General features: G+C 61.0%; 44 protein-coding genes, 1 tRNA gene and 2 rRNA genes (2 of these 47 only partly in view). 18 read left to right on the top strand and 29 right to left on the bottom strand.

Annotated features, from left to right (window positions below; translation table 11 throughout):
- The 6 genes from PSAKL28_RS00965 to dibA all read right to left on the bottom strand — a co-directional run.
- On the bottom strand, positions 1–311 hold the start of the coding sequence (locus PSAKL28_RS00965) for a sulfate/molybdate ABC transporter ATP-binding protein (protein ID WP_038605432.1). 679 nt of this gene lie to the left of the window's left edge; 311 of the gene's 990 nt are visible here — the first part of the coding sequence; the start codon lies at positions 309–311; its stop codon lies beyond the left edge, outside the window.
- Positions 312–314: 3 nt separating this feature from the next.
- Positions 315–1187, bottom strand: a complete 873-nt coding sequence (gene cysW, locus PSAKL28_RS00960) for a sulfate ABC transporter permease subunit CysW (RefSeq protein WP_038605430.1) — start codon at positions 1185–1187, stop codon at positions 315–317.
- Between the two features lie 14 nt (positions 1188–1201).
- Positions 1202–2020 (bottom strand): sulfate ABC transporter permease subunit CysT, encoded by an 819-nt coding sequence (gene cysT, locus PSAKL28_RS00955; protein WP_038605428.1) that lies wholly within the window; start codon positions 2018–2020, stop codon positions 1202–1204.
- Positions 2021–2107: 87 nt separating this feature from the next.
- Positions 2108–3115 (bottom strand): sulfate ABC transporter substrate-binding protein, encoded by a 1008-nt coding sequence (locus PSAKL28_RS00950; protein WP_038605426.1) that lies wholly within the window; start codon positions 3113–3115, stop codon positions 2108–2110.
- Positions 3116–3188: 73 nt separating this feature from the next.
- The gene (oscA, locus tag PSAKL28_RS00945) at positions 3189–3371 is read right to left on the bottom strand and encodes a sulfur starvation response protein OscA (RefSeq protein WP_038605423.1); all 183 of its coding nucleotides are present in this window, start codon (positions 3369–3371) and stop codon (positions 3189–3191) included.
- 151 nt (positions 3372–3522) lie between these two features.
- Positions 3523–5418 carry a phosphodiesterase DibA gene (gene dibA / locus PSAKL28_RS00940; protein WP_038605420.1) on the bottom strand — a complete coding sequence of 632 codons (1896 nt, stop codon included), beginning with the start codon at positions 5416–5418 and terminating at the stop codon, positions 3523–3525.
- Positions 5419–5567: 149 nt separating this feature from the next.
- On the opposite strand from dibA, the gene desA reads away from it, so the two are divergent.
- Both desA and PSAKL28_RS00930 read left to right on the top strand, forming a co-directional pair.
- On the top strand, positions 5568–6752 hold the full coding sequence (gene desA / locus PSAKL28_RS00935; protein ID WP_038605417.1) for a delta-9 fatty acid desaturase DesA: 1185 nt from the start codon (positions 5568–5570) through the stop codon (positions 6750–6752).
- 134 nt (positions 6753–6886) lie between these two features.
- The gene (locus PSAKL28_RS00930; RefSeq protein ID WP_038605414.1) at positions 6887–7876 is read left to right on the top strand and encodes a GGDEF domain-containing protein; all 990 of its coding nucleotides are present in this window, start codon (positions 6887–6889) and stop codon (positions 7874–7876) included.
- Positions 7877–7948: 72 nt separating this feature from the next.
- Here PSAKL28_RS00930 and PSAKL28_RS00925 read toward each other — a convergent pair whose 3' ends face one another.
- The 3 genes from PSAKL28_RS00925 to gabD form a co-directional block, all read right to left on the bottom strand.
- Entirely contained in the window at positions 7949–9157 is a 1209-nt protein-coding gene (locus tag PSAKL28_RS00925; RefSeq protein WP_038605412.1) for a response regulator, read from the bottom strand.
- A 140-nt stretch (positions 9158–9297) separates the two neighbouring features.
- Positions 9298–10581 carry a 4-aminobutyrate--2-oxoglutarate transaminase gene (gabT, locus tag PSAKL28_RS00920; protein ID WP_038605410.1) on the bottom strand — a complete coding sequence of 428 codons (1284 nt, stop codon included), beginning with the start codon at positions 10579–10581 and terminating at the stop codon, positions 9298–9300.
- A 183-nt stretch (positions 10582–10764) separates the two neighbouring features.
- A complete protein-coding gene (gabD, locus tag PSAKL28_RS00915; protein WP_038605409.1) occupies positions 10765–12207 on the bottom strand; it encodes an NADP-dependent succinate-semialdehyde dehydrogenase in 1443 nt (480 codons plus the stop codon).
- A 260-nt stretch (positions 12208–12467) separates the two neighbouring features.
- On the opposite strand from gabD, the gene PSAKL28_RS00910 reads away from it, so the two are divergent.
- The 6 genes from PSAKL28_RS00910 to PSAKL28_RS00885 all read left to right on the top strand — a co-directional run bounded on the left by PSAKL28_RS00910 (position 12468) and on the right by PSAKL28_RS00885 (position 15651).
- A tRNA-Arg gene (locus PSAKL28_RS00910) sits at positions 12468–12544 on the top strand.
- A gap of 242 nt (positions 12545–12786) precedes the next feature.
- Positions 12787–13296, top strand: coding sequence for a hypothetical protein (locus tag PSAKL28_RS00905; protein WP_038605406.1), 510 nt, complete (start codon positions 12787–12789; stop codon positions 13294–13296).
- Between the two features lie 11 nt (positions 13297–13307).
- Positions 13308–13838 (top strand): DUF5384 family protein, encoded by a 531-nt coding sequence (locus PSAKL28_RS00900; protein WP_038605403.1) that lies wholly within the window; start codon positions 13308–13310, stop codon positions 13836–13838.
- A gap of 58 nt (positions 13839–13896) precedes the next feature.
- Positions 13897–14220 (top strand): hypothetical protein, encoded by a 324-nt coding sequence (locus tag PSAKL28_RS00895; protein WP_038605400.1) that lies wholly within the window; start codon positions 13897–13899, stop codon positions 14218–14220.
- Between the two features lie 475 nt (positions 14221–14695).
- Positions 14696–15010, top strand: coding sequence for a DUF3077 domain-containing protein (locus PSAKL28_RS00890; RefSeq protein WP_038605397.1), 315 nt, complete (start codon positions 14696–14698; stop codon positions 15008–15010).
- A gap of 200 nt (positions 15011–15210) precedes the next feature.
- Positions 15211–15651: a CBS domain-containing protein gene (locus tag PSAKL28_RS00885; protein WP_038605394.1), complete on the top strand. Its 441-nt coding sequence runs from the start codon at positions 15211–15213 to the stop codon at positions 15649–15651.
- A gap of 16 nt (positions 15652–15667) precedes the next feature.
- Here the strand turns inward: PSAKL28_RS00885 and PSAKL28_RS00880 are convergent, their stop codons facing one another.
- From PSAKL28_RS00880 to PSAKL28_RS00870, 3 genes are all read right to left on the bottom strand, one after another.
- Positions 15668–16306, bottom strand: a complete 639-nt coding sequence (locus PSAKL28_RS00880; protein WP_038605392.1) for a hypothetical protein — start codon at positions 16304–16306, stop codon at positions 15668–15670.
- A 63-nt stretch (positions 16307–16369) separates the two neighbouring features.
- Positions 16370–16609, bottom strand: a complete 240-nt coding sequence (locus tag PSAKL28_RS00875; RefSeq protein ID WP_038605390.1) for a DUF2789 domain-containing protein — start codon at positions 16607–16609, stop codon at positions 16370–16372.
- Positions 16610–16669: 60 nt separating this feature from the next.
- The gene (locus PSAKL28_RS00870) at positions 16670–17128 is read right to left on the bottom strand and encodes an aminoacyl-tRNA deacylase (RefSeq protein ID WP_038605387.1); all 459 of its coding nucleotides are present in this window, start codon (positions 17126–17128) and stop codon (positions 16670–16672) included.
- Between the two features lie 102 nt (positions 17129–17230).
- On the opposite strand from PSAKL28_RS00870, the gene PSAKL28_RS00865 reads away from it, so the two are divergent.
- Together PSAKL28_RS00865 and PSAKL28_RS00860 are read left to right on the top strand one after the other, a co-directional pair.
- The gene (locus PSAKL28_RS00865; protein WP_038605384.1) at positions 17231–18616 is read left to right on the top strand and encodes an NfeD family protein; all 1386 of its coding nucleotides are present in this window, start codon (positions 17231–17233) and stop codon (positions 18614–18616) included.
- A 2-nt stretch (positions 18617–18618) separates the two neighbouring features.
- Positions 18619–19365: a slipin family protein gene (locus PSAKL28_RS00860; RefSeq protein ID WP_038605382.1), complete on the top strand. Its 747-nt coding sequence runs from the start codon at positions 18619–18621 to the stop codon at positions 19363–19365.
- Positions 19366–19466: 101 nt separating this feature from the next.
- Here PSAKL28_RS00860 and PSAKL28_RS00855 read toward each other — a convergent pair whose 3' ends face one another.
- The 6 genes from PSAKL28_RS00855 to PSAKL28_RS00830 all read right to left on the bottom strand — a co-directional run bounded on the left by PSAKL28_RS00855 (position 19467) and on the right by PSAKL28_RS00830 (position 25397).
- Complete coding sequence (locus PSAKL28_RS00855; RefSeq protein WP_038605380.1) at positions 19467–20867, bottom strand: efflux transporter outer membrane subunit; 1401 nt, start codon at positions 20865–20867, stop codon at positions 19467–19469.
- Positions 20864–21739, bottom strand: coding sequence for an efflux RND transporter periplasmic adaptor subunit (locus PSAKL28_RS00850; RefSeq protein ID WP_038605378.1), 876 nt, complete (start codon positions 21737–21739; stop codon positions 20864–20866). Before PSAKL28_RS00850 ends, PSAKL28_RS00855 begins: the two co-directional genes overlap by 4 nt.
- The gene (locus PSAKL28_RS00845) at positions 21736–21948 is read right to left on the bottom strand and encodes a DUF1656 domain-containing protein (RefSeq protein ID WP_028943804.1); all 213 of its coding nucleotides are present in this window, start codon (positions 21946–21948) and stop codon (positions 21736–21738) included. Before PSAKL28_RS00845 ends, PSAKL28_RS00850 begins: the two co-directional genes overlap by 4 nt.
- Entirely contained in the window at positions 21945–24035 is a 2091-nt protein-coding gene (locus PSAKL28_RS00840) for an FUSC family protein (RefSeq protein WP_038605375.1), read from the bottom strand. The genes PSAKL28_RS00845 and PSAKL28_RS00840 overlap by 4 nt, the downstream gene beginning before the upstream one ends.
- Complete coding sequence (locus tag PSAKL28_RS00835; RefSeq protein WP_038605374.1) at positions 24032–24484, bottom strand: MarR family winged helix-turn-helix transcriptional regulator; 453 nt, start codon at positions 24482–24484, stop codon at positions 24032–24034. The genes PSAKL28_RS00840 and PSAKL28_RS00835 overlap by 4 nt, the downstream gene beginning before the upstream one ends.
- Before the next feature lie 94 nt (positions 24485–24578).
- Positions 24579–25397 carry a tetratricopeptide repeat protein gene (locus tag PSAKL28_RS00830; RefSeq protein WP_038605371.1) on the bottom strand — a complete coding sequence of 273 codons (819 nt, stop codon included), beginning with the start codon at positions 25395–25397 and terminating at the stop codon, positions 24579–24581.
- 206 nt (positions 25398–25603) lie between these two features.
- Here PSAKL28_RS00830 and PSAKL28_RS00825 point away from each other — a divergent pair, with 206 nt between their 5' ends.
- Positions 25604–26194: a WCX domain-containing protein gene (locus PSAKL28_RS00825; RefSeq protein ID WP_038605369.1), complete on the top strand. Its 591-nt coding sequence runs from the start codon at positions 25604–25606 to the stop codon at positions 26192–26194.
- 5 nt (positions 26195–26199) lie between these two features.
- Here the strand turns inward: PSAKL28_RS00825 and PSAKL28_RS00820 are convergent, their stop codons facing one another.
- The 7 genes from PSAKL28_RS00820 to PSAKL28_RS00790 all read right to left on the bottom strand — a co-directional run bounded on the left by PSAKL28_RS00820 (position 26200) and on the right by PSAKL28_RS00790 (position 35045).
- Entirely contained in the window at positions 26200–27066 is an 867-nt protein-coding gene (locus PSAKL28_RS00820) for an ABC transporter permease (protein ID WP_038605366.1), read from the bottom strand.
- Between the two features lie 14 nt (positions 27067–27080).
- Entirely contained in the window at positions 27081–27944 is an 864-nt protein-coding gene (locus PSAKL28_RS00815; RefSeq protein WP_038605364.1) for an ABC transporter ATP-binding protein, read from the bottom strand.
- A 5-nt stretch (positions 27945–27949) separates the two neighbouring features.
- A complete protein-coding gene (locus PSAKL28_RS00810; protein WP_038605361.1) occupies positions 27950–28969 on the bottom strand; it encodes an ABC transporter substrate-binding protein in 1020 nt (339 codons plus the stop codon).
- A 20-nt stretch (positions 28970–28989) separates the two neighbouring features.
- Positions 28990–29889 carry a TauD/TfdA dioxygenase family protein gene (locus PSAKL28_RS00805; RefSeq protein WP_038605358.1) on the bottom strand — a complete coding sequence of 300 codons (900 nt, stop codon included), beginning with the start codon at positions 29887–29889 and terminating at the stop codon, positions 28990–28992.
- Between the two features lie 256 nt (positions 29890–30145).
- Positions 30146–31501: an HlyD family type I secretion periplasmic adaptor subunit gene (locus PSAKL28_RS00800; protein ID WP_174446952.1), complete on the bottom strand. Its 1356-nt coding sequence runs from the start codon at positions 31499–31501 to the stop codon at positions 30146–30148.
- A 7-nt stretch (positions 31502–31508) separates the two neighbouring features.
- The gene (locus tag PSAKL28_RS00795; RefSeq protein ID WP_038605353.1) at positions 31509–33665 is read right to left on the bottom strand and encodes a type I secretion system permease/ATPase; all 2157 of its coding nucleotides are present in this window, start codon (positions 33663–33665) and stop codon (positions 31509–31511) included.
- Positions 33666–33707: 42 nt separating this feature from the next.
- Positions 33708–35045 carry a TolC family outer membrane protein gene (locus PSAKL28_RS00790; RefSeq protein ID WP_038605350.1) on the bottom strand — a complete coding sequence of 446 codons (1338 nt, stop codon included), beginning with the start codon at positions 35043–35045 and terminating at the stop codon, positions 33708–33710.
- A 348-nt stretch (positions 35046–35393) separates the two neighbouring features.
- Here PSAKL28_RS00790 and PSAKL28_RS00785 point away from each other — a divergent pair, with 348 nt between their 5' ends.
- Together PSAKL28_RS00785 and PSAKL28_RS00780 are read left to right on the top strand one after the other, a co-directional pair.
- A complete protein-coding gene (locus PSAKL28_RS00785; protein ID WP_051939122.1) occupies positions 35394–45377 on the top strand; it encodes a retention module-containing protein in 9984 nt (3327 codons plus the stop codon).
- Positions 45378–45534: 157 nt separating this feature from the next.
- Positions 45535–45879 (top strand): hypothetical protein, encoded by a 345-nt coding sequence (locus tag PSAKL28_RS00780; RefSeq protein ID WP_038605348.1) that lies wholly within the window; start codon positions 45535–45537, stop codon positions 45877–45879.
- Between the two features lie 36 nt (positions 45880–45915).
- Here the strand turns inward: PSAKL28_RS00780 and lapD are convergent, their stop codons facing one another.
- Both lapD and lapG read right to left on the bottom strand, forming a co-directional pair.
- Positions 45916–47862 (bottom strand): cyclic di-GMP receptor LapD, encoded by a 1947-nt coding sequence (gene lapD, locus PSAKL28_RS00775; RefSeq protein ID WP_038605346.1) that lies wholly within the window; start codon positions 47860–47862, stop codon positions 45916–45918.
- A gap of 10 nt (positions 47863–47872) precedes the next feature.
- Positions 47873–48535: a cysteine protease LapG gene (gene lapG, locus PSAKL28_RS00770; protein ID WP_371261985.1), complete on the bottom strand. Its 663-nt coding sequence runs from the start codon at positions 48533–48535 to the stop codon at positions 47873–47875.
- 303 nt (positions 48536–48838) lie between these two features.
- Here lapG and PSAKL28_RS00765 point away from each other — a divergent pair, with 303 nt between their 5' ends.
- From PSAKL28_RS00765 to PSAKL28_RS00745, 5 genes are all read left to right on the top strand, one after another.
- Positions 48839–49531 (top strand): GntR family transcriptional regulator, encoded by a 693-nt coding sequence (locus PSAKL28_RS00765; protein WP_038605341.1) that lies wholly within the window; start codon positions 48839–48841, stop codon positions 49529–49531.
- A gap of 643 nt (positions 49532–50174) precedes the next feature.
- Positions 50175–50951 carry a DUF3050 domain-containing protein gene (locus tag PSAKL28_RS00760; protein WP_038605338.1) on the top strand — a complete coding sequence of 259 codons (777 nt, stop codon included), beginning with the start codon at positions 50175–50177 and terminating at the stop codon, positions 50949–50951.
- Complete coding sequence (locus tag PSAKL28_RS00755) at positions 50948–51895, top strand: diiron oxygenase (RefSeq protein WP_038605335.1); 948 nt, start codon at positions 50948–50950, stop codon at positions 51893–51895. Before PSAKL28_RS00760 ends, PSAKL28_RS00755 begins: the two co-directional genes overlap by 4 nt.
- Positions 51892–55347, top strand: coding sequence for an amino acid adenylation domain-containing protein (locus tag PSAKL28_RS00750; protein WP_038605332.1), 3456 nt, complete (start codon positions 51892–51894; stop codon positions 55345–55347). The genes PSAKL28_RS00755 and PSAKL28_RS00750 overlap by 4 nt, the downstream gene beginning before the upstream one ends.
- 30 nt (positions 55348–55377) lie before the next feature.
- A complete protein-coding gene (locus PSAKL28_RS00745; protein WP_038605329.1) occupies positions 55378–55845 on the top strand; it encodes an SRPBCC family protein in 468 nt (155 codons plus the stop codon).
- A gap of 62 nt (positions 55846–55907) precedes the next feature.
- Here the strand turns inward: PSAKL28_RS00745 and rrf are convergent.
- Positions 55908–56023, bottom strand: a 5S ribosomal RNA gene (rrf, locus tag PSAKL28_RS00740).
- 138 nt (positions 56024–56161) lie between these two features.
- Positions 56162–57671, bottom strand: a 23S ribosomal RNA gene (locus tag PSAKL28_RS00735); it runs 1380 nt beyond the window's last position.

The raw sequence follows: 57671 nt of genomic DNA, 5'->3' as shown, positions 1-57671 counted from the left end.
TTGGGCTTCATGCGCAGACCGAAAGCGACGTTGTCGAACACGCTCATGTGGCGGAACAGGGCGTAGTGCTGGAACACGAAACCGACGTTGCGATCACGCACATCGTGACCGGAAACATCCTCACCGTGGAAAACGATATTGCCCTGGTCTGGGGTTTCCAGCCCGGCGATGATCCGCAGCAAAGTAGTTTTGCCGCAACCGGACGGACCAAGCAGCGCCACCAGCTCACCGCTGTGGATATCCAGGTTGATGCTGTCCAGAGCCTGGAAAGCGTTGAAGCGCTTGCTGACGTTACGAACTTCGATCGACATGAATTATTCCTCCGCTGCGCTATGGCGCAGACGGTTAATACGGTTCTCGCTCCACTGCTTGAGCAGCAGGATGAAGAGCGCCAGGATCAGCAACAGGCTGGCGACGCTGAAGGCCGCAACGTGGTTGTATTCGTTGTAGAGGATCTCGACGTGCAGCGGCAAGGTGTTGGTCACCCCGCGAATGTGCCCGGAAACCACCGACACCGCACCGAACTCACCCATCGCCCGCGCGGTACACAGCACCACACCGTAGATCAGGCCCCATTTGATGTTGGGCAGGGTCACGTGCCAGAACATCTGCCAGCCGTTGGCGCCCAACAAACGCGCAGCCTCTTCCTCTTGAGTGCCCTGCTCCTGCATCAGCGGGATCAGCTCACGGGCGACGAAGGGCACGGTGACGAAGATGGTCGCCAGAACAATGCCCGGCAAGGCGAAGACGATCTGGATGTCGTGGTCCTGCAGCCACGGCCCGAACAGGCCCTGGGCGCCGAACATCAGCACATAGACCAGACCTGCGATCACCGGCGATACCGAGAATGGCAGGTCGATCAGCGTCACCAGGATGCTCTTGCCACGGAAGTTGTACTTGCTCACGCACCAGGCGGCGCTGACACCGAACACCAGGTTCAGTGGCACCGAGATAGCCACGGCGATCAGGGTCAACTTCAGGGCCGACAAGGCGTCAGCCTCGAAGATCGCTTCAAAGAATGTTCCCAGGCCCATTTTCAGGCCCTGGGACACCACGATAACCAGCGGCAGCAGCAGGAACAGGGCGAAGATCAACCAGCCGAGACTGATCAGGATTCGCCGCGAGGTCGAGCTGCCACGGCGGGCGGCGTTGGCCGAAGCGGCCGCGCCAAGGGTAGATGCAGACATGGACGTGGCCTCCTTCAAGGGGTTTCGATGCGCCGCTGCAGCAGGTTGATCAGCAGCAACAGGATGAAGGAAACCACCAGCATCAACACGCCGATGGCAGTGGCGCCGGTGTAGTCATACTGGTCGAGTTTGACCATGATCAGCAGCGGCAGGATCTCGGTTTTCATCGGCATGTTGCCAGCGATGAAAATCACCGAGCCGTACTCACCGACACCGCGGGCAAAGGCCAGGGCAAAACCGGTCAGCCAGGCGGGCAACAGCGCTGGCAGCAGCACGTAGCGAAACACCTGCAGCGGTTTGGCGCCCAGGCAGGCCGCGGCTTCTTCGACTTCCCGAGGGATGTCGGCCAGTACCGGCTGCACCGTTCGCACTACGAACGGCAAGGTCACGAAGGTCAGCGCCAAGGTAATGCCCAGCGGGGTGTAGGCGATCTTGAAACCCAGGTCAGTGGCGAACTGGCCGACCAGACCCGCCGGCGCGTACAACGCGGTCAGGGCAATACCGGCCACGGCGGTCGGCAGGGCGAACGGCAGGTCGATCATCGCCTCGATGATCTTGCGTCCCGGGAAGGTGTAGCGCACCAGCACCCAGGCCAGCAAAGTGCCAATGATGCCGTTGATGATGGCGGCGCAGAGAGCAGTACCGAAGCTCAGCTTGAGCGCGGCGAGCACACGCGGTGCACTGATGATGGCCCAGAACTGCTCCCAGGTAAGCTGGGCGGCATGCACGAACATGGCCCCCAGCGGTATGAGCACAATCAGACTGAGGTACACCAAGGTGTAGCCCAGCGTCAGCCCGAAGCCGGGTATGACAGGGGAGATACGACGTGACATAAAGGTCCCTGGTTGAACGCAAGAAGCCCGGGACGAATCCCGGGCCCATGCTGGCTACTGAATGGCGATTATCCTGACGGCCATGCCTCACTGAGCCGTGTAGATCTGGTCGAACACACCGCCATCGTTGAAAAACTTGGGTTGGGCAGTTTTCCAGCCACCGAAGTCTTTGTCGATAGTTACCAGATCCAGTTTCGGGAACTGCTTGGCGTATTCGGCAGCAACTTTTGCGTCACGCGGACGGTAGAAGTTTTCTGCGGCGATTTTCTGTCCGGCCGGGCTGTACAGGTGCTTGAGGTAAGCCTCGGCGATCTGCTCGTTCCCCTTCTTCTGGGCATTCTTGTCGACCACCGCTACCGGTGGCTCGGCGAGGATCGACAACGACGGCACGACGATTTCGAACTTGTCGTTGCCACCGTCTTCCTTGAGGGCCAGGAACGCTTCGTTTTCCCAAGCCAGCAACACGTCACCCTGACCGTTGTTGACGAAGGTGATGGTCGAGCCACGGGCGCCGGTATCGAGTACCGGTACGTGCTTGAACAGCTCCTTCACGTACTCCTGGGCCTTGGCTTCGCTGCCACCGGCTTTCAGGCCGTAGGCCCAGGCGGCAAGGAAGTTCCAGCGCGCACCGCCGGAGGTTTTCGGGTTCGGGGTAATCACCGAAACATCATTCTTGATCAAGTCGCCCCAGTCCTTGATGCCTTTGGGGTTGCCCTTGCGCACCAGGAACACGATGGTCGAGGTGTAGGGTGTGCTGGCTTCCGGCAGGCGGGTCTGCCAAGTGTCCGGCAGGGACTTGCCGAGCTTGGCCACTTCGTCGATGTCGCCGGCCAGGGCCAGGGTCACCACGTCGGCGCGCAAGCCGTCGATCACCGCCCGGGCCTGCTTGCCCGAACCACCATGGGACTGCTGGATCTTCACTTTGTCGTCCGGGTGAGCCTGCTGCCAGTGCTTGACGAACTCGGCGTTGTACTGCTGGTACAGCTCCCGAGTCGGATCGTAGGACACGTTCAACAACTCGTAGTCCTTGGCGATGGCGGAACCGGCAAACACGGCGCTGGCGAGTGCAGCCAGGGCATAACGGCGGATGGACATGGTGAAGCTCCCGATTGGCTATTTTTTCTAATTAGGTGGCGCGTTCATCGCGGGACAAGCCCGCTCCCACAAGTCAGCTGGGCTTGTGGCTAGGGTTCTGCAGACGGAATTTTTCCTTGCGTTCGATCTGCACGACCTGGGCGTTGTGTACGGTGATTTCCACCGCACCAAACCGCAGATCGCGCAGAGCGCTCTGGATTTCGCGCAGAATGGTGGCTTCGTCCTGACCGTCAACGCTACGCAGAGATGCGCTCATGCTCGTGCTCCTGGTGAATAAGGGATGCCGTGCAGTTGCGTGAAGGGGAGCGACTGCGCCTGGCTTGAGGGTAATCTTAGGGGGCGTTGAATATTCTTAAAAATACTATTTAAGAATTTTTATATAACTAAATACATTGACAGAAAACCCCTCAATCCCATCGCAACTGCGGCGCCGGAACCGGCCGTCCAAACCAGTACCCCTGCCCCAGCTGGCACTCATGTTCGAGCAGAAACTGCGCTTGCTCGGCCTGCTCGATGCCTTCGGCAAGGACCTGCATGCCCATGCTTTTGCCCAGCGCGATAATCACCCGGACGATCGCCGCATCGTCTTCATCCCACGGCAAACCAGCGACAAAGCCCTGATCGATCTTGAGCTTTTGCACCGGCAACCGCTTGAGCCGCAACAGCGAAGAGTACCCCGTACCAAAGTCATCGATGGCCAGACGCAGCCCCAGTTCACGTAAACGGTGCAACTGCTCCAGAGCGACTTCAGGGTCATCCATCACCGCACTTTCGGTCACTTCCAGTTCCAGCATCGCCGGGGCCAGACCGGTTTCATGCAGTACCTTGGCCACCTGTTGATAAAGGTCACGATGAGCAAACAGGCGACTGGAAATGTTCACCGCCACGAACTGCAGCGGCCGCCCGCTGGCCTGCCACTGCACCATCTGTGCGCAGGCATGATGCAAGACCCAGGTATCGATATCGGCAATCAGGCCGGTGCGTTCGGCAATCGGGATGAATTCACCGGGCGCCACCAGCCCGCGCTGTGGGTGCTGCCAGCGCACCAGCGCCTCGACGCCAATCATCGCGCCGCTGTTGAGCTCATGCACCGGCTGGTAATAGACCCGCAGCTCTTCCTGCTCCAGCGCCCGGCGCAGCTCTCCAGCGGTTTCGACCCGCTGCTGGGCATGGGCCGTCAGCTCTTCGGTGTACAACGCGTAACCGGCACGCCCACAGGCCTTGGCCTTGAACAGCGCCGAGTCGGCATTGCGCAACAACTGCTCGGCGCTCAGGGCATCGCTGGGGAACAGGCTGATACCAATGCTGGCACTGACGAACAGGCGCTGCTCATCGAACTCGAAGGGTTGCTTCATTGCATCAATGATATTTTGCGCCAGTGCCGCGGCCTGGCCGACCTGCGGACACTGCTCGGTGAGCACGGCGAACTCGTCGCCCCCCAGGCGAGCCAGGGTCACGCCGCTACCGAGCAGCGCCTTGAGACGCTCGCCCACCACTTTGAGCAGTTGATCACCGACATTGTGCCCAAGGCCGTCGTTGATGCTCTGGAAATGGTCCAGGTCCAGCAACAGCAGGGCACAACCGCGCTTGTTGGCTTGGGCCGCGGCCAGCGCCTGTTCGGCGCGGTCGTTGAACAGCAGGCGGTTAGGCAAGTCGGTGAGCGGATCATGATGGGCCAGGTAGGCCAGCTCGCGCTCGCTGTGCTTGATCGCGCTGATATCGCTGAACACCGCCACATAGTGGCTAAGCTCGCCACTGTCATCGCGGATCGAGCAGATGGTCTGCCACTGCGGGTACACCTCGCCACTCTTGCGCCGGTTCCAGATCTCGCCGCTCCACTCGCCCTTTTCGGCCAGGGTCGCGTAGATCTCCTGATAGAACGCCGGCCCATGCCGCCCGGATTTGAACTTGCTCGGCCGCTGACCGATGACCTCGTCCTTTTCGTACCCGGTGATCTGCATGAACGCCCGGTTCACATGCACAATCACCCCGTCACGTTCGGTCACCAGCACGCCTTCAAGGGTGCTGTCGAACACCGCCGCGGCCATGCGCAGACGTTCGCGGTCTTCGCGGCGCAGGCGTGCGCCGACACCGATGAAATTCAACAGCCGCGCACGAGAAGTGAAGATCAGCATGGCGCTGCACAGCACCCAGACATAGGCACTGAGCAATTGCCAACGGGCCAGTTGCTGAGGATTATCGAAAAGACTGCTCAATAATTGATCAGAAAGTGCCAGCCAAAGCACAGACAACACCAGGTAAAGCGCAGCCATGCGCATGGCGTCTCGAATGGAAGCAGACATAAGGTCCTGACAAGCCCACAAAAAATATTGGGGGATTATAGGGTAGAAACATCCCGTGACCTCCTATCTAAAAGGCCGACTGGTTTTATTTACCGGTGCAGGGATAATGCTTCCCGCTGTTCCTTATGTTCTAGAGGGCCCTTTCGCCTATGTGGTACCAAGGTTTGCTCAACTTGTCGGCCTGGCAACTGCTGGCAGTTACCCTGGTCATGACCCATGTGACCATCGTCAGTGTCACGGTCTACCTGCACCGCTATTCAGCCCACCGCTCGCTGGAACTGAACGCCGGGCTCAAGCACTTTTTCCGTTTCTGGCTGTGGCTGACCACGGCGCAGAACACCCGCGAGTGGACAGCCATCCACCGCAAGCACCACGCCAAATGCGAGACCGTCGACGATCCGCACAGCCCGGTGATCCTGGGGTTGTCCACCGTCCTGCGCAAAGGTGCCGAGCTGTACCGCGCAGAGGCACAAAACCCGGAAACCCTGCGAATCTACGGCAAGAACTGCCCGGAAGACTGGATCGAGCGCAACCTCTACTCGCGCTACAAGCTGGGCGGTATCGCCCTGATGGCGGTCATCGACCTGCTGCTGTTCGGCACCATCGGTATCACCATCTGGGCCGTGCAGATGATGTGGATTCCGTTCTGGGCCGCCGGGGTCATCAATGGCCTTGGCCATGCCGTCGGTTATCGCAACTTCGAATGCCGCGACGCCGCCACCAACCTGGTGCCGTGGGGCATCATCGTCGGCGGTGAAGAGCTGCACAACAACCACCACACCTACCCCAACTCGGCCAAGCTGTCGGTCAAGCGCTGGGAGTTCGATATGGGTTGGGCGTGGATCAAGCTGTTCTGCTTCCTGCGTCTGGCCAAGGTGCAGCGCGTCGCGCCGATCGCCCATCGGGTCGAAGGCAAGGGCCAGCTGGACATGGACACCGCCATGGCGATCCTCAACAACCGCTTCCAGATCATGGCCCAGTACCGCAAGCTGGTGATCGCACCGCTGGTCAAACAGGAACTGGCGCGGGTCGATGACTCGGTGCGCCATCAGTTCCGCCGCGCCAAGCGCTTGCTGTCGCGGGAAACCAGCCTGCTGGAAGACCGTCATCACCTGCGCATCCAGACCATGCTCGAACACAGCCAGGCGCTCAAGACCATCTACGAAAAACGCCTGGCCCTGCAACAAATCTGGCTACGCACCAGCGCCAACGGCCACGACATGCTGGCGGCGATGAAAGACTGGGTACACGAGGCCGAGGCCAGCGGTATTCAATCGCTGCGTGACTTCGCGGCGCAGCTGAAAACCTACTCCCTGCGCCCTGCAGCGAGCTGACGCCGTTGATCGGCGCGCCCTTCGCGGGGCGCGCCGTCCGGAACTTCACCGCCTATTCTCACTCTGACAGGCATAACGCCCGCGTGGCGGGCCGGGTCGTGGCCGCCCGCCTCTGTGTGAGAAGTTCCGCGCAAATGGTCAACAAGAAACCGACGTCCCAACCCCACAATGAGCCCCCTGAACTGGCCCAGGCCCTCCTGGCGCTGATGCACGCCCAAGGCGAAGTGGCGCGCTTGAGCGAGCGCGAACAGCTGTTCAGCTCATTGCTCGATAGCGTCAATGCCGTACTCTGGGCGTTCGATTGGGAATCCCGTCAGGTGCTGTATGTCAGCCCCGCCTACGAGCGAATCTTCGGCCGCCCGGCCCACTTGCTGCTGGCTGACTTCAATGAATGGCGCGACAGCATCTACCCTGACGACCTCGACTACGCCGAGCGCAGCCTGGCCGAAGTGCTGGTCAAAGGCGCCGTGGAAGACCGCGAGTACCGCATCATCGATGCCGACGGCAACGTCCGCTGGCTCAGCGACAAGTGCTTTATCAACCAGCAGACCGACAGCGAACATCGGCTGATCGTGGTCGGCATGGCCGAAGACATCACTGAAAAGAAACGTGTCGAAGGCGAGCTGCAGCTGCTGGCAACCACAGATGTCCTGACCCAGAGCAGCAACCGCCGGCACTTCTTCGACTGCGCTCAGCAAGCGTTCGAAGCGGCACGGCGGGAACACACGCCGTTGACCTTCCTGCTGCTCGATATCGATGACTTCAAGCAAATCAACGACACCTATGGTCATCAGGAAGGCGACTATGTGCTGCAGCACATCGCCGACACCGGCAAGGCCGTGTTACGCCATGGCGATCTGTTCGGGCGCATCGGTGGTGAGGAGTTTGCCGCAGTGTTCCCCGGCTGTACGCCACAGGTCGCCGAACAGATCGCCGAGCGCTTGCAGCGGGAAATCCAGCGTCTGGAATTCAGTCATGATCAGCAGGTGTTCGGCGTGACCGTGAGTCAGGGGCTGACCGGCATCAGTGAAGTGGATTCATCGCTGGACAGCCTGTTTGCCCGGGCGGATGCGGCGATGTACCAGGCCAAGCGCCAGGGCAAGAATCAGATTGTGATTGGCTGAAGGCCTCATCGCGGGGCAAGCCCGCTCCCACAGCGGTGTCCGGTGGGAGCGGGCTTGCCCCGCGATACCAACTCAAACCTTACGCAGCCTGCTCAACTCCGCCATCCCCACCTTGAGCAACCGCGCCGTCTTGCTCTCGGCCAACGCCTCCAGCCCCTGATCCGCCGGCAACCGCGCCAGCTGCCCGGCCAGGTTCATCACCAGTGCTTCACGCGAATACACCCCGCCGCCCAGCTGGTAGATCGCCGCGATCAGTTCGCGCAGCTCCAGCGGCAAGCGCCAGCGAGTGCGTAACGCCGAACCGAAGGCCGCGCCAAATTCATTGAGCGACAACTCAATGTCATCCTCATCCAGCTCGCCCCCGGATAAGCGCCACTCCTGCAGGCAACGCAGCAACGCCAGGTCACCCAGGCAATGCAGCAGACCGGCGCAGTAACACCGCTCCTGATCCAGCTCGAGCATCCGCGCCTGCACCCGGGCGTACTCGGCCGCGTGCAGCGACAGCTCCCAGAAGTGCTGGGCCCGCTGCGACAACAAAGGGTCACTGAGCTTGGCGCTGCGCTTGAGCGTCAGCCCCAGAATCAGGTTCATGCTCTGCGTGGTCCCGAGCTTGTTCAGCGCCTGCAGCAATGTCTGCACGGCGCCGTCGCGGTGCAATGCAGCACTATTGGCGGCGGCGATCAGCACGGCCGTCACCTGCGGATCGTTGCGGATCTCTTCTTCCAGCGTTTTGAGGTTGAGCCCCTGCGGGTTCAGGCTGCGCTTAATGGCCTGCTGCACATCGGCCAGCAACGGACCGCCATCGGCCGTAGCCCGGCGTCCCTCGAGAAAACGCGTCAGGGTCATACCCGGTTGCAGCGCCGGCACCGGACAGGCAATTTGCTCACCGACCTTGAGCAGCAGCTCCTCCAGGCGATGACGCAAGGCGTCCATGTTCAGGGGCTTGCTCAGGTAAGCCGTAGGTGCGAACGGCAAGGCTTCGCGCACGCTGGCACTGTCGCTGCGATTACTCATGAGAATGAACGGCAGCGCCGGTTGACGCTGCTTGGCGCGCACATTGCGCAGCAGATCCAGGCCGTCACCGCCAGGCAGTTCACGCGCGGCAATGATCAGGTCAGGCTGGCACGACAGCGCCGCCAGCGCCTGGGAGCCATCGGCACAGACCTGCACCCGTGCATCGCAACGCACGCTGAGCAGCATCTGGCTGAGCATCTCCCGTACCCAAGGGTCGCCTTCGGCAATCAACACGCAAGGTGCTGTAGGTGGGTTGGCAGTGCTCATACGCGGCTCTCCGATAATTCACGACGCGCAATCCCGCGCACCTTCCAAGATCTCTCCTTGCTGGCAACCTTAGCCGTCTTGCGTTCCTGTAGTCGAAAAAAAACCCGCCGAAGCGGGTTTTTCTTCTACTGCGTCACAGTTTACGCGAGTTCTGCGAAGCACTCTTCGATGATTGCCAGACCTTTGTCCAGTTGCTCATCAGGCGAGGTCAGCGGAACCAGGATACGCAGGACGTTGCCGTAGGTGCCGCACGACAGCAGGATCAGACCCTTGTCACGCGCCTTGGCTACAACCGAAGCAACGGCAGCAGCGTTAGGGGTGTGGGAACCGGCCTTGTCGAACACTTCAACAGCGATCATCGAGCCCAGGGCACGCACGTCACCGATGATCGGGTGCTTGTCCTGGATCTTGCGCAGGCCAGCAACCAGACGCTCGCCAACCGCCTGGCTACGCTCCAGCAGTTTCTCTTCTTCGAACACTTCCATCACGGCCAGGGCCGCGGCGCAAGCGATCGGGCTACCGGCGTAGGTGCCGCCCAGGCCGCCCGGAGCGATAGCGTCCATGTATTCAGCCTTGCCGCAAACACCGGCCAGCGGGAAGCCACCGGCGATGGATTTGGCGAAGGTGGTCAGGTCTGGGGCAACGCCCATCTGCTCCATGGCGAAGAAGGTGCCAGTACGGCCAGCGCCGGTCTGCACTTCGTCAGCGATCAGCAGGATGCCGTGCTGGTCGCACAGGGCGCGCAGACGCTTCATGAACTCTTTAGGCGCAACGTAGAAACCGCCTTCGCCCTGAACTGGCTCGAGGATGATCGCGGCGATGTCGCGTGGCTCGGCGTCGTTCTTGAAGATGCGTTCGATCGAAGCGATCGAGTCGTCAACGCTGACACCGTGCAGTTCGTTCGGGTACAGAGCACGGAAGATGCCGCCTGGCATCAGGCCCATGCCGGCCGAGTAAGGCACGACTTTACCGGTCAGGCCCAGGGTCATCATGGTACGACCGTGGTAGGCGCCGGTGAAGGCGATCACGCCGGCACGGCCAGTGGCGGCACGGGCGATCTTGATGGCGTTTTCAACGGCTTCGGAACCGGTGGTGACCAGCAGGGTTTTCTTGGCGAAGTCGCCAGGCACCTTGGCGTTGATCTTTTCGCACAGCTCGACGTAAGGCTCGTAGGCCAGTACCTGGAAGCAGGTGTGGGTCAGCTTGTGCAGTTGGGCTTCAACGGCAGCGATGATCTTCGGATGCACGTGACCGGTGTTCAGCACCGCGATACCGCCGGCGAAGTCGATGAACTCGCGGCCTTCGACGTCAGTAACGGTGGCGTTTTTTGCCGACTCGGCGAAGATCGGGTGGATCTGGCCAACACCGCGTGGAACAGCGGCGATACGACGTTGCATCAAAGATTCGTTGGTCTTGTTGCTCATAATGTCCTCAATTCGCCACACACAAGGTGGCGCGATTCAAGTCAGAGTGGCCGGTATTCAACTGCTGGCAGCATGCGTTGATCGACTGCTGCAGGGGCCCAGGCCACTGGGTGTACGGTGTAAAAAGGCCAGCGAGACGTCGCTCTCGCGCCTCGCTGGCAGAGGTAAAGCCTTACGCTGCGATCAGATACTGATGCACAGGTATTTGATTTCCAGGTAGTCCTCAATGCCGTACTTGGAACCTTCGCGGCCCAGGCCCGAGGCCTTGATACCGCCGAACGGCGAGACTTCGTTGGAGATCAGACCGGTGTTGATACCGACCATGCCGTACTCCAGCGCTTCGGCAACACGGAACACACGGCTCATGTCACGGGCATAGAAGTACGAGGCCAGACCAAACTCGGTATCGTTGGACATGGCAATGACTTCAGCCTCATCCTTGAAACGGAACAGTGGCGCCAGCGGGCCGAAGGTTTCTTCCTTGGCCACTGCAGCGTTGTTCGGCACGTTGACCAGAACGGTCGGCTCGAAGAAGTTGCCTTCGATCAGCTTGCCGCCGGTCAGTACCTGAGCGCCTTTGCCAACCGCGTCAGCAATGTGCTCCTGAACCTTGGCGACCGCTTTGCCATCGATCAGTGGACCGGTGGTGGTGCCGTCTTCCAGGCCGTTACCGATTTTCAGCTTGGCCACAGCGGCCTTGAGCTTCTCGGCGAAGGCATCGTAGACGCCGTCCTGAACGTAGATACGGTTGGCGCAGACGCAGGTCTGACCGTTGTTGCGGTACTTGGAGATGATCGCGCCTTCGACGGCCTTATCCAGGTCAGCGTCGTCGAACACGATGAACGGTGCGTTACCGCCCAGCTCCAGGGAAACTTTCTTGATGTCCTTGGCGCATTCGGCCATCAGCTGGCGACCGATTTCGGTCGAGCCGGTGAACGACAGCTTGCGCACGATCGGGTTGCCGGTCAGCTCGCTGCCGATGTCGCCGGCGCTGCCGGTGACCACGCTCAGCACGCCAGCCGGGATACCGGCGCGGGTGGCCAGCTCAACCAGGGCCAGAGCCGAGTACGGGGTTTGCGAAGCAGGCTTGAGGACCATGGTGCAGCCAGCGGCCAGGGCCGGTCCGGCTTTACGGGTGATCATCGCCGCCGGGAAGTTCCACGGGGTGATCGCCGCGGTTACACCGATTGGCTGCTTGATCACGATCAGGCGCTTGTCTGGCTGGTGACCAGGAATGGTGTCACCGTAAACGCGCTTGGCTTCTTCAGCGAACCACTCAATAAAGGAAGCGGCGTAGGCGATCTCGCCTTTGGCTTCAGCCAGTGGCTTGCCTTGCTCGGTGGTCATCAGGCGGGCCAGGTCGTCCTGGTGCTCGATCATCAGTTCGAACCAACGACGCAGCTTGCCAGCACGCTCTTTGGCGGTCAGTGCACGCCAGGCCGGCAGCGCCTTGTCGGCGGCCTCGATGGCGCGACGGGTTTCGGCCGCGCCCATCTTCGGCACAGTGCCGATGATCTCGCCGGTGGCCGGGTTGTTGACCTTGATGGTCTGACCGTTGTCCGCGTCCAACCACACGCCATCGATGAAGGCTTGCTGGCGGAACAACTGGGCGTCTTTAAGCTGCATGTCGGCTTCCTTAACGGCACCGTACAGACACGGCGCGAATTATTGATTGTAGAAAAAGGAGAGCGTTTGAAATCTCAAACGAATCCTAGGAGCAACGAGGAAAAAGGACAATAGGGTGTTCGAAAAAAAGAACAAAAAGCGCTATACGGCGACCTTTTTCAGATCAACGTCACTTATAGACCGGTGTGTGTGCAAAATCGAACACAGCCATTCTGGCGATGGACGCCGACAGTCTAGATGGGTATCATGGCGCCCGCGTTGCACTCGTAGCTCAGCTGGATAGAGTACTGCCCTCCGAAGGCAGGGGTCGTGGGTTCGAATCCCGCCGAGTGCGCCATTTTCCTCTCCCTTTGCTTGCAAAGGTCTGGCGTTTTCGCCACCTCCGCTTATCAAGATCTCAATTCGTCCGGCTGCTCCTGCCAAACGAAGACCTTCCTTTATTACCACTCGCTCTATCCAGATCCCCTATAAGTACTGTTGGCTTTACCTCGTTTAAACAATCCGTTTAGAATGATGGCAATATGCCCACCAAAATGGACTGCGGCGCAAGGTTACCCACACCCTCCAGGGAATTTAGGAATGAAAATGCTGAAACACTGTCTGGCTTTGACCGTTGTCGCTTCTCTCGTAGGTTGCCAGGCGACGGGCGAGCAGTATCAATCCGATGTGTTTGATGCCAGCCAGGTGAACACCCAGCAGGAAGCCAAGACCGTCAAGATCCTCACGATCTCGCCGACCAAGATCAAAGTCAGCAACGAAAAGAACCAGAAAGCCGCAATGATGGTTGGTGGTGTACTGGGCGCCTTGGGTGGCGCAGCGTTGGGTGCTGGCAAGAACAAAGACACCGCTATCGTCGGTGGTGTTGCCGGTGGTGGTGCAGGTGCCCTCGCAGGCTCGATGGTCAACGACACTACCCTGGTTCCAGGCGTGCTGATCGGCTACTCCGAGAGCGGCAAGATCTACACCTCCGCCCAGGTTGGTCGCCCATGCGACTTCCAAGTGGGTGGCATCTCGCTGATGGTCATGACCATGTCCAACGAGACGCGCATTCAGCCGAATGCTACCTGCCCAGAACCTAAAAAGAGCTGAGGCAGCCGGACATGAAGCATATTGTTCTGGGCACCGCCCTCGCGCTGTCTGCCGTGACCGCCACGGCTGGCCAGTTCGATCAGCTTTACCAGATCGAACAGCAAACCAAGCAGAAAGAAGCAGACCTGGAAACCGAACGCCTGCGTCAGGCCGCTGCGGCCCAACAGCGCGCCGAGTCCCGCGAAGCCGCTGCTCGCCAGCAACGCGCCGCGGCACAGCGGGCCGCTTCGCAACGTGCCGCTGAAAGGCAACAGGCGCAAGCAGCGGAAGACAAGCGTGTTCGCACTCGCGAAGAAGGCTTCGAAGACGAACTGCGCGCGCTGGAGCTGGAAGAGCGTCGCCTGGAGCTGCAAGCGAGAAAGGCCAAGGTTGCACGGACCAACGACTACATCGATGCCGAGCTGCGCGACAGCGCCGCCCGCACCGACGTGATCCAGTCCAACGCCGACGCTTCGCGCAACGTGACCTCTGGCGCCAAATCCTTGCTGGAAGATGCCGGCAAGGCCGAGGTCAATCGCTCCACCAAGCTGTTCGGCGAGTAACTATCCCCGGGTCAGCCTCGGCGCATGCGCCGGGGCCGCCCTCTGCAGAGACAACATCATGCTACGTATGATTATGCTGGCAGCGGCTGGCCTGCTGCTGAGCGGTTGCTTCAAGGAAGAAGCCAAGTTTCCCACCGTCGACCTGCATGGCCGTCTGGTGGTTGATCAGGAAATGACCACCTCGCGTCAGGCCCAGGGCATCCAGGGCGAGTACTTCAAACGCGTGCTCAGCGTTAACGGTCAGGACATGGACTTTGGCGCCTTCGTCAAACAGTACTGCCCAGACAGCAACACCCGTAACGAAACCTGCATCAAGGCCTTCCGTATCAAGAAGATCGATGATGTCAGCGGTGCTACCCGGTTCTTGCCTAACGGGCTTTGATCCCTATCGCGGGCAAGCCCGCTCCCACTGTGGGTGCACTGTCTGTCACCTGGCTAACTGTGGGAGCTGGCCTTGCCAGCGATGCAGGCACCGCGCAATACCTGATACCGCACCGATGTCATCGCCGGCAAGGCCGGCTCCCACAAAATCCCCTGTAGATGTCAGATTTTGTTTCGAACCCCTCGAAAATGCTGGCTGATTTGACGTCCTAGGAAATACCCTACCGAGTCTGTCGATACCCGTCTGCTTGTCCATGGGAACTCGTACCTCTAGGCTTCTGCTCGTTACCGAAAACTCGGTGATCGGGTGTGGTAACCCGGGTTGCGATTTATTCTTGTGCAGTCAATGGCGGCTGTACGCGGGAGGCCTTCGGGCCTGCTGGGATAGCTCGCACCCGGTTTACCACCCCGTGTACAGCTGCCACCCATTCGTGTGGTAACGATGCTGGTGTCAGCTCCAACTAGCGAGCATTGACATGAAGAAAATTGTTCCCGATCCACCACTGGATCAATCTATCACCACCGCCCACACCGTCTTCGGCAATTGCGAGGCCGGCCACTCTCCGCTGTTCGCCGTCTGTTCCGGCATCGCCGCCCACGACGCGCTGGTGCACGCCTCTTTATATCTGAGCTGTGCCTACGACACCGGCTACAAAGCCTTCGACCACATCGACCCGGCCAGCAAGAACTTTCTCTGGTCGACCCTGCATTCGGTGGAAATGGCCAAGGGCCTGGTTGATGCACTGCTTGATGGCATAGAAGATCGACCCATGGATCAGCTCAACAGATAACACGGTAGGAGCGGGCTTGCCCCGCGATCCGATGTGGCTGACAGCCCGCAATCGCGGGGCAAGCCCGCTCCCACCGGGGTTACAAGTACCATGACGTTTTTCAATCGACTCGATGCCGCTTTCTCCCTTGCTCTGTGGCCATCTGTACACGATTCTGTAGGTATCTGCCGTCATCCACTTCCAGCATCGCAGAGGCCTCTATGAAAACCGTGGCACAGCTCCTGAAAACCAAAGCCGAGAAGCATCACCAGGTGCATACCATCGCGCCGGATCAGATGGTGCTCGATGCACTGAAGTTGATGGCCGAGAAGAACGTCGGCGCCTTGCCGGTGGTCGAGGGCGGCCAGGTGGTGGGGATCGTCAGTGAGCGCGACTACGCGCGAAAAATGGTGCTCAAGGGTCGCTCCTCAGTAGGCACGCCGGTCAGCGCAATCATGAGCGCGCCGGTGATCACGGTGGACCCGCAGCAGAACATCGATTACTGCATGAACATGATGACCAACAGCCACCTGCGGCACCTGCCGGTGGTGGAGAACGGTGAGTTGCTGGGCTTGCTGTCGATCGGTGACCTGGTCAAGGAAGCCATCGCCGAGCAAGCCAATATGATTGCACAGCTGGAACAGTACATTCGCGGCGACTGACTCGCCGCGACATCCCTCAGCGGTATTCGGTCTCCAGCTCATCGAGCTGGTGGTCGAAGCTGCGCAGGCGCGCCGACCAGGTGTACACCAGCACTTCCAGGTCGCGGTTGAGCACCGCGCCTCCGCGCCCGCTGCTTTGCTGTGAATCGCACAGGTCCAGTTGGTAGCGCTCGCGGGCCATGGCGGTGGCGACAGTGGAGAGTTCACGGGCGTTGTCCAGCCAGTGGCGGCGCAGGTCGTGGGTTTCCTTGTCGAGCTCGCGGCACTGGCGTTTCAGGGCTTCGAGGCTTTGCTCCAGTGGCGTGCCTTCAAGCTCGCCCATGACTTCCTGGAAGGTCCGCCCCGGTTGCCAGTAGCTACCCCAGAAGTAGCGGTCGAACACGGTTTCGACCCGGCGCAAGGCAACCTTGGTGTTCCAGATCGCCACCAGCGTGCGCCCCTGGGCCAGCTGGCGCTTGCTGACCCGCAACTGCTGCCAGGCAATCCAGGCCAGGGCCGTCAGCGCCAGTGCCCCGATCACGCCACCGGCGGCGTAGAGAAACACCAGGGCCTGGTTCAGTTGATAGCTTTCTTTGACACCATAGAAATAACCGGCGGTCAGCAGGCCCAAGGCGGTCACGGCACACCAGAAACCGACGGCATAGGGATCTTTCATTGCGCTATCCCCCTGTTGTTTTTTCCTGAGCATAGCAACGCCAAACGCCGGTATCAGTGCCGCTCAGCGTTTATTTCGCAAGGCCTCATTGAGCTGGTCGAACATCACCGCCCAGTCGGCATCTTCCTCGATACTGTCCTTGAGAAAGGTCCTTTGTGCCTCCGTCCAGAAGGGTGCATCAACCAGTTTTATCTCGTTCTTGAGTGGCGAATGGCTGGTGATGAACTGGTCTATGCCGACAGGATCGTCGGGCAGTCCCAGCTGTTTGAACAATTCCGAAAACTTGTGATTGGGTGCTTCCATGGGTCACTCCTTAGGGCCAGACCGGTCGTCCACGACGCCAGCCTGGCAGTGGGTTGATCATCAGCAAACCTCACGCACTTCGGCGTTCGGCACCAGTTTCAGGTACTGCGTCATGTTCATGTGGATCAGGTGGTCGTGATCGCCGGCCTCGACATAGATATCCCCCTGGCGAGTCAGCGTCGGGTCCACCAGCATCTTGATCGAATACGCATCACCCAGCGCCGGGATGGCGCCACGCTCGCAATCACCGAACAGATGAGGCAGGTTGCTTTCAATCGTCATGTGCCACTGGCCGGTGGCCTGTACCTTGCTCATGTCCAGGTGACGGTTGGCGGGCAGTACAGCCATCAGGTAATTGCCATGACGGTCGTCGAGCATGACCGACTTGGCTACTCTTTCAGCGGGTACCCCGGCCATGCGCGCCGACTCAAGGCTGGTGGATGAGTGCGCGTGAGGAACGATGTCATAGTCGCAGCCGGCCTTGTCCAGGCATTGCTGCAGGGTTTTTGCCATACGCATGATGCACCTCCGGATATAGCTCCCCCACTTCTGAAGTTTAGGCCGTGCTGCTGCGAGCAGCGGACTAAACTTATTGGACACGCACAAACCGGGTGAACTCAGGTGATCGCTCGCTGGTGTCGGCATCTGCTCTTGCTGCTCTTGCTCGGCACGCTGCCTGGTGGTCAGGCAGCGCCCGGCCAATCGGTACTGGTGCTGAGTATTAACGACGCCATCGGTCCGGCCAGTGCCGATTATCTGATTCGTGGCCTGCACCAGGCCGAAACCGACCAGGCGCAACTGGTGGTGATCCGCCTCGACACCCCGGGCGGGCTGGACAGTTCGATGCGCGAGATCATCAAAGCGATCCTGGCCAGCCCTGTGCCGGTGGCCAGTTTCGTCGCCCCCAGTGGTGCCCGGGCGGCCAGCGCCGGCACCTATATCCTTTACGCCAGCCACGTCGCCGCCATGGCCCCGGGCACCAACCTCGGCGCCGCTACCCCGGTGCAGATCGGCGGCCTGCCCGGCACGCCGAAAGACCCTGGAGCACCACCGGCAGCGCCAACGGGCGACAAGCAACCGGCACCGAGCGAACAGGACACCTTGACCCGTAAACAGGTCAACGACGCCGCCGCCTATATCCGTAGCCTGGCGCAGATGCGCGGGCGCAATGCCGACTGGGCCGAGCAGGCCGTGCGTGAAGCGGTCAGCCTGCCCGCCAGCGAAGCCCTGCGCCTGAAGGTGATCGACCAGATTGCCAACGATCTGCCCGACTTGTTACGCCAGCTCGACGGTAAGTCCCTCGAAGTCGCCGGGAAAACCGTGCAATTACAGACTGCCGCCGCGCCGCTGACCGAGCGCCAGCCAGACTGGCGCACGCGCTTGCTGGCGGTGATCACCAACCCCAGTGTCGCGCTGATCCTGATCATGATTGGCGTCTACGGCCTGATGTTCGAGTTCATGAGCCCAGGCTCCGGGGTCGGCGGCGTGATCGGCGGCATCTGTCTGTTGCTGGCCCTGTATGCCCTACAGCTGCTACCGGTGAGTTACGCCGGGGCGGCGCTGATTCTGCTCGGCGTGGCCTTCATGATTGCCGAGGCATTCATGCCCAGCTTTGGTGTGGTCGGTTTTGGCGGCATCGTCGCCTTTGTGGTGGGCGCGGTGATCCTGATGGACACCGATGTGCCCGGCTTCGGCATTCCGCTGCCGCTGATCCTGTTCCTGGCGCTGTTCTCGGCACTGCTGCTCGGTGGCGTGCTGGGCATGGCCATGAAAGCGCGCAAGCGCGCGCTGGTCAGTGGCGATGCCGGGCTGGTCGGCAGCCTGGCCACGGTGATGGCGGTCAATGACAGCGATCCGTACATCGGCTCGGTGCAGGTGCAGGGTGAACAGTGGCAGGCCTACAGCCAGACGCCGCTGCAGGTGGGGCAACACGTCCGGGTGATCTCACGCAAGGGCGTACTTCTGGACGTCAGCGCCGCAGCAGACGCTGTGGCGCAAGGAGACTGAAGATGTTTTTCGAACTAGGCATTGGTGCGTTGCTGGCATTTGCTGCCGTGCTGCTACTGTCGGCGTTTCGCATACTGCGTGAGTACGAACGGGGCGTGGTGTTCCAGCTAGGGCGTTTCTGGCGGGTCAAGGGGCCGGGGTTGGTGCTACTGATTCCCGGAGTCCAGCAAATGGTCCGGGTCGACCTGCGCACCGTGGTCCTCGATGTGCCGCCGCAGGATGTGATCACCCGTGACAACGTCTCGGTCAAGGTCAATGCCGTGCTGTACTTTCGCGTGCTCGACCCGCAGAAGGCGATCATCCAGGTCGAAGACTTTCTCATGGCCACCAGCCAGCTGGCGCAGACCACCTTGCGCGCGGTGCTCGGCAAGCATGAGCTGGATGAGTTGCTGGCTGAACGTGAGCGCCTGAACCTGGATATCCGCCAGGTACTGGACGCGCAAACCGATGCCTGGGGCATCAAGGTGGCCAACGTCGAGATCAAGCATGTCGATCTCAATGAATCGATGATCCGCGCCATTGCCCGCCAGGCCGAAGCCGAGCGCGAACGGCGGGCCAAGGTGATCCATGCCGAAGGGGAGCTGCAGGCCTCGGAAAAGCTGATGCAGGCGGCAGAAATGCTCGGGCGCCAGTCGGGGGCCATGCAGCTGAGGTATATGCAGACCCTGGGCACGATTGCCGGGGACAAGTCGTCGACGATCGTGTTTCCGTTGCCGATCGAGATGCTCAGGGGGTTTGTGGATAAGTGATATTGCCTTTGGGGGGACTCGGTGGGAGCGGGCTTGCCCCGCGATTGCGGTGTATCTGTCAGATCGCATCGCGGGGCAAGCCCGCTCCCACAGGCAGTGACCTACCAGCCACCACCCAAGGCGAGGAATAGCCCGATCTGCCCCATCGCCACCTGAGTATTGGCCATGGCCAGTTGCGCACGCATATCGGTATAGGTCCGCGTCGCCTGCAGATCAGCCAGGAACGACTCGCGCCCAGCCTGGTAGAAACGGTGGGTATGATCTGCCGCCTGCTGCGCCGAGCGCTCGGCATCCGCCAGGGCGTCACGCCGCTCCAGCAACGCGCTGTACTGCGCCAGGCTGGTCTGGGTTTCGCGGATGGCGTTGAGCACCACCCCGTCGAAATGCGCCAGCGCCGCCTGGGTCGAGGCCTCGGCCTCGCGGATGCGTGCACGCGAACCATTGGTTGGCACGGTCCAGGTCAACGCCGGGCCGAAGCCCCAGCGGTTGGTCGCCGGTTCGCCGAGGTTTTCCAGGATACCGATGGTGCCGACCTGGGCACCGATGCTGATGTCCGGATAGAGCTGACCGGTAGCCACGCCGATGGTCGCCGTGGCCGCCGCCAGGCTGCGCTCAGCCTGACGGATGTCCGGACGCCGCTTGAGCAGCGCGGCGCCATCGCCCACCGGCAACACCTGGGCGATGTGCGGCAACTCGGCGCAATCAGCGGTGCCGGCTGGCAACTGCGCAACCGGTTTGGCCAGCAGCATCGACAGGGTATACAAGCCCGCCTCGCGTGCAGCCTGGTAGCGCGGCAGCTCGGCACGCAGCGACTTGAACTGGGTCTGTGAACGGGTCACCTGGGTTTCGTCGCCACGCCCGGCGTCGCGCAGACGCTGGACCAGATTCACGCTCTGCTCCTGCAGATCCAGCGACTCACGCGCGATGTGATACTCCTCGTTGGCCGCGCAGACCTGGGTGTAGGCGCGCACCACGTCGGCCACCAGGGTAATGCGTGCGGTATCGGCAGCGGCCTGGGTCGCGTCGGCATTGGCCTGGGCCGCTTCGACGCCACGCTTGAGGGTGCCCCAGAGGTCGAACTGGTAGGACGCGCTGATGATGGCTTCGCCGATGTTCGCCACCGGTACCTTCTCCGGCAGCAGGAAGGCTTCACCGGACTCCTGCAAGCGTTGCGCTCCCAGTTTCACCCCGCCGTTGAATCCGCCTTGGGCTTGAGCTTCTTCGACCTGAGCACGCGCGCGGGCGATATTGGCCGCCGCAATGCGCAATTCGGTGTTGGCCGCCAGGGCCTGGCTGACCAGCGTGTTCAGACGCTGATCGTGATACAGATGCCACCAGTTCTGCGGCACCGGCGCAGACACCACACTGCTGGCATCCTGACGCAACTCACCCTGCAGATCGGCGCGCTGCATCGCGGCCTCCTTGGGCAGTGAGTAATCCGGCCCAACCATCTGGCAGGCCGACAGCAGCAGACTCACACCAACCAGCGACAGGCGTTTCATTGGCCGTTACCGTCAATGATCGACACGGTCGCGGTACGCCCGGCGATCATGCGAAAGTCCGCCGGCACTTCATCGAAGGCGATCCGCACCGGAATCCGCTGGGCCAGACGCACCCAGCTGAAGGCCGGGTTGACGTTGGGCAGCAGGTTGGCACCGCTGGTGCGGTCACGGTCTTCGATACCCGCCGCAAAGCTTTGTACATGCCCGCGCAGGCGGGCGTTGTCGCCCATCACGCGGATATCCACAGCCTGGCCGATGTGGATACCACCGAGCTTGGTTTCTTCGAAATAGCCATCGACGTGGTAGGACGCGCTGTCGACCACCGCCAGCACCGGCTTGCCGGCGCTGACAAACTCGTGGGCACGCGGTGCGCGGTCGTTGAGGTAGCCATCCACCGGGCTGCGCACCACCGAGCGGTCGAGGTTGAGTTGAGCAGCGTCCACCGCGACCTGGGCTTCGGCCAGCGCCGATTGCGCGCGGGCCTCGCGGGACTGGCTCTCTTCCAGTTGCTCTTGCGCCACCAGGTTGCCCAGGCCACGGTTACGCCGTGCCTCACGCTGAGCCTGGGCCAGGGTTTCCTTGCGCTCGGCCAGGGTCGCCTGGGCGTGGCGCAGCGCCAGCTTGAAACGGTCCTGGTCGATAGTGAACAGCACGTCGCCACGCTTGATCACCTGGTTGTCACGGACTTCGACCTGCTGGATCAACCCGGACACGTCCGGGGCGATCTGGATCACGTCGGCACGGATATGCCCGTCCCGCGTCCAGGGGGCGAACATGTAATACATGACCATCTGCCAGACCAGTACGGTCGCCAGCGTCACTACCAGCAGGGTCAGGACCACGCGGCCCAGGGTCAATAAGGGTTTTTTCATGGCAGCATCAGGTTTCGGCAAAAGTGGTCGACCGTGCCGAGCAGCACGGCGTAAAGCGCAACGTTGAACAACGCCCGGTGCCAGACCAGACGGTAGAAATGCACACGGGTAAGCACGGCGTGCACCCCGAGAAACAACAGGTAGGTGAGGACCATCATCACCAGCAGCGTGGGCAGGAACACCCCGCTGATATCCAGTTCACCGATCACAGGGGCGCTCCATCGATGCCGTAAGGCAGTTGCGGCTGGTCGTCAGAGGGTTCCAGCACCACCTCGACACCTGGCAGCAGCGCCAGGCGCAAACCGCTCAAGGCATGCAGCAGGTGCACGCGGGCGTCGGCGCTATCCGCCAGGTCATTGAGGTTCAGGGCACGGCGCGCGCGCTCCATGCTCTGCAGCAGTACTTCGGGGGCATGCAGGCGACGACGGGCGTCGAGGCAGGCCTGAAAGTGCTCACCGACCTCCTCCACCACCCGCTCCAGGCGCTGGCGTGGCAGCGCGCCGACCCGTGGCATATAGGCCAGCAAGTCGAGCAGGTTCAGGCCCACGCGCAGATCGCGCAAGGCGCTGCCGGTGTCCTGGCCGGTCTGGTTCAGGCGCGGCAGGTGCTGCATCAGGCGGTCGAGCATCTGCACGCCGAGGCGCCGGTGTTCGGCCAGGGTCGCAGGCCGGGTCATGCCGACGATGTCATGCCAGCTGAAACGCGTCAGGCGCTTGGCCGCCAGCTCGACGCCGAACGGACGCATCACCAGGGTCCAGATGAAGGCGAACAACAGCCCCACCGGCCCGGCCAGGTTGGAGTTGATGAAGGTCAGGAAGTTAGCGTCGTAGGCGCCCTGGATACTGATGAACGAGGCGGTGTTGACGATGGTCAGCAAGGTGCCCAGGTAGAACTGTGGCTGTACCGTCAGGGTGCCGACACAGATGAAGGGCACGGCAAAGGCCAGCACCAGCATCGGGAAGTCGTGCAGGTTGGGCAGCACCAGAAACAGATAGAGGCTGGCGAACACCACCGACACCGCTGTCCAGAAAAAGAAGCGGTAAATCTGCGGCGCCGGATCGTCCATCGCGGCAAAGAAGCTGCAGGCCACAGCGGCCAGAATCACCGCGCTACCGCCGTCGTTCCAGCCCGAGAGGATCCACAGGGTGGTGGCGGCGATGATGGCGGTCACGGTGGAGAATACCGAGTAGAGCATCAGGCCACGGTCGAAGAACGGCGTCAACCGGCCCAGGCGCCAATGCCGGTACACCGCGCGCCAGGGCGACAGGTCTTCATTGCGGATGGCGTGTTGCAGGCTGCAGCAGTCCTGCCACAGATCGACCCACTCGGCCAGGCGGTAGAGCGCGTTGGACAACAGCAACGCGGCGCGCTCGTCGAGGGCGGCGGCGCTGGGCTGCATCGCTTCGAGTTGTGCCCGCAGGGTTGACCAGCGGCGCGGCGCGGCGTCGCTGGCGGTACTCTTCAACCATTCACGGGCCTGCTCCAGCAACGGTTGCAGCTGGCTGGCCTGGACCGGCGCACGCGCTTCGAGCGCCACCAGGGCGTCGTCCAGTGCATCGACCACCGGCAACAGGTGGATCATGCGGCCACGCAGTTCGCGGGCATTTTTCACCGTCTGCGGACGCGCGCCTTCATGGGACAGCTGGCCAATCATCAGCTCCAGCGAGTTGAAGGTGGCAACCATCGCCGCTCGCGAAGTGCCGACGCTCTCGGCCGAGACGCTGCGGGCGAGGAAGGTGTCGCTGTAGCGGATCGCTTCGTTGAACCAGTTGCCGGTGGCCCCCACCAGCACCGGCGTCAGGCGCCGCGGCCAGAAGATCGCCCCGACCACCGCGGCACAGACGATACCCAGGCAGATTTCCTGGGCCCGCGACGAGGCGATGTCGAACACCCTCAGCGGATCGTCGACCACCGGCAAGGCAATCATCGGCAAGGTGTAGCCCGCCAGCATCAGGGCATAGCTGTTGGCAGTGCGCAGGTGCAGCGAGAGAAACAGCAAGGTGCCGGTCCACAGGGCAATGGCCACGGTCAGCAGCACCGGCGTCTGCACCAGCAGCGGCACCATGAACACCGCGCCAGCGGCGCCCAGCAAGGTACCCATGGCGCGGTACAGCGCCTTGGAGCTGGTGGGGCCGACAAACGGGCTGGAGACGATGTACACCGTGGCCATGGCCCAGTAAGGCCGTGGCAGTTGCATGAGCAAGGCGATGTACAGGGCGATCATCGATGCCGCGAAGGTGCGCACGCCGTAAAACCAGTCGCGCGCGGGCGGCAGGGAGCTGAAAAAGTCCTTCACGAAGACACTCCCGGGGTGCGCTGCGCGGCCTGTTCGAAGGCACGCAGTACACGCAGGGTGGCCAGCAGGTCGGCTTCATCGATGCCCTGCAGCACCTCCCGGCGCAAACGCACCAGCTCGCCCTCGATGGTTTCCGCCAGTACCCGGCCACTGTGGGTCAGACTCAAGGCTTTGGCCCGGCGGTCCACCGGGTCTTCGCTGCGGCAGACAAACCCGGCGTTGCACAACTGGTCGAGCAGGCGCACCAGCGACGGGCTTTCCAGCCCGGCCGCCTGGGCCACCGCCACCTGGTGCACGCCGTCGCCCAGGCGCACGATCATCAGCAACGGCATGGCACAGGCTTCGGAAATACCATAGCCGGCCAAGGTCGCCTGGCAGATCCGCCGCCAGTGCCGACCGGCCACCACCATACCGCTGCTGATGTTCAGGTGCAGTGCATCGAGAGTCATGAAGGGAGGGTCATCGCTATATTCATAGTTTGCTAACTATCAATATTCTTCGATCATCGCCCCCGCCGTCAAGCATGGCTGACGAGCGCCATGCTCAGGGTTGCAGTTGATCTTCGAGCTTCATGGTCAGGGCCAGCGAACTGCCCATGGCGATGGCCTGGTCACGCCAGAACAGGTAGCGCAACGCGTTCTGCGACACACTGAAGTGCACCGCCAGCTCTTCAGCGGCTTGCATCACCCCGGCCACGGCCGCCAGTTCCAGCCAGTACACGCCGGCCTTCTGGTCGGCTGCCACGGTCTGCCCGTGCAGCAGCCGGTAGCCGACTTCAAAACGACAGCGCGCCTCGCCGCGCTGGGCGCCGCGCAAGAACCAGTGGTAGGCCATGTGCAGGTCGACCTTCCACTCCTGCACTTCGTTGTCGCAGATTTCTTCTTCGTAGAGATCGCCCAAGGCCGCGGCCGCCTGTTCCAGACCGCGCTCGAAGGCTTGCTGGTAATACTCGGCCGCACTGGCATAGGCGACCTCCACACCCTTGCCGAAATAATACTGCTGGCCCAGGTTGAACCAGGCCGGCGCGCTGCCCTGCAACGCCGCCATGCGTAGCAGGTGCCCGGCCAGCGTCGGGTCGGCGCGCCAGTACTTGCCGTTGAGCCAGATCCAGCCCAGGTCGTTGAGTGCCGCGACACTACCATCCAGGGCCTGGGCCCGCAGATCGCTGTACAGCGCCTGCAGGTCGCTGGCCTCCTCGAGACGGCTGATCAGGATGAAGCTTTCACCCAAAGCTGCCCGCTGGCTGGGTATACCCACACCGGCGTACAACCGCTCCAGTTGGCTGGAACGGCCAGACACCGCAATGATGCGCTCGGGAAGCAGACGCTCGAGCAGTGGGAAAATATTGCTGGCAGCTGACATGTTCATCCTCATTGAACAACCCGCCGAAACGAAGGCAGGAGTAATGAGGCGTGATTCTGCGCAAAGCCACGACAAAACCTGTCGCGAACGATTCGGTTGAGGCAAATCAACTACTTCATCCTTGATTCGATAGATAAATGGCCAATTGCCATATCTTTCCACTAGGAACATGCTACAACCGCAAGCCTAGACAAGGACGCCACACTTTGCCCTCCGCCACGACCCGCGCCACGCTCAGCCGTCAATGGGAGTTATTGCGCCAACTGCCCAGCCGTTCACCCGGTACCACTAGCGCCGAGCTGGTAGCTCGCCTGAAAGACGCCGGCTTTACCATCAGCAAACGCACTATTGAACGCGACTTGAACGAGCTGTCGCTGATTTTTCCGTTGGAGCGCAACGACAAGAGCATTCCCTATGGCTGGCACTGGGCGGCCAATGCCGGTTTTCACCAGTTGCGCGTGCTCAACAACGCCAGCGAAGGCCTGCGCGACTTTGACCTGCAGGCCTATCTGCGCAGCGATGCCCTGCAGTTTGGTGATACCGACAAGATCGAGTTGCAGGTCTGGGTCAGCGACAACCTGGCGCGCCTGGTACGTGAAACCCCGCTGTCGGCGGACATGCACGTCACCCAGCTGGAGCACGGCCACTGCCTGCGTGCGACGGTGAGCAACGGCTGGCAACTGCGCTGGTGGTTACTCAGCCAGGGCGACAGCCTGATCGTCGAACAGCCCCTGGCCCTGCGCCAGCAGATCGCCGAAACCCTGAGCAACGCCGCAGCGCAGTACCAGAGCGCCTGAGCCGGTCAGCGCTGCATACCCCAGCGGCGCACGGTAATGCGCTCCAAGTTGTTGAACACCAGGCTTTCCACCAGTAGGCCGATCAGGATCACCACGGCCAGCCCGGCGAAGACTTTGTCGGTGTACAGCTCATTGCGATTCTGGAAGATGTACCAGCCCAGCCCGCCTTTGCCACTGGTGGCACCGAACACCAGTTCCGCGGCAATCAGGGTGCGCCAGGCGAAGGCCCAGCCGATCTTGAGACCCGAGAGAATCGACGGCAGCGCCGCCGGGATCAGGATGTGCAGCACCAGGCGCAAGCCGCGCAGACCATAGTTGCGCCCGGCCATGCGCAGGGTTTCCGACACGCCGAGAAACCCGGCATAGGTGTTCAGGGCCAGGGCCCAGAGCACCGAATGCACCAGGACGAAAATCAGGCTGTTGTCGCCCAGGCCGAACCAGAGCAAGGCCAGCGGCAGCAGGGCAATGGCCGGCAACGGGTTGAACATCGAGGTCAAGGTGCTGAGCAGGTCACGGCCGAACTGGGTCGAGACCGCCAGGGTGGTCAGGCCGAACGCGAGGACAATACCCAGCAGATATCCCTTGAGCAGCACCACCAGGGAAACGCCGACCTTGGCCGGCAATTCGCCCGTGATCAGGCCGTCGTACAGGGCCGCCGCAGTCTGCAGGAAGCTGGGTAGCAGCAGGTCGTTAGCCTGGTAGCGAGCGATAGCTTCCCAGGCCACCGCCAGCAGCACCAGGATCAGCCCCTTGCGCAGCCAGGCCTGTTGCCACAAGCGCTGGCCCAGAGGTAGCTCACGCTCGATCGGCACGCTGAGCAGCGGCTCGAGAACGACTTCGTATTCCTGACGCGGTGTAACAGATGTGGTCATGGCAATTCTCCCGGTCAGTAGGCAATACGGATGTCGGCAAAATCCAGTGCCGGGTCGTGCTCGGCATGCGCGTCATCGTTGAACAGCAAGCGATGGATGCGTCGCGCCGAGGCCTGGAAATCACTGGCGCCGAGGCTCTGCAGGTCGTATTGGTGACTGTGGATTTCGGCGCGTACCCGCCCGGGATGAGGCGACAGCAAAAGGATGCGATTGCCCACCACCAGTGCTTCTTCAATCGAGTGGGTGACGAAAAGCAAGGTGAAACGCACCTCTTCCCAAAGCAGCAGCAACTCTTCCTGCATCTTGCGCCGGGTCAGGGCGTCGAGGGCGGCGAAAGGTTCGTCCATCAACAGGATTTTCGGCTGCATGGCCAATGCGCGGGCAATCGCCACCCGGGCTTTCATGCCGCCTGACAGGGTATGCGGGTAGGCATCGGCAAAACCGCCCAGGCCGACTTTATCCAGGTAATGCAAGGCACGCGCTTCGGCCTCCTTGCGCTTGAGCGTGGCGGACGCCAGCAACGGGAACATCACGTTCTGTTTAACGGTTTTCCACGGTGGCAGTTGGTCGAACTCCTGGAACACCACGATGCGGTCCGGGCCCGGGCCATGCACCGTCTGGCCCTGCAGGCGGATCTGCCCCTCCTGCGGCTCGATAAAACCGGCGACCGCCTTGAGCAACGTCGACTTGCCGCAACCGGAGGGGCCGAGCAGGACAAAGCGATCAGCCTTGTCCACTTCGAAACTGACCTGGTGCGTGGCCCGCACCACGCGTTGCGCGGTGCGGTACTCCAGGCTGACGTTATCCACCTGCAGCAGCGGCGGCGTGGCGACGCTGCTCAACTTGCTGACCGTGTGGCCTTGCAATGGGGTGTTCATGCGCTTCAGCTCCCTTGCAGCGGTTTCTCGTCCTGGAAGAAGTAGTCTTTCCAGGAGTCGGGTTTGTGCTTGATCGCGCCCACGCGGTAGAGGAACTCGGCCAGCGGGTAGGTGTTTTTCGGCGTGACGCTGAACTCGTACTGCGGGTTGTCGATGATCTTGAGCAGCGCTTCGCGGTCGATCTTGGCCTTGGTCACGCGGATGTAGGTATCGGCCGCGGCCGCCTTGTCGTTCTGGGCGAAGTCCGCGGCCTCGGCCAGGGCGTCGACAAAGGCCTTGTAGGTTTTCGGGTTGTCCTTGCGGAATTTCTCGGTGGCGAACAACACGGTTGGTGAGTTCGGTCCGAGCAGGTCGTAGGTGTTGAGCACGACGTGCACGTCCTTGTTGGCCAGCACCTGGTCCTGGAACGGCGGGTTGGAGAAGTGCGCGTTGAGCTCGGTACCACCGGCCAGCAAGGCGGCGGTAGCGTCAGGGTGCGGAACGGCCAGGGTGTACTTGTCGAGGCGGTTGTACTCCTTGTCCCCCCACTGTTTGGCCGCAGCGTACTGGAGGAAACGCGACTGTACCGAGACCCCGACAGCCGGCAGCGCAATGCGGTCCTTCTCGCTGAAGTCGGCGATGGTCTTTACATTGGGATTGTTGCTGACCAGGTAGTAGGGGAAGTTACCCAGCGACGCCACGGCCTTGACGTTCTGCCGCCCCTGCGTGCGGTCCCAGATGGTCAGCAGCGGGCCAACCCCGGCGCCAGCGATATCGATCGAGCCGGACAGCAAGGCATCGTTGATCGCGGCGCCGCCGGACAGTTGCGTCCAGTCGACCTTGATGTCGATGCCCTGCTCCTTGCCGTGTTTCTCGATCAGGTTCTGATCGCGCACCACGTTGAGCAGCAGATAAACGATGCCGAACTGTTCGGCGATACGGATTTCACCTTCGGCCTGGGCGGTTGCCGGGGCTGCCAGGCTGCCGGCGAGCAGGCTGACACCCAGACCGATACTGGCCGCCAGGCGGCTGATTGACTTGCGCATGCTGTACTCCTCGATACGTGTCAGAACGGGGCATCGCCCTGGATGGTGGTGCGGTACAGCTTGCGGCGCAGGTGCGCGGGGCAGCCGGCGGCCAGGTGGATCAGCGAGCGGTTATCCCAGAACACCAGGTCACGTGGCTGCCACTGGTGACGGTAGATGTTCTGTTCCAGCACGCTGTGGGCATAGAGTTCGGCGAGGATCTGCCGGCTTTCGTCTTCGGGCAGGCCAACGATGCGGGTGGTAAAGCCTTCACTGACGAACAGGGCCTTGCGGCCGTTCTCCGGGTGCGTCCGCACCACCGGGTGAATCACTTCCTGCACCTGGGCCAGTTGCTCGGCCGTCAGCGTCGGGCGCCAGTTGCCTTCGAATTTTGTTTCGCTGTAGCGCGCGGTGTAGGAGTGCGCCGCGCTACGGTCTTGCACGGCAGTGCGCAGGGCTTCAGGCAAGCCGTCCCAGGCCTTGTGCATGTCGGCGAACAGGGTGTCGCCGCCTTCGCTCGGCAGCTCCTGAGCATGCAGCATCGAGCCCAGGCTCGGCAGTTCCTTGTACGACAGGTCCGAGTGCCAGAACTTGCCGGCATCGCCCAGACCGATGTTCTGGCCGTTCTCGACAATGTTGGAGACGATGAGGATTTCCGGGTGACCGGCCAGCAGGAACTGTTTGAGCACATGGATCTGCAGCACACCGAAGCGGCGGCTGAAGGCAATCTGTTGTTCGGGGCTGATGTGCTGGTCGCGAAACACCAGCACATGATGGTCGAGATGCGCGCGGTGAATCCGGGCGAAGTCTTCGGCGGTGACTGCACGGGACAGGTCCAGGCCGATGATTTCGGCACCGACGGCACCGGAGAAAGGACGAATTTCGAAGCGTTGTTGTTGTGCGCTGTCGACAGGTGACAAGACGCTGGAGGCCGCTGACATGATTCACTCCCACGCAGAGCGCGCCCAAAGGTGCGCGCATCGATCAGAAACTCACGGGGTTCCGTGTTGGTTCGGTCGTGCGGCGCGCCGATTGGTCGGCAGGTACGCAGGGAAGTGACTATAAAGTCATAAGAGAGATAATTTAAATATCTTTATTGAATAAGCATATGGTGGTCTTCAGGACCTCATCGCGAGGCAAGCCCGCTCCCACAGAGGCATGTGCTCACTGTGGGAGCGGGCTTGCCCCGCGATGCTGTTAACGCTCGCGCAGCGCCTCAGCCCGGGCACGAATGATCGGCTTGAGCAGGTAGCTCAGCACGCTCTTCTTGCCAGTGATGATATCCACCGAGGCGACCATGCCCGGAATGATCAACAACGGGTTTTCATCCGTGCCCAGGTGGCTGCGATCGGTACGCAGCTTGATCACGTAGAAGGTGTTGTTGTCTTCATCGGTAATGGTGTCGGCGCCGATCTGCTCCAGCTTGGCTTTCAGGCCGCCATAGATGGTGAAGTCATAGGCAGTGAACTTGACCATGGCTTCCTGGCCGGGATGCAGGAAAGCGATGTCTTGCGGGCGGATACGCGCTTCAACCAGCAGGGTGTCATCCAGCGGTACGATTTCGACCAGGTCGCTGCCCGGCTGGATCACACCGCCGACGGTGTTGACCAGCAGTTGCTTGACGATACCGCGCACCGGTGAGGTAACCAGGGTCCGGTTGACCCGGTCATCCAGGGCCTTGCCAGTGGCTTGCGCCTTGCTCAGGTCAGTGCGCGCCTCGTTGAGCTGAGTGAGGGCATCGCTGCGAAACTTGCCACGGGTCTCATCGATCTTGCGCTCGACTTCCTTGATCGCCGACTCGGCCCGCGGGATGGCCAGCGAGGTGGCATCGAGCTGACCGCGGTTTTCCACTTCGGCACGCTTGAGCCGCAGCACTTCAACCTGCGAGATTGCGCCCTGGGCCACCAGCGGCTCGGACATGCTGATTTCCTGACGCAGCAACTGCAGGCTGTTGCGGTACTGGGCTTGCTTGGAGCTGAACTCGCGCAGTTCCTGCTGGCGCTGCACCAGTTGCTCCTGCAAGCCACCAATTTCGCTCTGCAATTGCTGACGACGGCTCTGGTACAAGGAATCTTCGTTGGCCGCCTGGCTTGGCGCTGCCTTGCGGATCTCTTCGTCAATCTTCAGCGGACGGTCTTCGACCTCGGCACTCAGACGCTCTACACGCAAGGCCATGGCCAGGCGATCCGCCTCGGTCTCGCCGACGTTGGAGACGAAACGGGTATCGTCCAGACGCAGCAAAGGGTCGCCCGCTTCGACGATCTGGCCTTCTTTGGCAAAGATCTGCGCAACGATGCCGCCTTCCAGGTTCTGGATTTTCTGCAGCTTGGACGACGGAATCGCCTTGCCCTCGCCCCGGGTGACTTCGTCGATGATCGCGAAGTTGGCCCATATTCCAAGGAACAGGAAGAACGCGATGACGCCCCAGATGGTCATGCGCACGATGCGCGGCGCATCCTCGATGAGGGCCTTGTTGACCTCGGGCAGCGGCTGGCCGCTGAGCGACTCGGAGCCTTTGAAGTACTTGCGCAGGCTGTCCTTGACCTGACCCATATCGATCTTATGCAACACTGATCTGCCCCTTCTTCAGCGCATCCATGACGGCGGCTTTCGGGCCATCCGCAACAATCTGTCCGCGGTCGACGACGATCAAGCGATCGACCAGAGACAACAACGATGCCCGGTGGGTGACCAGGACCACGGTCTTGCTTTCAATGACGGCTTGCAGGCGCTGCTTGAGGCGCTCTTCGCCGGTGTTGTCCATGGAGCTGGTAGGCTCGTCGAGCAGCAGGATCTGTGGGTTGAGCAACAGCGCCCGGCCCAGGGCAACGTTCTGGCGCTGACCGCCCGAGAGGTTCTGGCCACGCTCGCCGACCTGCAGTTCATAGCCCTGCGGATGCAAGCGGGCGAATTCATGGACACCTGACAGTTCTGCGGCCTGCAGGACCATTTCGTCCTCGACGTAACGCGCACCACTGACCAGGTTGTCACGCAGGGTGCCGGCCATCAGCTGGATATCCTGGGGCACATAGCCGATGTTGTGGCGCAGTTCACTGACGTCGATCTGACGGATGTCCACGCCATCGACCAGCAGCGAGCCGCTGTCGGCTTCGTACAGGCCAACGATCAGCTTGGCCAGCGAGCTTTTACCCGAGCCGCTTCGGCCGATGATGCCGATTTTCTCACCCGGCCGGATGCTCAGGCTGACGCCTTTGAGCGCCAGGTTCTGCTGGTTCGGGTAGGTGAAATCAATGTTGCGGAACTCGATTGCACCCTGCAGCACCTGGCGGCTCAGCGGGCGCTCTTCGAAGTTGCGCTCTTGCGGCAGTTCCATCATCTGGTCGGTCGAAACCATGGTGACCTTGGCCTGCTGGTAGCGGGTCAGCAAACCGGACAGCTGCGCCAGCGGGCCGAGGGCACGGCCACTGAGCATGTAGCAGGCAATCAGGCCACCCATGCTGAGGTTGCCGGCAATGATCTGGTAAACACCGGCACAGATCAGCGCCACACCGGCCAGTTGCTGGATCAGCAGGGTGATGTTCATCGCCAGGCCCGACAGCACCTTGACCCGCAGCTCCAGGCGGCTGAGGGTACCGATGGTCTGCTCCCACATGTACTGGCGTTCGCTTTCGGCGTTGTTGACCTTGACCGCGTCGAGACCGGCCAGGGTTTCGATCAGGCTCGACTGGCGCTCGGACGCCAGGGACATGGTCCGCTCCAGCGTCGCCACCAGGGGCTTCTGCAGGGCGTAGCCAATGCCCAGGGCGAGCGGGAAGGCAATGATCGGAATCCACACCAGATGGCCGCCGATGATGGCGATCACCAGCAGGATCAGCAGGGTAAACGGCAGGTCGATCAGGCTGGTCAGGGTCAGCGAGGCGAGGAAATCGCGCAGCCCCTGGAATTCGTGAATGTTCTGGGCAAAGCTGCCGACCCGCGCCGGGCGGTATTTCATCGCCATGCCGACGATACGCTCGAACAGCGTGGCGGAGATGATCAGGTCGGTCTTTTTCCCGGCAAGATCAAGGCACAGGCTGCGCAGGCCCTTGAGGATCAGGTCGAAGATATAGGCGCCGCAGATACCGACAGCCAGCACCCACAGGGTCGCGGTCGCCTGGTTGGGCACCACGCGGTCGTAGACGTTCATGACGAACAGCGGCGCGGCCAGGGCGATCAGGTTGATCACCAGGCTGGCGGCGATGGCATCGATGTACAGCCAGCGGCTGCGCTTGAGCGTGTCGCGGAACCACGAGCGTGCGCGGGGAATCAGGTTGCCGTGGTTGACGTCGAACTTGTGCTGCGGCTGGGCGAAGAACACCCGCCCGCTGTAGTCACTCTGCAACGCCTCGCGACTGACATGCACCTCGCCGCCGTCGCTCTCGCTGAGCAACAGCCGCGCGGTGTCGTCATTCTCCCAACCGAGCAGCACCGTGCTGCGACCGTCCTTGAGCAGCAGCATCGCCGGCATGGCGATGCCCGGGATCTGCTCCAGCTTGCGTTGCAACAAACGCCCCTGCAGACCGGCACGGGCCGCCGCACGCGGCAGCAGCTCCGGGCTCAGGCGCTGGGCCGGCAACGGCAGACCGGTGGTCAGCATTGCCCGGCTGGCGGGCTTCTGGTGCAACACGCAGAGGGACAGCAGGCTGTCCAGCAACGGATCATCGTGCTGACTGCGTGGATCATGGCTGAGTTGGACTCGACTGACTTCTGATTCCACGCGGTTTCTCTTGATGATTGCGGTTGGAGATTAAGGTGAACCTCAGTTCATGCCCGGCAGGCTGACCTTCGGTTTCATATCGTTTTGCACAACGGAGGCCATCGGCGCAACTACGCCCTGGCTCTTGAGCAGTTGGCCAATGGTCGCCTTGATTCGATACTGAGTAAACACTTGGCTGTTCTTCACCTCGGCCAGGCGACGCTGAGCGGTGAAGAGCTCGTTCTCACTATCGAGCAAGTCGAGCAACGTCCGCTCGCCCAGGCTGAATTGCTTCTGGTAAGCGCTGCGCACGTTGTTGCTGTAGTCGACGTATTGCTGGGCAATAGGCAATTGCGCGTTGGCGTTATCCATAGCATTCCATGCCAGGCCTAGTTCTTCATTGAGCTGGCGCAAGGCATTGTTACGAATGTCCAGCGCCTGGTTGGTCTGGTACGACTTGGATTCCAGATCGGCCTTGTTGCTCCCACCGTTATACAGGTTGAAGCTCATACGCAGCATAGCCTGCCATTCGTTGTTGTGGCCGTTCATGCCATCGATATCGTTATCGGCCGTCCGTCCGAGTTCTGCATCGAAACGTGGATAGAACGTAGACTTTGCCGCCTCGTATTGTTTTTCCGCCGCCGCGATATCGGACTCCGCCGAACGCAGGATCGGGCTGCTTTCGACCATCTGTTGCCGGGCTTCGTCGAGGTTGGCTGGCAGCAGGTCGATAAACGGCGCAGGAGCGCTCAGCTCGTCCGGCATCTGGCCAACCACGCTCAGGTAGTTGGTCTTGGCGTCAGCCAGGTTGGTCTGCTCGGTAATCAGGTTGTTACGGGCCTGGGCCAGACGCGCTTCGGCCTGATCGAGGTCAGCCAGACGCCCCACGCCGCGGGCGGTACGCAGCTTGATCTGGTCGTAGATGCGTTCGTGGCTGCGCAGGTTGTCTTCAGCCAGGCGCACCATTTCGCGACGGGTGAGGACGTCCAGGTAAACCTGGGCGACAGTCAGCGCGGTGCGCTCGGAGGCACCAAGCAAGGAGTACGCGCGCGAGTTAACGGTGGCTTGTTGACGCCCTACTTCGCTGGAAGTGGCAAAACCGTCAAAAACCATTTGCCGCAGACGCAGGCTGGATTCACCACGGTTGAGGGTTTCCCAACGGTTGCCCGTGCTCGGACTGTCGGTCCCTTCGCGGCCATAACCTGCCAACACATCGACCTTCGGCAGATAGCCGCCCTTGGCAGCACGCAGTTGGTAGTCGGCCGCGATACGGCTGTTGACCCCGGCCTGGATTTCCGGATGCACCTCAAGGGCTTTTTGCATGGCTTCAGGCAGGCTTTGTGCTTGAGCGAAACTGGCAGCAAGAGCGAAAGGAAGAGCAGTGAACAATGACGCGCGCATGAGACGTTTTTCCTAGGGACCTCTTGTCCCAGATCACAGCAAAAGGACGTTGCTGCATTCGAAAATGGCAACCAGCTTGACGTTCTGTCGGAAACTTCCGAAGGGGTACTCGAGCGTACGTAGGAAGGGTGGCAGCCGCTTAAATATCAATGTGACATTACGGTGTTGATTGTTTAGGATGGCGGCAGGAAGGTCAATAGTTTGGCATAAAGTTAATAGCCAAAAAATATAGACAAATATTTGACGGATTTTGCGTCAAAATAACATTTGATACATACCCATCGGAATGCGGCAAATCAGCGCCGACTGGGCATGGAAGCCAACTGATACGGGTATTCGGAGAGTCCAATGAGCAGCGTTGTTGCCATCGTCAAAAGCATTGTTGGTCAAGTCATCGCCGTATCCCCGGAAGGGGCTCGGCGCGTCCTCATCGAAGGTGACCGCCTGCTTGCTGGCGAGCAGGTGCTGACCGGCCTGGCAGGCGCTGTAACCCTGGAGCTGGCCGACGGCCGCACGCTGGATCTGGGCCGCGATACGCAATGGAGCGCTGACGCGCCAGACAGCAGCACCGACCTTTCGGCGGCCACCGCGCAAGCCGCGCCTTCGGTTGAAGAATTGCAACAAGCTATTGCTGCTGGTGCCGACCCGACCACCGAACTGGAAGCCACTGCGGCCGGCCCTTCGGCTGCAGGCTCTGGTGGTGCTGCCGGTGGTGGCCACAGTTTCGTCATGCTGGATGCCACGGCAGGCTCGGTTGATCCGACCATCGGTTTCCCGACTGCCCCTATCGGTTTTGCCACAGATGACAACCGTCTGGACCTGGGCGGCCTGGACGATGCCAACAACGCGAACACCACCACGCCTACGCGCGAATCCGGCCTGACCCTGACCGCCACGCCGTCGATCACCGAGGCCGGTGGTGTGATCATCTACACCGCTACGTTGGGCCAGCCGCCTCTGACTGACCTGACCGTGACCCTGTCCAACGGCCAGGTCATCGTCATCAGCGCCGGGCAGACCACCGGCAGCGTCAGCGTGACCATTGCACCAAACGACACCGTGTACGTGGATGGCAGCGAGATTTCTGCGACCATTACCGGCACCAGCGGTGGCGCCGGCCTGATCATCACCCCGGACACCACCCCGGCGGTTACCCAGATCACCGACACCGTCGACACCACCACGGTCACCCTGAGCGCGAACCCAAGCATCACCGAAGGTGGCGTGATCACCTACACCGCCACCCTGACCAACCCGGCCCAGACGCCGGTGACCGTCACCCTGTCCAACGGCACCACCATCACCATCGGCGCGGGCCAGACCAGCGGCACCGTCGATGTCCAGACGCCACCGAACGACGTCTACAACAATGGCAGCAGCGTCAGCACTACCATCACCGGTGCCACGGGCGGCAACTTCGAAAACCTGGTGCCGGACCCGAACCCGGCCGTTACCACCATCACCGACTCGCTCGACAACACCGGCCTGAGCCTGACGGCCACCGGTACCGTCGCCGAGGGCGGCCAGATCATCTACACCGCGACCCTGACCAACCCGGCCGGCACCCCGGTAACGGTGACCCTGAGCAACGGCGCGGTGATCACCATTGCCGCTGGCCAGACCGAAGGCAGCGTCAGCGTGGCGGCACCTGGCGACGACGTGTACATCGATGCCGGCAGTGTTGGCGTGACCATCGACAAGGCCGATGGCGGCAACTTTGAAAACCTGGTGGTCAGCGAAGTGCCGGCGGTAACCGAGGTGACCGACACCATCAACACCTCGACCGTCACCCTGACCGCGACCCCGAGCGTCGCTGAAGGCGGCGTGGTGACCTACACCGCTTCGGTGACTGCACCGGTTACCGGTTCGGCGCTGGTCATCAACCTGGCCAATGGTCAGCAGATCACTATTCCCGTTGGCCAAAGCAGCGGTTCGGTCGAGTTCGTTGCACCCGACAACGTCCACACCACCAACCCGGACCTGACCAACAGCATCACCAGCACTACCGGTGGTAACTACGAGAAGCTGGAAACCACCGGCAACCCGGTGACCACCGTGACCGATGGCCCGGATACCGAGGCGTCTACCGGTCTTTCTCTGACCGCTACTGGCAACGTCGAGGAAGGCGGCCAGATCACCTACACCGCCACCCTGACCAACCCGGCCGGCACGGCGATGACCGTGACCCTGAGCAACGGTGCGGTCATCGAGATCAAGGCTGGCGAAACCAGCGGCACCGTCACTGTCGACGCGCCAACCGACGACGTCTACCTCGATGCCGACACGGTTGAAGCGACCATCGAAAGCACCGATGGCGGTGATTTCGAGAACCTGGTGGTGGACACCACTCCAGCCGTTACCGACGTCGCTGACACCTACGACACCTCGACGGTCAAACTGACTGCCGACGTCACCACTATCGGCGAAGGCGGTGTGATTACCTACACCGCCACCGTCAGCGCCCCGGTTACCGGCACTCCGCTGGTGATCACCCTGGCCAACGGTCAGAGCATCACCATCCCGGTCAATGCCACCTCCGGTACCGTGCAGTACACCGCTCCGGATAACGTCCACACCAGCAACCTGGACCTGACCAACAGCATCACCGGCACCACCGGCGGCAACTTCGAGAAGCTGGAAACTTCGGGTGAAACCACCATCACCGTGACTGATAGCCCGGACACTCAGAACGAGACCGGTCTGTCCCTGAGCGCTACTGGCAACGTTGAGGAAGGCGGCCAGATCACCTACACCGCCACCTTGACCAACAAGGCTGGCACCGACATGACCATCACCCTGGACAACGGGGCGGTCATCGAGATCAAGGCAGGCGAAACCCAGGGCAGCGTGCTCTTCGATGCACCGACGGACGACGTCTACCTCGACGCTGGCAAGGTCGAAGCAACGATCGAGAGCACCGACGGCGGTGACTTCGAGAACCTGGTGGTGGACACCACTCCAGCCGTTACCGACGTCGCTGACACCTACGACACCTCGACGGTCAAACTGACTGCCGACGTGACCACCATCGGTGAAGGCGGCGTGATCACCTACACCGCCACCGTCAGTTCCCCGGTTACCGGTACTCCGCTGGTGATCACCCTGGCCAACGGTCAGAGCATCACCATCCCGGTCAATGCCACCTCCGGTACCGTGCAATACACCGCACCGGACAACGTGCACACCAGTAACCTGGACCTGGCCAACAGCATCACCGGCACCAGCGGTGGTAATTTCGAGAAGCTCGAAACCTCGGGTGAAACCACCATTACCGTGACCGATAGCCCGGACACTCAGAACGAGACGGGTCTGTCCCTGACCGCGTCCAAGTCGGTCGAGGAAGGTGGCCAGATCACCTACACCGCCACCTTGACCAACAAGGCTGGCACCGACATGACCATCACCCTGGACAACGGGGCGGTCATCGAGATCAAGGCAGGCGAAACCCAGGGCAGCGTGCTCTTCGATGCACCGACGGACGACGTCTACCTCGACGCTGGCAAGGTCGAAGCAACGATCGAGAGCACCGACGGCGGTGACTTCGAGAACCTGGTGGTAGATACCACTCCAGCCGTGACCGATGTCGCTGACACCTACGACACCTCGACGGTCAAACTGACTGCCGACGTCACCACCATCGGCGAAGGCGGCGTGATTACCTACACCGCTACCGTCAGCGCCCCGGTTACCGGCACCCCGCTGGTGATCACCCTGGCCAACGGCCAGAGCATCACCATCCCGGTCAATGCCACCTCCGGCACCGTGCAATACACCGCTCCGGATAACGTCCACACCAGTAACGCCGACCTGACCAACAGCATCACCGGCACCAGCGGCGGCAACTTCGAGAAGCTGGAAACCTCGGGCGAAACCACGGTCACCGTGACCGACGGTCCAGGCACCGAAGACACCACAGGTTTGTCCCTGAGTGCTACTGGCAACGTTGAGGAAGGCGGCCAGATCACCTACACCGCGACGCTGACCAACCCGGCTGGCACGGCCATGACCGTGACCCTGAGCAACGGCGCAGTCATCGAGATCAAGGCTGGCGAGACCAGCGGCACCGTCACCGTCGATGCGCCAACCGACGACGTCTACCTCGACGCCGACACCGTCGAAGCCACCATCGAGAGCACCGATGGCGGTGACTTCGAGAACCTGGTGGTGGATAGCACTCCAGCCGTTACCGATGTCGCTGACACCTATGACACCTCGACGGTCAAGCTGACTGCCGACGTCACCACTATCGGCGAAGGCGGCGTAATCACCTACACCGCCACCGTTAGCTCTCCGGTTACCGGTACACCGCTGGTGATCACCCTGGCCAACGGCCAGAGCATCACCATCCCGGTCAATGCCACCTCCGGTACCGTGCAGTACACCGCACCGGATAACGTGCACACCAGTAACGCCGACCTGACCAACAGCATCACCGGCACCACTGGCGGCAACTTCGAGAAGTTGGAAACCTCGGGCGAAACCACCATCACTGTGACCGATAGCCCGGACACTCAGAACGAGACCGGTCTGTCCCTGAGCGCTACTGGCAACGTCGAGGAAGGTGGCCAGATCACCTACACCGCCACCCTGACCCACAAGGCCGGCACCGACATGACCATCACCCTGGATAACGGGGCGGTCATCGAGATCAAGGCCGGCGAAACCCAGGGCAGTGTGCTCTTCGATGCACCGACGGACGACGTCTACCTCGACGCCGGCAAGGTCGAAGCAACGATCGAGAGCACCGACGGCGGTGACTTCGAGAACCTGGTGGTAGATAGCACTCCAGCCGTTACTGATGTCGCGGACACCTACGACACCTCGACGGTCAAACTGACTGCCGACGTGACCACCATCGGTGAAGGCGGCGTGATCACCTACACCGCCACCGTCAGTTCCCCGGTTACCGGTACTCCGCTGGTGATCACCCTGGCCAACGGTCAGAGCATCACCATCCCGGTCAATGCCACCTCCGGTACCGTGCAATACACCGCACCGGACAACGTGCACACCAGTAACCTAGACCTGAGCAACAGCATCACTGGCACTACCGGTGGTAACTACGAGAAGCTGGAAACCTCGGGCGAAACCACCGTCACCGTGACTGATGTGCCAGGTGCCGAAGACACCACCAGCCTCAAGCTGACCGCGACTGAATTGGTCGAGGAAGGCGGCCAGATCACCTACACCGCGACGCTGACCAACCCAGCCGGCACGGCCATGACCGTGACCCTGAGCAATGGCGCAGTCATCGAGATCAAGGCTGGCGAGACCAGCGGCACCGTCACTGTCGATGCGCCTAGCGACGACGTCTACCTCGATGCCGACACCGTCGAAGCCACGATCGAGAGCACCGACGGTGGTGATTTTGAGAAACTCGACATCGATCCATCGGCTGCAGTGACCGACGTCGCTGACACCTACGACACCTCGACGGTCAAACTGACTGCCGACGTGACCACCATCGGTGAAGGCGGCGTGATCACCTACACCGCCACCGTCAGTTCCCCGGTTACCGGTACTCCGCTGGTGATCACCCTGGCCAACGGTCAGAGCATCACCATCCCGGTCAATGCCACCTCCGGTACCGTGCAATACACCGCACCGGATAACGTCCACACCAGCAACCTGGACCTGACTAACAGCATCACCGGCACCAGCGGCGGCAACTTCGAGAAGCTGGAAACCTCGGGTGAAACCACCATCACTGTGACCGATAGCCCGGACACTCAGAACGAGACCGGTCTGTCCCTGAGCGCTACTGGCAACGTTGAGGAAGGTGGCCAGATCACCTACACCGCGACGCTGACCAACCCGGCTGGCACGGCGATGACGGTGACCCTGAGCAACGGCGCAGTCATCGAGATCAAGGCTGGTGAAACCAGCGGCACCGTCACCGTCGATGCGCCAACCGACGACGTCTACCTCGACGCCGACACGGTCGAAGCGACCATCGAGAGCACCGATGGCGGTGACTTCGAGAACCTGGTGGTGGACACCACTCCAGCCGTGACCGACGTGGCTGACACCTACGACACCTCGACGGTCAAACTGACTGCCGACGCCACCACCATCGGCGAAGGCGGCGTAATCACCTACACCGCTACCGTCAGTTCCCCGGTTACCGGCACTCCGCTGGTGATCACCCTGGCCAACGGTCAGAGCATCACCATCCCGGTCAATGGCACCTCCGGTACCGTGCAATACACCGCACCGGATAACGTCCACACCAGCAACCTGGACCTGACCAACAGCATCACCGGCACCACTGGCGGCAATTTCGAGAAGCTCGAAACCTCGGGTCAAACCACCATCACCGTCACCGATAGCCCGGATACTCAGAACGAAACCGGTCTCAAGCTGACCGCAACCACGTCGGTCGACGAAGGCGGCAAGATCACTTACACCGCCACCTTGACCAACAAGGCCGGCACCGACATGACCGTCTCCCTGGACAATGGCAAGTCCATTACCATCAAGGCGGGCGAGACCACCGGTACCGTCACCATTGATGCGCCGGGCGATGACGTCTACCTCGATGAGGGGAATGTCGGTGCGAAGATCACTGGCACTAACGGCGGAGACTTCGAGAGCCTTGTAGTCGACGGTTCCACTGCGGTCACCAAGGTGACTGATACCATCGACACCACCACCCTGAAACTGACGGCAACCCCGTCGGTCGATGAAGGTGGCAAGATCACCTACACCGCCACCCTGAGCAACCCGGCAGGCACCCCGGTTACCGTGACCTTGAGCAACGGCAAGACCATCATCATCGCCGCTGACAAGACCTCCGGCAGCATCACCATTGATGCGCCAAGCGACGATGTGTACATCGATGCAGGCGACGTCAGTGCGACCATCACCGGTGCCAACGGTGGCAATTTCGAAAAACTGGAGATCAGCGACAAGCCCGCTGTCACCCACGTGGCCGATACCACCAACACCACCACGGTCGGCATCACCGGGACTACCTCGGTTGCCGAAGGTGAGTCCGCCAACTACACCCTGACGCTGTCCAGCAAGGCTGAATCTGACGTCACCATCACGCTGCGCTACACCGGTACCGCCAAAGATGGCTCGGACTTCACCGGCGTGACCACCGTGACGATTCCGAAAGGCAGCAATACCGGCACCTTCAGTGTGCCGATCCTGCGTGACGGCATCGCCGAGGGCGCTGAGTCCTTCAATGTGCAGATCAGTTCGGCTACCGGTGGCAACTTCGAAAACCTGGTGGTTGGCGACAATGGCAGTGTGACCACCACCATCGTCAGCAACGAAGCGCCAGTCGCCGCCGGCGGCGCCGTGACCGGCACCGAAGATACCGACCTGGTGCTGACCTGGGCCAACTTCGGCATCACCGATGCCGACACCCCGGCCGCCAATCTGGGCCTGACCATCACCAAACTGCCTGCCGATGGCGTGCTGCAGTACAAGGATGGCGATGTCTGGAAAACCCTGACCAAGGCCGATGTCGACGCTGCCAAGACCTTCAGCAAAGCCGACATCGATGCCGGCAAACTGAAATTCGTACCGGATCACAACGAGTCGGGCATCAACGCCAACGGCGGCAACGGTGTGGGTGACCAGAAGGCTGACTACGCACAGATCCAGTTCAAGCCAACCGACGGTCAGGGCATGGGCAACGAATCGACCCTCAAGGTCGATATCACCCCGGTCGCCGACGCGCCAAGCCTGATCATCGGCAGCAACAACGTCAATTCGATCGGTCTGGTCAAGGAAACCTGGAACAGCCTGAAAGGTCTGGGTACCAACGGTAACGGCATCACCGGTGATGCGTTGAAGACTGTCTTCGATAACGCCGGCAACCCGAATAGCAGCTCGACGGTGACCAACGCCCAGTCCAATGGCAGTGTGACCGGCGGTTCGGGTTCGAAGACCTCCGGCCTGATTTTCCTGGAAGCCGGCAAGACCTACAGCTTCAGTGGTGTCGGTGACGACAGCCTGCTGATCACCATTGGCGGCAAGAATGTGGCATCGGCCACCTGGGGTGCCGGTGGCGGTATCAGCGGCTCATTCACGCCGAGCATCAGCGGTTACTACACTCTGGACATCTATCACGCCAACCAGAGCGGCCCTGGCAGCTATGACGTCAACCTGTCGGTCAATGGCGGCACGCCGGTCGACCTGAGCAACAGCAACATCCCGATGTACCCGAACGTCAACGAGCTGAGCAATGCTGGCGTTACCGTCGGCGAGCTGCACGGCGACAATGGCGAAGGTTACTACCAGGGCTACAAACTCAATGAAGGCGCCGAGAATGGCACCGTCAAGCTGGTGGGTATTTCCACCGGCCTGACCGATACCGATGGATCGGAAAAACTCAGCATCAAGCTGGGTGGTATTCCGGAAGGTTCGATCCTCAGCGATGGCGCTGGTCACACGGTTACCGTCGGCAAGACGGAGGTGGATGTCACCGGCTGGAACCTGAACGGCCTGAGCATCAAACCACCGGCCTACTACCATGGCCAGTTCGACGTCACCGTCACCTCGACCGCAACCGAGAAGGCCAATAACGACACCGCCTCGACCCCGGGCAAGATCACGGTTACCGTTTACCCGGATACCTACCTCCCCGCCAACCTGACGGCGGAGAACGACAGCAAGACCCTGGGCACCGAGAACGACATCGTGGTTGCCGACGTCAACGGCCTGCATGTAGTACCAGGGCAGGACTACAACCTGGCGTTCATTGTCGATACCTCGGGCAGTATGGAGAAGTCGGGCGTCGACGCGGCGAGAAAGTCCCTGGAGTCGGTGTTCAAGACCCTGGCCAACAGCGTCAATGGCGCACAGTCCGGCACGGTGAATATCCTGTTGGTGGACTTCTCCGAGAAGGTCAACACCACCGTCTCGATCGATCTTGCCGACAAGGACGCCCTGAAGACGCTGCAAAAAGCCCTCGACAACCTCAAAGCGGGTGGTAGTACCAACTACGAGGATGCATTCAAAACCACGGCCAACTGGTTCCAGAATCTCAAGAATGCCGGCAGCACCGGTAGCAACCAGACGTTCTTCATCACTGATGGCGAACCGAACGTGTATCAGCGGGGTGAGAAGACCAACCCGACATTCGCATACTCCGACTACACGATGGATGATGCACTCAGGGACCTCAAGTACAAACCGGGCGACGTAATCAGAGATTACAAGGTGGGTGATGACAACCGGATCAGCATCGACAAATCCGGGTACCTCACCGCCGAGTATCGCTCTGGCAAATACTGGTACATCGATTACAACGCCTCTGGAAAACTCAATGCGCAAGGCGATGGCACCTTTGAGCTGTCCTATGCGGAGTCGGGCTCCTATTGGGCCGGCGTCAACGCCAAAGAGGCATTCCTGCTGCTGGCCAATCTCTCGAGCGTTGAAGCGATCGGTCTGAATAACGGCGTCAACGCCAACGCCTTGCGGCCATACGACACCGACGGCAAGCCGCAGACCAACATCGATCCGAGCAAACTGGCCGAAGCCATTCTCGGCCATACCGAAGCTACCAAACCGGGCAACGATGCGCTCGCGGGTGGCGATGGCAACGACATTCTGTTCGGGGACCTGGTCAGCTTCGACGGCATCGCCGGTAACGGCGTTGAAGCCATGCAGGCATATGTGGCCGGCAAGCTGGGTGTGAACCTGGGCGATGTCGACGGCCGGGTGCTGCACCAGTACATCTCCGAGCACGTCAGCGAGTTCGATGTGTCACGCGCCAATGATGGTGCCGACACCCTGCTGGGCGGCGACGGCAATGACATCCTCTTCGGCCAGGGTGGCGACGACTACCTCGATGGCGGCAAGGGCAATGACATCCTGCTCGGTGGTTCCGGCAAGGACACCCTGATCGGTGGTGCGGGTAACGACATCCTGGTTGGCGGGGCCGGCATCGACACCCTGCTTGGCGATGAGGGCAACGACATCCTGCTTGGCGATGAGGGCAATGACATCCTCATCGGCGGCAAAGGCGATGACGTGCTTACCGGTGGCAGCGGTGCCGACACCTTCGTGTGGAAAGCTGGCGACACCGGCAAGGACATCATCAAGGACTTCAAGCCTGCCGAAGGTGACCGTCTGGACCTGAGCGACCTGCTCCAGGGCGAGAAGGCCAGCACCATCGACAACTTCCTGAAGATCACTACGGTCAATGGCGAGTCGACCTTGCAGGTCAGCTCCGAAGGCAAGCTCAACGCCGCCGGTGGCCTGGCCAACGCCGATGTGACGATCAAGCTGGAAGGCGTCAACTGGGCCAACACCACGATCAACTCGCTGGTGTCCGGTGCCGACCCGACCATCAAGATCGACCACTCCAACAGTTGATCCATAGCCTGCGCCAGCCGCTGTCCGGCTGGCGCAACGCTGCGGACTTTCCCTGTACCGTGTCACAGCGCATACTCGCTGGCCGGGCTACACGCCCGGCCAGCCTGGCCTATGCTGCTGACTGCGGATACGGACTGACACTTCAGAGGGATACCCCATGTTCTACGTGCAACGCGATGCACAGGGCCAGCTAGTCCGGGTAGAGGCCGCACCCTACGCCGAGTACACGGAGATGCTGCCGGCCGACCATGCCGAGGTTCAGGACTGGTTTGCCGACGACGTGGTCGAGAACAGCCTCAAGCAACTCAAGCAAAGCGACCTGGACATGATCCGGGTGCTTGAAGACCTGATTGAAGTACTGACCACCAAAGGCGTGATCAGCATCACTGACCTGCCACCCGGTGCTCAGGCCAAGTTGCTCAGCCGCTCAAATGCCCGCCAGGTGCTGGGCGGGCTGACCAACCTGATCGATGACAGCGAAGAGAACGGCGGCCTGATCTGAACAGTGCAGGCCCGCTGCGGGCCTGCAGCCGCTTGCTCAACGCCAGGGTGCCGGCTCGCCCACCAGACGTCCCTGAACGCCCTGAATCCCCATCTCGCGCAATACTTTCAGCTCACCTTCGGTTTCGACCCGCTCGGCAATCAGCGGCAGGTCGATGCTGTGTGCTGCGCGCTGGATCGCTTCGATGAACAGGCGCTTGTGGCGCTCCTGGTCGATAGCACGAATGTAGCTGCCGTCGATCTTCAGGTACGCCAGCCCCAGGTGAGCCAGGTTGCCGATCATGCTGAAGCGTCCGCCAAAGCGTTGCAGGCTCAGACTGAAACCAAGCGCACGCAAGCGCCGGGTCAGTTGCTCCAGCACGGCCTGGTCGGGCAACTGCTCTTCGCCGAGTTCCAGCGTCAGGCGCGGCCCCAGTGCCGGATGCTGGCCGAGCAGCTCATAAACCCGCTGCAATGCACCCGGATCGGCCAGGGTGGCTGCCGACAGGTTCAAGGCCAATGATTCGGTGTGGTTCTGCATGTGCTTGAGCACCTGCTCAAGCATCAGCACATCAAGCCGTGCCGACCAGCCGAAGCGCTCCAGCCAGGGCAGGAAACGTCCGGCGGCAATCGCCTGCCCCTGAGCATCCAGCACCCGCGAAATGACCTTGTAGTGCAACACCCTCTCCGGTGCATCGCTGGCCACCACCGGCTGGAAGAACAGCTGAAAGCGCCCTTGCTGCAGCGCTTCATCGAGCAGTTGGTGCCAGGCATGGTGAGTATCACCCGCCTGCGGCGCAGTACCTTGCTCCAGGCAGACCCAACCCGGCTCTACCTGGTTCTCGGCGCGGGCCAGGGCCTCGTCTGCGAGTTTCAGCAGGGCCTGAGGCGCATCCCCCGGACTGTAGGGCGCCATGCCGATGCAGGCCACCGGCGTGACGTCGGTGGCGCCGGTGTCGGCCAGGCTCTGCAGGGTCACTTCCAGGGCCTGGGCCAGCTGCACCGCTTCTTCGTGCACCAGGCCGGGCGCCAGCACGGCGAATTCACCGCCACGGCTGCGGGTGATCAGGTTGTTGGTTTCCGGATAGTTGGCGCAGGTGCGCTGCAATTGCTGGCCGACGGCCTGAAGCAATTGATCGGTGCGTTGACCACCGAGGCGCTGGTTGAGCCCGGCCAGGTCCTTGACCCGCAGCAGCAACAGGTAACCCGGCCGGGCCTCTTCGATGTTGCTGACCTGGGCGTTGAGTTGCATCTCGAAATAGCGCCGGTTGGCCAGGCCGGTCAGGCTGTCCTGATAAGACTCGACCCGTAGTTTTTCACTGCGCTCGGCCTGTTCCTTGAACAGCGCTTTGAGCTTCTCGACCATCTGGTTCATGGCCTGGACCACCCGCCGCAGTTCAGGGGTGCTCGGCAGATCGGGCAGGCTGAGGAACTCGCGGCGGGCAATGGCGTGAGACTGCGCCACCATGTAGTCCAGCGGCTTGAGCTGGCGACGCAGCAGCAGGGCACCGAGCACTGCGCTCAAGGCACCACACAACAGCAACCAGCCCAGACTGCCCAGGGCGCTCTGCCACAGCTTGGCCAGGGCGAACATCGGATGGCTGACCACCTCAACCCGCGCCGCCTGCTGCCAGCCACGGCTGACAATCGCATCGCCACCGGCGGCTTCAAGGCCGATCAGGCGAATGAACCACGCCGGTACACCGTTGGCATCAGCCTCGGCATGCCGCTCCACCAGCACGGCACTGGAGCCCAGGTCGATGACCTTGATGCTCGAGTAGTAGCCGCTGTCGAAAATCGAACTGACCATCAGCTCGACCATCGCCGGATCATCGATGTTCGGTGTCAGCGACAGCGCCAGCGCTGTGGCCGCATCCTGGGCGTGCGAGCGCAGCTGGTTGACATACTGGCTACGCGAGCTTTCCAGGCTGACCATGAAGCTGCCGCTGAACGCGACTACCAGGAACAGGCAGATGGCAAGCAGCAATTGTTTGAACAGTGACATCTGTGCTCCTTTAGTAAACCGGTTCGGCCGGGAAACCTTCGGCCTGCATCTTTTTCAATAGATCCTGCCAACGCGACAAGCGTTTGGTGTCGCCGACTTTCTTATTGCCCGTAGCACCGGTCAGCCACAGGCCTTCACCGTTGAAGGAATAGACCGGCAACAAGTCGGCACGCTCATTGGCGGGCTTGATCGCGTCCATCAGGCTGTCGAGCACCAGTGGCATGGCATTGGGGCTCGAGTAGTAGGTCAGGACCATGTGCGCGCGGTTCTGGCGCAGCGCCTTGACGTAGGTGATGCGCAGTTTTTCCGCCGGGACCCCCATGCGTCGCAGGCTGAAGTACTTGGCGATAGCATAATCCTCGCAATCGCCCTGGCCCTTGATCAAGGCCTGTATCGGCGTTGCCCAGTAATCGACCTCACGCCACAGATCGATGTCTTCGACATAGCGCAACTGGTGATTGAAGAACAGGTTGACCCGTTTGAGCTGCTCGGCATCGCTGCCCTGCTTTTCTGTCGCCAGCATGTTCTGCCAGGCATCGATACGGCCTTGTCCCGCGCCTAGCGGCCCGTACAGCGACTGGGCACGCCGGCTGATCTGGGAAAAATCCCAATCGGCCTGCAGGCTGCCCAACAGCAGGCAGCCGAACACCACGGCAAGGCCCAGCCGACGCATGGTCAAGTGAACAGCCCAACGTATCGCCAATGCGAAAACCTGCGCAGACCTGTGGAAAAGTATCGATGGTGCGGCCTTGCCCATTAAAAAACAATGGCACCTTGCAATCACCGCAATATCAACCAGCCTGTCTATTGGCAGCCCCCCCGACCCCAGTACGTCGGCTCGACTTCCCTTGGAGAAAAACTTCATTCACGATAGCAACTACTGCCGCAGTAGCGCGGTTTGACAAGGACTCCTGCGCTTACTAGGGTGATTGGATCCAATGATCAAAGCCATTCGACATTAAGGACAACGTAAAGCGTGACCGAAAAATCCAGACCTTTGAGCGAAATACTGGGCAGCGAGCAAGTGCCGCCGCACCTGGCTCGTAGTGTGATTGAAGAGCGGTTGCGCAGCGCCATTCTCGATGGTCGCCTGCCACCCGGCCGGGCCCTGCGCCAGCAGGAGCTGGCGACGTTGTTCGGGGTCAGCCGCATGCCGGTGCGTGAAGCGCTGCGCCAGCTTGAAGCGCAATCGCTGCTGCAGGTAGTGGCGCACAAGGGCGCTGTGGTCGCGCCGCTGATCGGTGAAGACGCCGTAGACACCTATGCGTTGCGAGTACTGCTGGAATCCGAAGCGCTGCGTCAGTCGATTCCTCTGCTCGATGCTGACGATATCGCCCTCGCCCGCAGCTACATCAGTCAACTGGAAAACGAAACCCGGCACGCTGAAATCGGGCGCCTGAACCGCCTGTTCCACATGAGCCTATACAGCAAGGCCTCGAACAAGAAGCTGCTGCACCTGATTGAAGTCGAGCTCAACGAAGAAGAACGCTTCCTGCGCTTTCACCTGTCCTCGATGGGCCTGGGTAAACTGACCCAGGACGACCACAACGGCTTGGTCGATGCAGCCAACGACAAGTCGGTCGATGATGCCATCAGGGTGCTTGAGCGCCACCTGAACACCGCAGCAAAAACCATCAAAGCCTACCTGAACAGTCGACCGGTAGAGTGATCCAGAGCCTCTGAGCTACGAACGGGCGGCCATCATTCAGATGTGATGGCTGCCCAGACCTTCTGTCTTTCCCCCTGCCCCTTCAGCCAGACATGGCAGCGTCCGCGTTTTCGGCACACTCTAGTTCGCGCAACGACCGCTGATCGCCTTCCAGGCGGGCCAGGCCGTTTGCTCGTCCAGAACATGCAGAAGGAGCCAGTCGCCGGGCAAGGACCGATACCGATCAGCTGCCCACCGAACCAATACCCCAATAGCCCTGCCCCCAGTAGTGCTCCGAGTGAGGCATTCGCTCATGCAGTTTTAATTCTGACCCTTAATTGTCGGAAGGAGCACTTACATCCCAATAAAACCTTTACGGAGAGTTTTATGCAACACACTTATATTTAAAAAACATACAGCACAAATATATTCAAGAAACTTATTGCGCCAAACTCGAAAGTTGTTCTAAGTTTTAAATCGCCAGCCACAAGCGAGCTGCAACCTGCTTGTGCACCCTGTAAACGCCTGCCGTCATGGGCCCTGGCAAAACACCCGAAGCATTTTTATCGACTTTGCAATCGAGATACTTGCTCGCCTGGAAATAGATAAAGCGCTGTAACAAATAAACAGCCAGCCAATCACCAAGTGCTGATGAGGGAACATTATGACCACGTTTGAATCGACACTGGCGCATTACAAAGAACAACTTTCCAACCATCCGATATTTGCCGAGATCCATTCACTACCGGTACTTCAACGGTTCATGGAAACCCATGTATTTGCCGTCTGGGACTTCATGTCACTGACCAAGCGTCTGCAACAGGAACTGACCTGCGTTGATCTGCCCTGGCTCCCCCCGCAAGACCCGAAAGCCGCACGGCTGATCAATGAGATTGTGCTGGGCGAAGAGTCTGATGAGCGCCTCGAACAGGGGCATTACAGCCACTTCGAGCTGTATCTGGACGCCATGCGCGAAGTAGGCGCCAGCACCCGGGCCATCGAACGCTTCGTCAGCCTGCAACGTGAAGGCATCGACTACACCAGCGCATTGCAACAGGCCGGCGCCAGCGATGCAGCCCGGCAGTTTGTCTGCCACACCCTCGACATCGCCCTCAATGCTCCGGCGCACAGCGTGGCCGCAGCGTTCCTGCATGGGCGGGAAAGCGTCATCCCGGGGATGTTCCAGCGCATCCTTGATGACTGGGGTATCACTGGCGAACAGGCACCGACTTTTCGCTACTACCTGCAACGGCATATCGAAGTGGATGCCGAAGACCACGGCCCGGCCGCCGAGCAATTGCTCGCCCGTCTGGTCCAGGACGATCCACAACGAGAGCAGCAGGTTTACCAAGCGGCCATTGCGGCGGTGCAAAGCCGTATTGCCCTGTGGGATCGCTTGCTTCTGTCGATGCGAACTCTCCAGGTCGAGGTGAGTGTATGAACGCCTCTGACTATCAGTCCTTCGCCGAGACCTGGGAGAACCGGGCAACCATCCGCACCCGGCCCAGACGCATGGTCGAAGATGATCAGCGCCTGATCTACCCGCTCAGCCGCCAGCCGCTGGTGCTGACGGCAGGTTTTCTGCGCGAATGCCCGCAGTTGCGCGACCTGGCCCTGGTGCAGAGCCTCTACAAGTTCATCAACGATGTGGTGATCTTCGAAACCGAAATCGTTGATCGCACCGCCCGCCGAATCGCCAAGGACCGCTTCGCCATCCGCTTTCCCTTCGCCTGTCGCTATGACGCGATGAGCGTGGTGGTCGACGAGGACTACCACGCCTTGGTGGCGATGGACTTCATGCAACAGACCATTGCCCTGACCGGCATCGAACCGATCAGCTTGCCCGCGGAAATCGAACTCAGCCGCGCCATCCCGGCGGCACTGGCCCTGGCGCCACCCCACCTGCGCGACGCTCTGGAACTGATCTGTGTCGGCATTGCCGAAAACACCCTGACCGACGACGTGGCCGCCTTCGCCCGCGATGACACGGTCAAGCCCTCGATCAAAGGGCTGATGGCCGATCACCTGCTCGATGAAGGCCGTCACTCGATGTTCTGGGCGCGCTTGACGCGGATCTATTGGCAAAGCGCCGAAGAGCAAGATCGCCGGTGCATCGCCGAAATCCTTCCGGTGTTTCTCGAGCAGTACCTGACCAACGAGATCCAGAAAGCCTTCGACTTCACCCTGATCGATCAGCTGCCTGTAGCTCCTTCGGTACGCCAGGCTTTGCGTGAGGAAGTGCTCGCCATGGCCTACCCGATCAATCACCAGCATCCGCTGCTGGGCAACATCCTGCGCTTTTTGCGCAGCAGCTTAATGCTCGATTCGCCTTGCGTGCAGCGCGCGCTGGCGCACTACCTGCCCGAGCCAAGGAGGGATTCATGAGACGTCTCGAAATTCTGCTGATCGGCGCCAGCCCGGCGCTGGCCCGTGTCTGCCAAGCGCTGGAACAACAGGGCCATGGTGTCTTCCAGGCCAGCAGCGCCCAGGCGTTGGCGCAGCACACAGGGCAGCCTGGGCTGGTCATCGAAGATGGCAGCCTGACGCTTGATTCAGCCGCCTGGCGCAACCTGCACGCGTGCGCGCTACTGAGTCTGCGTCTGGGTATCAGCCAACTGCCCGGTCATGACCTGCCGCGGCTCGATCTGTTGTGCTGGACTGGCAGTGCCACCACCCAACGCTTGATCGAGCGTCAGACACTGACAGCTGACCCGTCGGGCAACGGCCAGCAATTACGTGTGCAAGCAATGGACGCCCTGCAGGCGTTGATCGCCCTGCACGTCAGCCGGTTCGCCCGTAACCCTGAGCATCTGCTTGAAGCCACAACCATCACCTCAGGCCAGCATGACTGCGAGCACAGCCTGGACTGGCTGGAACAACTGGCGTTGTTTCACCGCTTCAACCAGACCACGGACCTGGCGCTGCGGGAGCAAGCCGAAGTCTCGCTGATCGAACAGCTGGAGCGCAGCCTATGTAGCCATGCGCACAAGCCAGCACTGAACCTGGATGGCCGGCGCATCAACTATCGGCAACTGCACACGCAAGCCGCCGCCATCCAGCAACAGCTGCTGCGCATGCTGCCTGCAGTTGCCGACTCGCAACACAGCAGCGTGATTGGTGTCTGCCTGGGCAAGTCGTCAGCGCTCTACGCCAGCCTGCTCGCCGTACTCGGCTGTGCCGCGGTGTACCTACCTCTGGACCCAAGCCAACCGGCGCAACGTCTGAGGCACATTCTGCGCGACGCCAGGGCCAGTGCGCTGCTGCATGATGGCCAGCTCGATGCTGATGACCCCTGTCTGCCGACGCTGAACGTGCATCAGTTGCCTATCGATCTGCAAAGTCTCCCACCGCCGCTGATGCGCCAGCGCCCGGCCATGGATGCCCCCTGCGCGGCGATCTACACTTCGGGCACCTCCGGCCAGCCCAAGGGCGTACTGCTTAGCCAGCGCAACCTCAGCCACTTCCAGGCCTGGTATGCCGCGCATGTGCAGCTCAACCAGCACAGCCGGGTGCTGCAATTCTCGACCATAGGCTTCGATGCTTCGCTGCTGGATATTCTGCCGACGTTGATTTGCGGCGCCGAGCTGGTGGTGCCCAGCGAAGACCAGCGACGTGACCCGCAGCAACTGCTGACGCTGATCCGCCAGCAAGAGGTCAGCCATGCCTTCCTGCCGCCCGCGCTGTTGAGCATCCTGCCACTCGATCAGCCTTTGGGCCTGAGCCACTTGATCACCGGTGGCGATGTCTGTGAACCAGCGGTGATCGCTCAACTGGCCGGACAGTGTCTGTTGCACAACATCTACGGGCCAACCGAAACCACGGTGCTTGCAACCACCCGGGTATTCCAGGCAGGCGATAACCCCCGCAACCTGGGGCGTCCCATCGCCAACACCCAAGTGTTGATCCTGGACCAGGACCTGCAGCCTGTCCTCGAGCAACAGCCCGGTGAGCTGTACATCGATGGCCCCGGCGTCGGCCTGGGCTATCTCAACAACCCTGCCTTGAGCGACGAGCGCTTTCTGCAGCTGACATTGGCCGACGGCACCAGCCGGCGTCTGTACCGCACCGGTGATATCGGCAAATGGACCGCTGATGGCATCGAACTGTGTGGCCGTCGCGACAATCAGGTGAAGATCCGCAGCTTTCGCGTCGAGCCCGAAGAGATCGAGCATTGTCTGCGCAACAGTGGTCTGTTCCGCCAGCTGGCAGTGGTCATCGATGATCAACGGCGAATCCTGGTCTTCGCCGCCCAACCCCAGAGCACGCCGGATGAGGTCGCCTTACGCGAATATGCCGAGCTTCATCTGCCCGACTACATGCGTCCGGCTTTCTACCAACTGCTGGCGCAGATGCCCTACACCGCCAACGGCAAAGTCGATCGCCAGGCGCTGCTGAAGCGGCCTCGGGGGCTACCACAGACCGAACAGCGCCTGCCCCCGAGTAACCCCACCGAAACTCGTCTGCGGGCCTTGTGGAGCGAGCTGCTGGGCTTGTCCGAAGCGGAAATCGCTACCGACGACAGTTTTTTCAATCTGGGTGGCCATTCCATCCTGCTGTCGCGCTTGCTGCTGGAGGTGCGCGAACAGTTCGGCTGCGGTATCCCGATCAACCGCTTTATCGAGATGCCGACCTTGCAACGCCTCGCGCAGCTGGTCAGCGGTGAAATGTCGATCAGCAGCGCTGTCGATCCCCAGGCCGAAAGCGATGTCCGTCGTGAGCTGCAACTGACCGTCCAGCCAGTAGCTCAACTGGGCGACGTGCATAAGGTGATTGTCACCGGTGCCAACAGCTTTCTCGGTGTTCACCTGGTCGAGGCCTTACTGCAATGGGGTGCCAGCGAAGTGGCTTGCCTGGTCCGGCGCAATGAACAGCAATCGGCCCATGAGCGCTTCCTTCAGGCCCTGGAAGAAAACCGGCTAAGTTCACTGGACCTGAGTCGGGTGAAGGTATTCGACGCCGACTTGCGCCTGCCGCAGCTGGGCCTGAGCGATAGCGATTACGGCTACCTCGACAACCAGTATGGTGCCCTGCTGCACAACGCGGCGCAGGTCAACCATGTGCTCGACTACCAGACTCTGGCCGCCGACAACATCGAACCGCTGTTCGAATGCCTGCGCCTGTGCGAAGGCCGGCGCAAGAAGATCTTCAACTTTATCTCGACCTTGTCGGCCTGCAGCGCCATCGACAACGACGGCCAGGTACTGGAACAAGAACCGGCACAAACGCCGCCCATCTATCTGCGCAACGGTTACAACCTGAGCAAATGGGTCGGCGAACGCATTCTCAAGCGCGCTCGCGCCGAGGGCGTATGGGTCAACCTGTACCGCCCCGGGAACATCAGCTTCAACAGCCGCACAGGCGTCTGCCAACCGCAGCGGAACCGGCTGATGTTGATGCTCAAAGGTTCGTTGCAACTGGGCCAGGTCCCGGCGCTGGAGCTGAACTTCGACCTGATGCCGGTGGATTTCCTCGCTCGTTTCATCGCCTTCCACAGCAGCCGCTACCAGGCCGGCCACGCCGTGTTCAACCTGCACAACCCCGAGCCGCTCAGCTGGTGCGACTACGTTCAGGCCTTTCGCGAGCACAGCTACCCCTTCGAGCTGGTCAGCGTGGCGCAGTGGCAACGCCAGCTGCGGCGAGTCGATCGGGACAATGCCCTGTTCGACGTACTGGGCTTTTACCTCGACGGCTTCGGCGAGGACATCGGCGATATCTCCAACATCCAGCACCGCAACGCCCGCGCCGGCGTCGAGCGCATGGGCGCCCACTACCCGGCCAAGTCGCCAGAACTACTGCAGCGCGGCTGCCAGTACCTGCGCGATATCCGCTTCATCTGACCCCTTCAACCCACGCAGGAGATCCACAGCATGCAAATACTTCAACCCGATACCTTGATCCGCAATCCACACGGCTGCCAGGTAGTTGCCAGCGTCGAGATCGCCGCGGACGCCGCCAGCGTCTGGAACATCGTCGGCAACTTTGCCGGCTTCCCGGTGTTCATCCCGGCGCTTGCCCACATCGACATGACCGGCAGCGGCGTACGCTCGGTGCGCAAAAAGCTGTTCAAGGACGGCAATGTGGTCATCGAGCAGCTCAATGCCCGCGACGAGCAGGCCATGTACATGACCTGGAGCCTGATCTACACCAGCCTGAACATCGGCAACCTGTGGGCGGCCATGCAGGTCGAGGCGGTGGATGAGCGCCGTGCCCGCGCTACCTGGACCATCCAGGCCGAACCTTACACAGGTGGTAGCGACGCCCTGCCGGGGTTTCAGGCGTTCCTTCAGGGCTTTGCCGATGACGCGCTGAACAATGTGCGCAACCTGCTGAGCTAAAGCTGTAGGCCAGAAAAGACAAAACCCCTGTCTGCAATGCAGACAGGGGTTCTGGAATTGAATCTTGACGATGACCTACTCTCACATGGGGAAACCCCACACTACCATCGGCGATGCATCGTTTCACTGCTGAGTTCGGGATGGGATCAGGTGGTTCCAATGCTCTATGGTCGTCAAGAAATTCTGTTGCCAGAAGGTCTTGTTCAGACACTCCAGCGAATTGGGTATGTGATGGTTGTGAGTCGCAAACTTTCGGTTCGTTTCGTCTTCACAACACCGCAATCTGGCCTTTCGACGCAGATTGCTTGGGTGTTATATGGTCAAGCCTCACGGGCAATTAGTATTGGTTAGCTCAACGCCTCACAGCGCTTACACACCCAACCTATCAACGTCGTAGTCCTCGACGGCCCTTCAGGGAGCTCAAGGCTCCAGTGAGATCTCATCTTGAGGCAAGTTTCCCGCTTAGATGCTTTCAGCGGTTATCTCTCCCGAACATAGCTACCCGGCAATGCCACTGGCGTGACAACCGGAACACCAGAGGTTCGTCCACTCCGGTCCTCTCGTACTAGGAGCAGCCCCTCTCAAATCTCAAACGTCCACGGCAGATAGGGACCGAACTGTCTCACGACGTTCTAAACCCAGCTCGCGTACCACTTTAAATGGCGAACAGCCATACCCTTGGGACCGGCTTCAGCCCCAGGATGTGATGAGCCGACATCGAGGTGCCAAACACCGCCGTCGATATGAACTCTTGGGCGGTATCAGCCTGTTATCCCCGGAGTACCTTTTATCCGTTGAGCGATGGCCCTTCCATACAGAACCACCGGATCACTAAGACCTACTTTCGTACCTGCTCGACGTGTCTGTCTCGCAGTCAAGCGCGCTTTTGCCTTTATACTCTACGACCGATTTCCGACCGGTCTGAGCGCACCTTCGTACTCCTCCGTTACTCTTTAGGAGGAGACCGCCCCAGTCAAACTACCCACCATACACTGTCCTCGATCCGGATAACGGACCTGAGTTAGAACCTCAAAGTTGCCAGGGTGGTATTTCAAGGATGGCTCCACGCGAACTGGCGTCCACGCTTCAAAGCCTCCCACCTATCCTACACAAGCAAATTCAAAGTCCAGTGCAAAGCTATAGTAAAGGTTCACGGGGTCTTTCCGTCTAGCCGCGGATACACTGCATCTTCACAGCGATTTCAATTTCACTGAGTCTCGGGTGGAGACAGCGCCGCCATCGTTACGCCATTCGTGCAGGTCGGAACTTACCCGACAAGGAATTTCGCTACCTTAGGACCGTTATAGTTACGGCCGCCGTTTACCGGGGCTTCGATCAAGAGCTTCGCGTTAGCTAACCCCATCAATTAACCTTCCGGCACCGGGCAGGCGTCACACCCTATACGTCCACTTTCGTGTTTGCAGAGTGCTGTGTTTTTAATAAACAGTCGCAGCGGCCTGGTATCTTCGACCGGCATGAGCTTACGGAGCAAGTCCTTCACCCTCACCGGCGCACCTTCTCCCGAAGTTACGGTGCCATTTTGCCTAGTTCCTTCACCCGAGTTCTCTCAAGCGCCTTGGTATTCTCTACCCAACCACCTGTGTCGGTTTGGGGTACGGTTCCTAGTTATCTGAAGCTTAGAAGCTTTTCTTGGAAGCATGGCATCAACCACTTCGTCGCCTAAAGGCAACTCGTCATCAGCTCTCGGCCTTAAGATCCCGGATTTACCTAAGATCTCAGCCTACCACCTTAAACTTGGACAACCAACGCCAAGCTGGCCTAGCCTTCTCCGTCCCTCCATCGCAATAACTAGAAGTACAGGAATA

It is taken from the genome of Pseudomonas alkylphenolica (assembly GCF_000746525.1).
Lineage (GTDB): Bacteria > Pseudomonadota > Gammaproteobacteria > Pseudomonadales > Pseudomonadaceae > Aquipseudomonas > Aquipseudomonas alkylphenolica.
This window is presented reverse-complemented; position numbering and strand designations above follow the sequence as displayed.

What these genes read in the sequence shown, in the direction of transcription:
- PSAKL28_RS00885 (WP_038605394.1), top strand. Translation starts at nt 15,211, where the DNA reads ATGAAAACCGTGGCACAGCTCCTGAAAACCAAAGCCGAGAAGCATCAC.
- lapG (WP_371261985.1), bottom strand. Translation starts at nt 48,535, where the DNA reads ATGCGTCGGCTGGGCCTTGCCGTGGTGTTCGGCTGCCTGCTGTTGGGC.
- PSAKL28_RS00860 (WP_038605382.1), top strand. Translation starts at nt 18,619, where the DNA reads ATGTTTTTCGAACTAGGCATTGGTGCGTTGCTGGCATTTGCTGCCGTG.
- PSAKL28_RS00830 (WP_038605371.1), bottom strand. Translation starts at nt 25,397, where the DNA reads ATGTCAGCTGCCAGCAATATTTTCCCACTGCTCGAGCGTCTGCTTCCC.
- PSAKL28_RS00950 (WP_038605426.1), bottom strand. Translation starts at nt 3,115, where the DNA reads ATGTCCATCCGCCGTTATGCCCTGGCTGCACTCGCCAGCGCCGTGTTT.
- lapD (WP_038605346.1), bottom strand. Translation starts at nt 47,862, where the DNA reads ATGTCACTGTTCAAACAATTGCTGCTTGCCATCTGCCTGTTCCTGGTA.
- PSAKL28_RS00880 (WP_038605392.1), bottom strand. Translation starts at nt 16,306, where the DNA reads ATGAAAGATCCCTATGCCGTCGGTTTCTGGTGTGCCGTGACCGCCTTG.
- PSAKL28_RS00815 (WP_038605364.1), bottom strand. Translation starts at nt 27,944, where the DNA reads ATGAACACCCCATTGCAAGGCCACACGGTCAGCAAGTTGAGCAGCGTC.
- oscA (WP_038605423.1), bottom strand. Translation starts at nt 3,371, where the DNA reads ATGAGCGCATCTCTGCGTAGCGTTGACGGTCAGGACGAAGCCACCATT.
- gabD (WP_038605409.1), bottom strand. Translation starts at nt 12,207, where the DNA reads ATGCAGCTTAAAGACGCCCAGTTGTTCCGCCAGCAAGCCTTCATCGAT.
- PSAKL28_RS00835 (WP_038605374.1), bottom strand. Translation starts at nt 24,484, where the DNA reads ATGACTCTCGATGCACTGCACCTGAACATCAGCAGCGGTATGGTGGTG.
- PSAKL28_RS00875 (WP_038605390.1), bottom strand. Translation starts at nt 16,609, where the DNA reads ATGGAAGCACCCAATCACAAGTTTTCGGAATTGTTCAAACAGCTGGGA.
- PSAKL28_RS00890 (WP_038605397.1), top strand. Translation starts at nt 14,696, where the DNA reads ATGAAGAAAATTGTTCCCGATCCACCACTGGATCAATCTATCACCACC.
- cysW (WP_038605430.1), bottom strand. Translation starts at nt 1,187, where the DNA reads ATGTCTGCATCTACCCTTGGCGCGGCCGCTTCGGCCAACGCCGCCCGC.
- dibA (WP_038605420.1), bottom strand. Translation starts at nt 5,418, where the DNA reads ATGTCTGCTTCCATTCGAGACGCCATGCGCATGGCTGCGCTTTACCTG.
- PSAKL28_RS00925 (WP_038605412.1), bottom strand. Translation starts at nt 9,157, where the DNA reads ATGAGCACTGCCAACCCACCTACAGCACCTTGCGTGTTGATTGCCGAA.
- PSAKL28_RS00790 (WP_038605350.1), bottom strand. Translation starts at nt 35,045, where the DNA reads ATGCGCGCGTCATTGTTCACTGCTCTTCCTTTCGCTCTTGCTGCCAGT.
- PSAKL28_RS00760 (WP_038605338.1), top strand. Translation starts at nt 50,175, where the DNA reads ATGACCACGTTTGAATCGACACTGGCGCATTACAAAGAACAACTTTCC.
- PSAKL28_RS00755 (WP_038605335.1), top strand. Translation starts at nt 50,948, where the DNA reads ATGAACGCCTCTGACTATCAGTCCTTCGCCGAGACCTGGGAGAACCGG.
- desA (WP_038605417.1), top strand. Translation starts at nt 5,568, where the DNA reads ATGTGGTACCAAGGTTTGCTCAACTTGTCGGCCTGGCAACTGCTGGCA.
- gabT (WP_038605410.1), bottom strand. Translation starts at nt 10,581, where the DNA reads ATGAGCAACAAGACCAACGAATCTTTGATGCAACGTCGTATCGCCGCT.
- PSAKL28_RS00900 (WP_038605403.1), top strand. Translation starts at nt 13,308, where the DNA reads ATGAAGCATATTGTTCTGGGCACCGCCCTCGCGCTGTCTGCCGTGACC.
- PSAKL28_RS00930 (WP_038605414.1), top strand. Translation starts at nt 6,887, where the DNA reads ATGGTCAACAAGAAACCGACGTCCCAACCCCACAATGAGCCCCCTGAA.
- PSAKL28_RS00810 (WP_038605361.1), bottom strand. Translation starts at nt 28,969, where the DNA reads ATGCGCAAGTCAATCAGCCGCCTGGCGGCCAGTATCGGTCTGGGTGTC.
- PSAKL28_RS00905 (WP_038605406.1), top strand. Translation starts at nt 12,787, where the DNA reads ATGAAAATGCTGAAACACTGTCTGGCTTTGACCGTTGTCGCTTCTCTC.
- PSAKL28_RS00785 (WP_051939122.1), top strand. Translation starts at nt 35,394, where the DNA reads ATGAGCAGCGTTGTTGCCATCGTCAAAAGCATTGTTGGTCAAGTCATC.
- PSAKL28_RS00780 (WP_038605348.1), top strand. Translation starts at nt 45,535, where the DNA reads ATGTTCTACGTGCAACGCGATGCACAGGGCCAGCTAGTCCGGGTAGAG.
- PSAKL28_RS00800 (WP_174446952.1), bottom strand. Translation starts at nt 31,501, where the DNA reads ATGGGTCAGGTCAAGGACAGCCTGCGCAAGTACTTCAAAGGCTCCGAG.
- PSAKL28_RS00895 (WP_038605400.1), top strand. Translation starts at nt 13,897, where the DNA reads ATGCTACGTATGATTATGCTGGCAGCGGCTGGCCTGCTGCTGAGCGGT.
- PSAKL28_RS00870 (WP_038605387.1), bottom strand. Translation starts at nt 17,128, where the DNA reads ATGCGTATGGCAAAAACCCTGCAGCAATGCCTGGACAAGGCCGGCTGC.
- PSAKL28_RS00820 (WP_038605366.1), bottom strand. Translation starts at nt 27,066, where the DNA reads ATGACCACATCTGTTACACCGCGTCAGGAATACGAAGTCGTTCTCGAG.
- PSAKL28_RS00750 (WP_038605332.1), top strand. Translation starts at nt 51,892, where the DNA reads ATGAGACGTCTCGAAATTCTGCTGATCGGCGCCAGCCCGGCGCTGGCC.
- PSAKL28_RS00805 (WP_038605358.1), bottom strand. Translation starts at nt 29,889, where the DNA reads ATGTCAGCGGCCTCCAGCGTCTTGTCACCTGTCGACAGCGCACAACAA.
- PSAKL28_RS00855 (WP_038605380.1), bottom strand. Translation starts at nt 20,867, where the DNA reads ATGAAACGCCTGTCGCTGGTTGGTGTGAGTCTGCTGCTGTCGGCCTGC.
- cysT (WP_038605428.1), bottom strand. Translation starts at nt 2,020, where the DNA reads ATGTCACGTCGTATCTCCCCTGTCATACCCGGCTTCGGGCTGACGCTG.
- PSAKL28_RS00745 (WP_038605329.1), top strand. Translation starts at nt 55,378, where the DNA reads ATGCAAATACTTCAACCCGATACCTTGATCCGCAATCCACACGGCTGC.
- PSAKL28_RS00850 (WP_038605378.1), bottom strand. Translation starts at nt 21,739, where the DNA reads ATGAAAAAACCCTTATTGACCCTGGGCCGCGTGGTCCTGACCCTGCTG.